41 protein-coding genes (1 of these 41 running past the window's edge) are annotated in these 57671 nt (G+C 64.3%); 23 read left to right on the top strand and 18 right to left on the bottom strand.

Going from position 1 to position 57671, the window contains the following annotated elements:
• Window positions 1–872: the 5' portion of an MOSC N-terminal beta barrel domain-containing protein gene (locus AC5XE7_RS17930; protein ID WP_495367036.1), read on the bottom strand. The gene continues 1063 nt to the left of window position 1, outside the view; 872 of the gene's 1935 nt are visible here — the first part of the coding sequence; its start codon is at window positions 870–872; its stop codon lies off the left edge, out of view.
• A gap of 291 nt (window positions 873–1163) precedes the next feature.
• Here AC5XE7_RS17930 and AC5XE7_RS17925 point away from each other — a divergent pair, with 291 nt between their 5' ends.
• From AC5XE7_RS17925 to AC5XE7_RS17915, 3 genes are read left to right on the top strand one after another with little or no spacing between them, the layout of a single operon-like run.
• On the top strand, window positions 1164–2654 hold the full coding sequence (locus AC5XE7_RS17925) for an aldehyde dehydrogenase (RefSeq protein WP_495367035.1): 1491 nt from the start codon (window positions 1164–1166) through the stop codon (window positions 2652–2654).
• Between the two features lie 15 nt (window positions 2655–2669).
• Window positions 2670–4031, top strand: a complete 1362-nt coding sequence (locus AC5XE7_RS17920; RefSeq protein ID WP_495367034.1) for a glutamine synthetase family protein — start codon at window positions 2670–2672, stop codon at window positions 4029–4031.
• Window positions 4031–4813, top strand: a complete 783-nt coding sequence (locus AC5XE7_RS17915) for a gamma-glutamyl-gamma-aminobutyrate hydrolase family protein (RefSeq protein ID WP_495367033.1) — start codon at window positions 4031–4033, stop codon at window positions 4811–4813. Before AC5XE7_RS17920 ends, AC5XE7_RS17915 begins: the two co-directional genes overlap by 1 nt.
• A 365-nt stretch (window positions 4814–5178) precedes the next feature.
• Here AC5XE7_RS17915 and AC5XE7_RS17910 read toward each other — a convergent pair whose 3' ends face one another.
• On the bottom strand, window positions 5179–6612 hold the full coding sequence (locus AC5XE7_RS17910) for an NAD(P)(+) transhydrogenase (Re/Si-specific) subunit beta (protein ID WP_239801453.1): 1434 nt from the start codon (window positions 6610–6612) through the stop codon (window positions 5179–5181).
• Window positions 6613–6623: 11 nt separating this feature from the next.
• Window positions 6624–8195, bottom strand: a complete 1572-nt coding sequence (locus AC5XE7_RS17905; RefSeq protein ID WP_495367032.1) for a Re/Si-specific NAD(P)(+) transhydrogenase subunit alpha — start codon at window positions 8193–8195, stop codon at window positions 6624–6626.
• Between the two features lie 827 nt (window positions 8196–9022).
• Here AC5XE7_RS17905 and ftsZ point away from each other — a divergent pair.
• Window positions 9023–10012 (top strand): cell division protein FtsZ, encoded by a 990-nt coding sequence (ftsZ, locus tag AC5XE7_RS17900; protein WP_239801456.1) that lies wholly within the window; start codon window positions 9023–9025, stop codon window positions 10010–10012.
• Window positions 10013–10053: 41 nt separating this feature from the next.
• On the opposite strand, the gene recQ is transcribed toward ftsZ, so the two are convergent.
• The 4 genes from recQ to AC5XE7_RS17880 all read right to left on the bottom strand — a co-directional run bounded on the left by recQ (window position 10054) and on the right by AC5XE7_RS17880 (window position 15263).
• The gene (gene recQ, locus AC5XE7_RS17895; protein WP_495367031.1) at window positions 10054–11853 is read right to left on the bottom strand and encodes a DNA helicase RecQ; all 1800 of its coding nucleotides are present in this window, start codon (window positions 11851–11853) and stop codon (window positions 10054–10056) included.
• A 370-nt stretch (window positions 11854–12223) separates the two neighbouring features.
• Window positions 12224–13375 (bottom strand): DUF2218 domain-containing protein, encoded by a 1152-nt coding sequence (locus tag AC5XE7_RS17890; RefSeq protein WP_495367030.1) that lies wholly within the window; start codon window positions 13373–13375, stop codon window positions 12224–12226.
• On the bottom strand, window positions 13372–14190 hold the full coding sequence (locus AC5XE7_RS17885; protein WP_495367029.1) for an ABC transporter ATP-binding protein: 819 nt from the start codon (window positions 14188–14190) through the stop codon (window positions 13372–13374). The genes AC5XE7_RS17890 and AC5XE7_RS17885 overlap by 4 nt, the downstream gene beginning before the upstream one ends.
• Window positions 14187–15263, bottom strand: a complete 1077-nt coding sequence (locus tag AC5XE7_RS17880; protein ID WP_183832372.1) for a FecCD family ABC transporter permease — start codon at window positions 15261–15263, stop codon at window positions 14187–14189. Before AC5XE7_RS17880 ends, AC5XE7_RS17885 begins: the two co-directional genes overlap by 4 nt.
• A 630-nt stretch (window positions 15264–15893) precedes the next feature.
• On the opposite strand from AC5XE7_RS17880, the gene AC5XE7_RS17875 reads away from it, so the two are divergent.
• From AC5XE7_RS17875 to AC5XE7_RS17850, 6 genes are all read left to right on the top strand, one after another.
• Window positions 15894–16148 carry a hypothetical protein gene (locus AC5XE7_RS17875; protein WP_495367028.1) on the top strand — a complete coding sequence of 85 codons (255 nt, stop codon included), beginning with the start codon at window positions 15894–15896 and terminating at the stop codon, window positions 16146–16148.
• 372 nt (window positions 16149–16520) lie between these two features.
• Window positions 16521–18254, top strand: coding sequence for a hypothetical protein (locus tag AC5XE7_RS17870; RefSeq protein ID WP_495367027.1), 1734 nt, complete (start codon window positions 16521–16523; stop codon window positions 18252–18254).
• A gap of 244 nt (window positions 18255–18498) precedes the next feature.
• Window positions 18499–20490, top strand: a complete 1992-nt coding sequence (locus tag AC5XE7_RS17865) for a type I secretion protein (RefSeq protein ID WP_495367026.1) — start codon at window positions 18499–18501, stop codon at window positions 20488–20490.
• Window positions 20491–20538: 48 nt separating this feature from the next.
• Window positions 20539–22752, top strand: coding sequence for a type I secretion system permease/ATPase (locus tag AC5XE7_RS17860; RefSeq protein ID WP_495367025.1), 2214 nt, complete (start codon window positions 20539–20541; stop codon window positions 22750–22752).
• Window positions 22749–24089: an HlyD family type I secretion periplasmic adaptor subunit gene (locus AC5XE7_RS17855; protein WP_495367024.1), complete on the top strand. Its 1341-nt coding sequence runs from the start codon at window positions 22749–22751 to the stop codon at window positions 24087–24089. The genes AC5XE7_RS17860 and AC5XE7_RS17855 overlap by 4 nt, the downstream gene beginning before the upstream one ends.
• A gap of 70 nt (window positions 24090–24159) precedes the next feature.
• Window positions 24160–24654 carry a hypothetical protein gene (locus AC5XE7_RS17850; protein ID WP_495367023.1) on the top strand — a complete coding sequence of 165 codons (495 nt, stop codon included), beginning with the start codon at window positions 24160–24162 and terminating at the stop codon, window positions 24652–24654.
• A gap of 341 nt (window positions 24655–24995) precedes the next feature.
• On the opposite strand, the gene AC5XE7_RS17845 is transcribed toward AC5XE7_RS17850, so the two are convergent.
• Window positions 24996–25814: a response regulator transcription factor gene (locus AC5XE7_RS17845; protein WP_287948377.1), complete on the bottom strand. Its 819-nt coding sequence runs from the start codon at window positions 25812–25814 to the stop codon at window positions 24996–24998.
• Between the two features lie 588 nt (window positions 25815–26402).
• On the opposite strand from AC5XE7_RS17845, the gene AC5XE7_RS17840 reads away from it, so the two are divergent.
• A complete protein-coding gene (locus AC5XE7_RS17840) occupies window positions 26403–27128 on the top strand; it encodes a Crp/Fnr family transcriptional regulator (RefSeq protein ID WP_239801195.1) in 726 nt (241 codons plus the stop codon).
• Between the two features lie 26 nt (window positions 27129–27154).
• On the opposite strand, the gene AC5XE7_RS17835 is transcribed toward AC5XE7_RS17840, so the two are convergent.
• Window positions 27155–27925, bottom strand: coding sequence for a helix-turn-helix transcriptional regulator (locus tag AC5XE7_RS17835; protein ID WP_495367022.1), 771 nt, complete (start codon window positions 27923–27925; stop codon window positions 27155–27157).
• Between the two features lie 246 nt (window positions 27926–28171).
• Window positions 28172–29650, bottom strand: a complete 1479-nt coding sequence (locus AC5XE7_RS17830; protein WP_495367021.1) for an oligosaccharide flippase family protein — start codon at window positions 29648–29650, stop codon at window positions 28172–28174.
• 264 nt (window positions 29651–29914) lie between these two features.
• Between AC5XE7_RS17830 and AC5XE7_RS17825 the strand changes: the two genes are divergently transcribed.
• The 6 genes from AC5XE7_RS17825 (at window position 29915) to AC5XE7_RS17800 (ending at window position 37462) form a co-directional block, all read left to right on the top strand.
• On the top strand, window positions 29915–31180 hold the full coding sequence (locus AC5XE7_RS17825) for an HAD-IIIA family hydrolase (protein ID WP_495367020.1): 1266 nt from the start codon (window positions 29915–29917) through the stop codon (window positions 31178–31180).
• A 2-nt stretch (window positions 31181–31182) separates the two neighbouring features.
• Window positions 31183–32388, top strand: coding sequence for an AGE family epimerase/isomerase (locus AC5XE7_RS17820; RefSeq protein WP_495367019.1), 1206 nt, complete (start codon window positions 31183–31185; stop codon window positions 32386–32388).
• Window positions 32389–32441: 53 nt separating this feature from the next.
• Window positions 32442–33374, top strand: coding sequence for an NAD-dependent epimerase/dehydratase family protein (locus tag AC5XE7_RS17815; protein WP_495367018.1), 933 nt, complete (start codon window positions 32442–32444; stop codon window positions 33372–33374).
• Between the two features lie 181 nt (window positions 33375–33555).
• Window positions 33556–34593 carry a GHMP family kinase ATP-binding protein gene (locus tag AC5XE7_RS17810; protein ID WP_495367017.1) on the top strand — a complete coding sequence of 346 codons (1038 nt, stop codon included), beginning with the start codon at window positions 33556–33558 and terminating at the stop codon, window positions 34591–34593.
• Complete coding sequence (locus tag AC5XE7_RS17805; RefSeq protein WP_495367016.1) at window positions 34590–36032, top strand: aminotransferase class I/II-fold pyridoxal phosphate-dependent enzyme; 1443 nt, start codon at window positions 34590–34592, stop codon at window positions 36030–36032. The genes AC5XE7_RS17810 and AC5XE7_RS17805 overlap by 4 nt, the downstream gene beginning before the upstream one ends.
• Window positions 36029–37462 (top strand): DUF4214 domain-containing protein, encoded by a 1434-nt coding sequence (locus AC5XE7_RS17800; protein WP_495367015.1) that lies wholly within the window; start codon window positions 36029–36031, stop codon window positions 37460–37462. The genes AC5XE7_RS17805 and AC5XE7_RS17800 overlap by 4 nt, the downstream gene beginning before the upstream one ends.
• Here AC5XE7_RS17800 and AC5XE7_RS17795 read toward each other — a convergent pair.
• Window positions 37459–38721, bottom strand: coding sequence for a glycosyltransferase (locus tag AC5XE7_RS17795; RefSeq protein WP_495367014.1), 1263 nt, complete (start codon window positions 38719–38721; stop codon window positions 37459–37461). The genes AC5XE7_RS17800 and AC5XE7_RS17795 overlap by 4 nt on opposite strands.
• Before the next feature lie 282 nt (window positions 38722–39003).
• Between AC5XE7_RS17795 and AC5XE7_RS17790 the strand changes: the two genes are divergently transcribed.
• Together AC5XE7_RS17790 and AC5XE7_RS17785 are read left to right on the top strand one after the other, a co-directional pair.
• Window positions 39004–39882, top strand: coding sequence for a glycosyltransferase family 2 protein (locus tag AC5XE7_RS17790; RefSeq protein WP_495367013.1), 879 nt, complete (start codon window positions 39004–39006; stop codon window positions 39880–39882).
• 12 nt (window positions 39883–39894) lie between these two features.
• Window positions 39895–41319 (top strand): polysaccharide biosynthesis/export family protein, encoded by a 1425-nt coding sequence (locus AC5XE7_RS17785; RefSeq protein ID WP_495367012.1) that lies wholly within the window; start codon window positions 39895–39897, stop codon window positions 41317–41319.
• A 21-nt stretch (window positions 41320–41340) separates the two neighbouring features.
• Here AC5XE7_RS17785 and AC5XE7_RS17780 read toward each other — a convergent pair whose 3' ends face one another.
• Entirely contained in the window at window positions 41341–42843 is a 1503-nt protein-coding gene (locus tag AC5XE7_RS17780; protein ID WP_495917914.1) for a hypothetical protein, read from the bottom strand.
• Between the two features lie 71 nt (window positions 42844–42914).
• Between AC5XE7_RS17780 and AC5XE7_RS17775 the strand changes: the two genes are divergently transcribed.
• Window positions 42915–43307 carry a hypothetical protein gene (locus tag AC5XE7_RS17775; RefSeq protein ID WP_495367010.1) on the top strand — a complete coding sequence of 131 codons (393 nt, stop codon included), beginning with the start codon at window positions 42915–42917 and terminating at the stop codon, window positions 43305–43307.
• Here the strand turns inward: AC5XE7_RS17775 and AC5XE7_RS17770 are convergent.
• Together AC5XE7_RS17770 and AC5XE7_RS17765 are read right to left on the bottom strand one after the other, a co-directional pair.
• Window positions 43261–44058: a sugar transferase gene (locus AC5XE7_RS17770; protein WP_495367009.1), complete on the bottom strand. Its 798-nt coding sequence runs from the start codon at window positions 44056–44058 to the stop codon at window positions 43261–43263. The two genes, AC5XE7_RS17775 and AC5XE7_RS17770, sit on opposite strands and share 47 nt — an antisense overlap.
• Before the next feature lie 175 nt (window positions 44059–44233).
• Window positions 44234–45346 (bottom strand): glycosyltransferase family 4 protein, encoded by a 1113-nt coding sequence (locus AC5XE7_RS17765; protein ID WP_495367008.1) that lies wholly within the window; start codon window positions 45344–45346, stop codon window positions 44234–44236.
• 148 nt (window positions 45347–45494) lie between these two features.
• Between AC5XE7_RS17765 and AC5XE7_RS17760 the strand changes: the two genes are divergently transcribed.
• Window positions 45495–46700: a glycosyltransferase gene (locus tag AC5XE7_RS17760; RefSeq protein WP_495367007.1), complete on the top strand. Its 1206-nt coding sequence runs from the start codon at window positions 45495–45497 to the stop codon at window positions 46698–46700.
• On the opposite strand, the gene AC5XE7_RS17755 is transcribed toward AC5XE7_RS17760, so the two are convergent.
• The 4 genes from AC5XE7_RS17755 to AC5XE7_RS17740 all read right to left on the bottom strand — a co-directional run bounded on the left by AC5XE7_RS17755 (window position 46598) and on the right by AC5XE7_RS17740 (window position 53982).
• Complete coding sequence (locus AC5XE7_RS17755; RefSeq protein ID WP_495367006.1) at window positions 46598–47761, bottom strand: glycosyltransferase family 4 protein; 1164 nt, start codon at window positions 47759–47761, stop codon at window positions 46598–46600. The two genes, AC5XE7_RS17760 and AC5XE7_RS17755, sit on opposite strands and share 103 nt — an antisense overlap.
• A gap of 13 nt (window positions 47762–47774) precedes the next feature.
• Complete coding sequence (locus tag AC5XE7_RS17750; RefSeq protein ID WP_495367005.1) at window positions 47775–49601, bottom strand: GumC family protein; 1827 nt, start codon at window positions 49599–49601, stop codon at window positions 47775–47777.
• Between the two features lie 112 nt (window positions 49602–49713).
• On the bottom strand, window positions 49714–52083 hold the full coding sequence (locus AC5XE7_RS17745) for an AGE family epimerase/isomerase (RefSeq protein ID WP_495367004.1): 2370 nt from the start codon (window positions 52081–52083) through the stop codon (window positions 49714–49716).
• A gap of 543 nt (window positions 52084–52626) precedes the next feature.
• Window positions 52627–53982, bottom strand: coding sequence for an MFS transporter (locus tag AC5XE7_RS17740; RefSeq protein WP_495367003.1), 1356 nt, complete (start codon window positions 53980–53982; stop codon window positions 52627–52629).
• Window positions 53983–54370: 388 nt separating this feature from the next.
• Here AC5XE7_RS17740 and AC5XE7_RS17735 point away from each other — a divergent pair, with 388 nt between their 5' ends.
• Both AC5XE7_RS17735 and AC5XE7_RS17730 read left to right on the top strand, forming a co-directional pair.
• Window positions 54371–56173, top strand: a complete 1803-nt coding sequence (locus AC5XE7_RS17735; RefSeq protein WP_495917913.1) for a sensor histidine kinase — start codon at window positions 54371–54373, stop codon at window positions 56171–56173.
• Window positions 56170–57513, top strand: coding sequence for a sigma-54-dependent transcriptional regulator (locus tag AC5XE7_RS17730; protein ID WP_495367001.1), 1344 nt, complete (start codon window positions 56170–56172; stop codon window positions 57511–57513). Before AC5XE7_RS17735 ends, AC5XE7_RS17730 begins: the two co-directional genes overlap by 4 nt.
• The last annotated feature ends 158 nt before the right edge of the window (window positions 57514–57671 follow it).

Genomic DNA, 57671 nt, shown 5'->3' with positions numbered 1-57671 from the left:
GCGGCCGCCATGGGCAGGCGCGTGATCTTCCGCGCCGAACCCGGCAGCAGCGCCACCGGCTTCCTGCGCGACAGGACCTCGACTGCATCGCCGAGATGGATACGGCCAGCCGAATGCGGAATCAGGAACTGGCCGAAATAGACCTTGCCGTCTTCACCCCGCCGCTGCTTTCCCAGCATGCTCAGCGGCTCGTGATCCTGACGCGCCTGACCGCTCGCGGGGTCAAGCGTGGTCATCATGCACCGGTCGCAGGCCCCGGCGACCTCGAAGCGCATGTCGCCGATGCGAATTTCGGCCCATGCGTCCTCGTCGAAGGGAAGCTCGCCAGCCACCACGACATTCGGCCGGAACCGGTCCATTTCCACCGGCTGCTCGAGATAGAGGTTCAGTTCTTCCAGCGACGCGGTGCTGGCCAGCAGAAGCGGCGCGGTGTCGGCAAGACTGACGACCCCGCCGCTGCCGATGTCGAGTGCGCGGGGATGACGGTCATCCTGCAAGACCAGCCGGCATGGCCGCTCCAGATGCCCGCAAAGCCAGTCCGCCACCGCATCGCCGGCATCGCGGGCTGAAACCTCGCTGCCCCATACGGAAACCGGCCCGCAGGCAGGCTTCAGCTCTTCCCGGCGAAATCCGATCGGCGGCTTGCCCGGCGCGAACAGGATCACCTCGTCGCCATCCAGAACCACCCTGATCTGCATCAGCAGCGGAGCAGCGCGCGCGGTAATGGCGCAGCCCGTCTCGTCGACGACCATCATCGAGCGATCGTCGAGAAGCCCCTTGGAGCCGACACGCGCCGACAGCACCGGCATCCCCCGCGCCGACTTCAGCGGGAAGATCGTCAGGCTGGCGATGGTCATGGGCGCAGTTGTCATTCGTCATCCAGTATAGGCGGATTTCGCCGTCGTACAGAACTCTTGCGCGGCTCAGGCATGGTCCGGCATCGACCTCCGGGGTCGGTCCGCTTCGGAAGGCATGGCTTCGCGCACGCCGTTCCTGCGCCGTCATTCAAGATTTTCTGCACATATATATTGCGATCGCAGATCGCACAATGTATCAGGATGAAAATGGAATGACGGGTCGAAGAAATTCGCTTTTTCAACGACGAGCCCTTCCCGCAATATCCTGAAATCCAGTTTCATCCCTGCCGCCTGAGAGGAGTTCACATGGCCGATCGCACCGACTGGCACCAGTTGGCAGAGACCGTGAGCTTTCCCAGGCTCGCCATCATCGATGGCCGCAAGGTGCCGGCAGTGTCGGGCGAAACCTTTGCATCGGTGAACCCCGCCACCGGCAAGGTGCTGGCCGAGGTGGCCGCCTGCGACGGCCGCGACATCGATCTAGCCGTCGCCGCCGCGCGCCGCAGCTTCGAGCAGGGCATATGGCGCGACCGCGCGCCGGCCGAACGCAAGGCCGTGCTTCTGAAACTGGCGGAACTGCTGCGGGCGGAACTGCCCCGGCTGGCGGTTCTGGAATCGCTCGACATGGGCAAGCTGGTGCGCGATGCCCACGACAACGACATCGCCAACGCCATCAGCATCCTTCAATGGCATGCTGAGGAAGCCGACAAGATCTATGATGAAGTGGCACCGCTGCCGCCCGGCAATCTCGGCATCGTGCGGCGTGTGCCGCTGGGGGTCATCGGCGCGGTGGTGCCATGGAACTTCCCCTTCAACATGGCGGTGTGGAAATGCATTCCCGCACTGGTTGCCGGCAACAGCGTGGTGCTGAAGCCGGCCGAGCAGTCACCCTTCACAGCCCTGCGCCTTGGCGAGCTGGCGCTTGAGGCCGGCATTCCGGCAGGCGTGCTCAATGTGGTGCCGGGGCTTGGCGAAACCGCCGGACAGGCGCTTGGCCGCCACATGGATGTCGATTGCCTGGCCTTCACCGGCTCCACCGCCGTCGGCAAGCTGTTCCTGCGCTATGCGGGCGAATCCAACATGAAGCAGGTCTGGCTCGAGTGCGGCGGAAAATCTCCCGCAATCGTCTTTTCCGACTGCGCCGATCTCGATCATGCCGCAGACCAGATCGCCGCCGGCATCTTCTACAATCAGGGGCAGGTGTGCTCGGCCTCTTCCCGCCTCTATGTTCATGCCCCGATTGCCCGCCGGCTTACCGATCTTCTGGTGCAGCGCGCCGGGCGTTACCGCCCCGGCGACCCGCTCGATCCGGCTTCCGGCCTCGGCGCCATGGTCGATGCCAGGCACGCCGCCACCGTCATGCGCTATGTGGAGGCTGGAAAGCGGGAGGCCGACCTCGCCACCGGAGGCTGCGCGGCCATGGTGAACGGAGCGGGCAGCTTCATAGAACCGACCATCTTCACCGGCGTGCGGTCGGAAGCGTCGATCATGCAGGAGGAGATTTTCGGGCCAGTGCTTTCTGTCTCGACGTTCGAGCATGAGGACGAGGCCGTCCGCCTCGCCAATGCCAGCATCTACGGGCTCGCCGCCTCGATCTTCACCGACGACCTGTCGCGCGCTCACCGGGTATCGGAACGCATCATGGCCGGCGTGGTGGCGGTGAACGTCGTTGACCCCGTCAATCCCGCCGTCCCTTTCGGCGGCTTTCGCCAATCCGGCAATGGGCGTGACCTCTCGCGCCACGCCGTCGACAAATACACTGCACTGCGGACCACCTGGATCCGCCATCGTCACTGACAACGGGAGAAATGATTGCAGTCTGAGGAAAGCCGGAATGCCGCGATCGCGTGGCTGGAAAACAATCCGCAGGTGGAAAGCGTGCGCGTCGCCATATGCGACCTCAACGGGGTGATGCGCGGCAAGCGCATTGCCGCCGATCAGGCGCGCAAGGCGCTCGATGGCGGCATGCGGATGGCCTATTCGCTGATCGGCATGGACATCTGGGGAGAGGACATCGAAGGCAATCCGCTGGTCTACAGCACCGGCGATTCCGATGCGGTGTGCCATTGGACCGGCCGGCCGATCGTTCCGGTGGACTGGACACCGCTGCCGACGGCCCTCATCCCGCTCACGCTCGCCTATGATGACGGGCGGCCGTTTCCGGGAGACCCCAGACAGGCGCTGGCGGAAATCCAGAGGCGGTATGCCGCGCGCGGCCTCACGCCGGTCGTTGCCACCGAGCTTGAATTCTATCTGTTCGATGCCGCCTCCAATGAACCCGTCGGGCCGGTCTCGCCGGTCAACGGCAGGAGACTCAATGCGGATGGAGCCCTGTCCATCGACGAACTGGACGCGTTCGAGACCTTCATCTCGGAAGTCTATGCCGCCTGCCGTGCGCAGAACATTCCCGTCGACACCACCATTGCCGAGAACGGGGTCGGCCAGTTCGAGATCAACCTCAACCATGTCGCCGATGCGCTGAAGGCGGCCGACGATGCCATCCTGTTCAAGCGGGTGGTGCGCGGCATCGCCCGCAAGCACGGCTTCATCGCCAGCTTCATGGCCAAGCCCTATGGCGACCGGGCGGGCAGCGGCCTGCATGTGCATTTCAGCCTGCTCGACGGCGACGGCAACAATGTCTTCGACGACGGCACCGAGAAGGGCACGGACATCATGCGCCACGCCGTCGGCGGTCTCCTGCGCGGCATGGCGCAGAGCACGCTCATCTTCGCGCCGCACTTCAACTCCTACCGCCGGCTGCGGCCCAAATCCTATGCGCCCACCGCCGTGGCATGGGGCTACGAGAACCGGATGGTGGCGATCCGCATTCCCGGCGGATCGCACAAGGCACGCCGCATCGAGCACCGCGTCGCCGGGGCCGATGCCAATCCCTATCTGGTTCTGGCCAGCGTGCTGGGTTCGGCCCTGATCGGCATGGAAGAGGCCTGCGATCCCGGCCAGCCCATCGCCATGGATGTCGATTCCCACGATCTGCCGCGCCTGCCATCGGACTGGCTGGGAGCAATCGCCGCCTTCGAGCAGGGTGACCTCATGCAAGCGCTTTTCGCTCCGGAACTGCGCGATGCCTTCATCGCCTGCAAGCAGCAGGAAGCCGATACCTTTGCCCGCAAGGTCGGCAGCTTCGAGCTCGAAACCTATATGGAGATGGTGTGATGGCAAGGCCCTGCGTCGCCGTCGCCACCGACACCATCGAGTTCGCCGGAACCGAATGGTTCGCCACGCAGCGCCAGTATGTCATGGCCGCCGCGCGCGCGGCCCGCGTCACACCGCTTCTGGTGCCGAACCTCGGGAAGGAACTGGACTGCGAGGCCGTGCTCGACGCGGTGGACGGACTGCTGCTCACCGGCTCGGTTTCCAATGTCTATCCCGCGCTCTATGGAGGCGAGGTCAGCCCCGCCAACGAGCCCTACGATCCGGCCCGCGACGCCACCAGCTTCGCCTTGCTGGAGCTTGCCCTGAAGCGCGGCTTGCCGCTGCTGGCGATCTGCCGCGGCCTGCAGGAGCTGAACGTCGCGCGCGGTGGCACGCTGCAGACGGAAATCCAGTCCATCGACGGCAATCTCGACCACCGCGCGCCGCAGTCGCCGGATCGCGCGGAGCGCTTTGCGGTGAAACACAGCATCCGGGCAGCCCCCGGCTCGCATCTGGCGGGGCTGATCGGCGATGAGCCCGTGATGGTCAACTCGCTTCACCGGCAGGCGATCGCGCGGCCCGGCAGCGGCATCGTTGTGGAAGCGGCCGCCGGGGACGGCATTGCCGAGGCCGTATCGGTACAGGATGCACGCAGCTTCGCCATGGGTGTGCAATGGCATCCCGAATTTGCAGCCGAAAACGACCCGGTGTCGCAAAAGCTGTTTCGCGCGTTCGGCGACGACGTGCGCGCCCATGCCGCGCAACGCTTTCAGGAACAGGAAGCCATTCAGGCAAAGGCGTGATCTGAAATCACGGTATCGGTGAGCGAGGTCGTTTTCCGTAGCTGCTTCATGATCGGCGCCGGGCGATCGCGCCGTCCCTCCATCGACATTGACAGCGTCTTTACCGATTGGCCCTGATGAACTGGTGGTCTTAGAGACTGGGATTCGGGAACTCGTCATTCACGACCAGTAAGCCGGTCATGATTTCGCGCGGTCGCAGCGTCCCATCGTCTGGGTCACACGCAAATGCGTTGCAGGCTCGCGTCAGAAGAAGTGACCGGGATATTTCCGAAGGCTTGCAAAAGCGCCGCCTGCCCGGTCAGGCTTTGAACTTCATGCTCCCGGCAAGCAGATCCTTGCCGGGAGCAATCTTACGGAGCCGGTTTTCAGCCGATCAGCGGCAGGAGCTGGTCGAGGCTCTTCTTGGCGTCGCCATAGAACATGCGGGTGTTCTCCTTGTAGAAGAGCGGATTTTCGATGCCGGAATAGCCGGTTCCCTGACCGCGCTTCGACACGAAAACCTGCTTGGCCTTCCACACTTCAAGCACCGGCATTCCGGCAATCGGACTGTTGGGGTCCTCCTGCGCGGCCGGGTTGACGATGTCGTTGGAGCCGATGACGATCGCAACGTCCGTTTCCGGGAAGTCCTCGTTGATCTCGTCCATTTCCAGAACGATGTCATAAGGCACCTTCGCCTCGGCCAGCAGCACGTTCATGTGGCCCGGCAACCGCCCGGCGACCGGATGAATGGCGAAGCGCACATTCTTGCCGGCAGCCCGCAGCTTGCGGGTCAGTTCGGAGACGGACTGCTGGGCCTGCGCCACCGCCATGCCATAGCCGGGCACGATGATGACACTGTCGGCCTCGTTCAGCGTTGCGGCCACACCATCGACGTCGATAGCGATCTGCTCGCCTTCGATTTCCATGGCAGGGCCAGTCGTCGTGCCGAACCCGCCAAGGATGACGGAAACGAAGGAACGGTTCATCGCCTTGCACATGATGTAGGACAGGATCGCGCCGGACGAGCCGACCAGCGCACCGGTCACGATCAGCAGATCGTTCGACAGCGAGAAGCCGATCGCTGCCGCTGCCCAGCCCGAATAGCTGTTCAGCATCGATACGACGACGGGCATATCGGCGCCGCCGATGCCCATGATCAGGTGATAGCCGATGAACAGCGCCGCCACCGTCATCACAGCCAGCGCAGCGGTGCTGGCCGTGTTCAGGTAGACGACGAGCAGCACCAGCGAGATGAGCGCGGCGCTCGCATTGAGGATGTGACCGCCGGGCAGCTTCTTTGCCTTGCCGTCCACCTTGCCCGCCAGCTTGCCGAAGGCGATCACCGACCCGGTGAAGGTCACCGCGCCGATGAAGACGCCGAGGAAGGTTTCCACCCGCAGGATGGAGATTTCGGCGGGGGTTTTATGCGCGATGCCGGCGGCGAAGCCGGTCAGGGCAAGGCGTGCGTCCGCCGCCATCGCTGCCACGCCCGTCATCTCGATATGGGTGTTGAAGCCGATGAATACGGCAGCCAGACCCACCAGCGAATGCATGGCGGCCACAAGCTGCGGCATTTCGGTCATCTGCACCCGCTGGGCGACGATCCAGCCGGCGGCGCCCCCGACGATAAGCACGGCCAGCGAAAGCTGCCAGAGGCCCGAACCGGCACCCACGAGCGTGGCTATGACCGCCAGTGCCATGCCGACGATGCCGTACCAGACGGCGCGTTTGGCGCTTTCCTGACCCGACAGGCCACCGAGAGAGAGGATGAACAGGACTGCCGCGACGATATAGGCGGCAGTTGTGAAACCGATTTCCATAACCCTCTCCCTTACGACTTCTGGAACATGGCGAGCATGCGCCGGGTGACGAGGAAGCCGCCGAAAATATTCACGCCCGCCATCAGCACGGAGAGTGCGGCCAGCACGATCACCAGCCAACTGCCGGAACCGATCTGAAGCAGCGCGCCCAGAATGATGATCGACGAAATGGCGTTGGTGATCGCCATCAGGGGCGTGTGCAGGCTGTGGCTGACATTCCAGATGACCTGGAAGCCCACGAAACAGGCCAGCACGAAGACGATGAAGTGCGACATGAAGCTGGCGGGAGCGAAATAGCCGGCCAGCAGCAGCAGAACGCCGCCTGTGGTGAGCAAGGCCACCTGATTGCGGGTCTGAGCCTTGAAGGCAGCCGCTTCCTGAGCCCGCCTCTCCTCGGCGGTCAGCTCTTTCGGCTTCTCCCTTGGTTTGGCGGCCGCGATGGCCCTGACCTTGGGCGGCGGCGGCGGCCAAGTGATCTCGCCCTTATGCGCAACCGTCGAGCCGCGGATCACGTCGTCTTCCATGTCGTGAACGACGACGCCGTCTTTCTGGGGCGTCAGGTCGCTCAGCATGTGGCGAATGTTGTTGGAGTAGAGGCTGGATGCCTGTGCGGCCATGCGGCTCGGAAAATCGGTGTAGCCGATGATGGTCACGCCATTGTCGGTGACAATGCGCTCATCCGGCACCGTCAGATCGCAATTGCCGCCGCGCTCGGCCGCCAGATCCACGACCACCGATCCGCGCTTCATTGCCCTGACCATGTCCTCGGTCCACAGCTTGGGTGCCGGGCGTCCGGGAATGAGGGCCGTGGTGATGACGATGTCGACCTGAGGCGCAAGTTCACGGAACTTTGCAAGCTGCTTGGCGTGGAACTCGGGAGAGGACGGGGCGGCATAACCGCCGGTGGCCGAGCCATCCTGCGCCGGTTCGAAATCGAGGAACACGAATTCCGCGCCCATGCTTTCGATCTGCTCGGCCACTTCGGGACGAACGTCGAAGGCATAGGTGATGGCGCCGAGGCTGATGCTGGCACCGATGGCGGCCAGACCGGCCACGCCGGCACCCACCACCAGAACCCGCGCGGGAGGAATCTTGCCAGCCGCCGTCACCTGTCCGGTGAAGAAGCGGCCGAAATTGTTGGCGGCTTCGATGACGGCGCGGTAGCCGGCCAGATTGGCCATGGAAGACAGGGCATCCATCTTCTGGGCACGGCTGATGCGTGGCACCATATCCATGGCGACGACCGTGACGCCCTTGCGCTTCGCCTGTTCCAGAAGCTCGGGATTCTGGCCGGGCCAGAAGAACGAGATGAGCGTCTGCCCTTCACGCATCCGCTCAAGCTCGTCAGCTTCCGGACCCCGGACTTTGACAAGCAGATCGGACGCTTTGGTTACGGCTTTGGCATCGGCAAGTACCGTGACGCCCGCTTCGGCGTAGGCTTCATCGGTAATGCCGGATTTCTCGCCGGCTCCGGCTTCAACCAGACACTCATGACCGAGTTTCTGCAGATGCCGCGCCGAGTCCGGCGTCAACGCCACCCGGCTTTCGCCGTCAGCAGTTTCCCTTAATGCTCCGATCTTCAAGTTTATCTCCCCTGCAACACGCTTTATCCCGTTGGCGCTCGTCTGGAGCCGTACTGCAAGGTTCCGAGAAACTGATCGGGCAGTTTCTGAACCACGCCAGCTACCAGGCGGCCACTCAGTTGCGCGATTTTTCTGACAATGACAACATCATCCTGACAATGAATCATTGCCGGAACCGAATTTCTCAACAGCGTGCAGTGCAATACGCATATCGAGTCTGATGGAATTTGTGCCGTCACGGCCATCGGGATGCGAGACAGGTCAACGTTCCGGTTTCGTCATTCCGGCAGGGCCAAGGCCGCACTCATGCACGCCTCAGCCAGCTGATTTCCATAGTTATTTCATGCAGATATCGGATGATTTCCGAATTTTCAGATTACGGACGCCGAAAGACCGCCGCCTGCAGGACAGCCGGGCAGGATATTTTCCCGGCCATCTGAGATGTTGCTGCAAGCTCATCAGTCCATTTATTTTCAGCGCCAATCCCTGTGCCAGCTTCAAACTGAGTTCTGCACCAGATCGCTTTGAGTTTTTCTTTGGAACGGTGAACGCCGGGCCGGCAGGAATACGGCCTTCACGCCTCATGTGCATTTCGGCAGCGAAGCCGGATTTTCGCAGCAGGAGGCAGAAAACGACGGGCAGCCCTGTTGAATTCAGGAAGGAAAACGACCGGTCCGGCGCGCTGTCGTCGCCATGCCGCCACGCAATTCTCTCTGCCCTTTCCCGTCAATGACTTAAATAAGTCCCTTATTGGGAACGATACGGATAGAGTCGTGATTCACATGTCGCCGCCTCGCCGGACGACCTGACCTTCCGTATTCTGGAGTATGGACATGAGTACCAGACCGAACATCGTTGAACTCAAGCCCAAAATCGCTGTGATCGGGGTCGGCGGCGGCGGCGGCAACGCCGTCAACAACATGATCACCGAACAGCTGGAGGGCGTAAACTTCATCGCCGCCAACACAGATGCGCAGGCCCTCGCCATGTCGAAGGCATCGCAGCGCATCCAGCTTGGAGCCATGACCACCGAAGGCCTTGGCGCCGGCTCCCTGCCTGAAATCGGCTACGCAGCCGCCGAGGAAACGCTGGGCGAAGTCATGGAGCTTCTTGCCGGCACGCATATGTGCTTCGTCACTGCCGGAATGGGCGGCGGCACCGGCACCGGCGCGGCTCCCCTCATCGCCGATGCCGCCCGCAAGGCAGGCATTCTCACCGTTGCCGTTGTCACCAAGCCCTTTGTCTTCGAAGGTACGCGCCGGATGCAGGCTGCGGAGCGCGGCATCGAACGCCTGCGCGAATGCGCCGACACGGTCATCGTCATTCCGAACCAGAATCTGTTTCGTATCGCTGATGCGAAAACGACCTTCGGCGATGCCTTCATCATGGCGGATCGCGTGCTCTATTCGGGCGTCAGTTGCATCACTGACCTGATCGTGAAGGAGGGGCTCATCAATCTCGACTTCGCCGATGTGCGCTCGGTGATGCGCGACATGGGTCGCGCGATGATGGGCACCGGCGAGGCGACAGGCGAAGGCCGGGCAAAGAAGGCGGCAGAGGCGGCAATCGCCAATCCGCTTCTCGACGAAGCGTCGATGGGCGGCGCGAAGGGTGTGCTGGTCTCGATCTCCGGGGGCCAGGACATGACGCTGTTCGAGGTGGATGAGGCAGCAACCCGTATCCGCGAGGAAGTCGATGCCGATGCCGACATCATCGTCGGCGCCATCTTCGACCAGGCCCTGCAGGGCAGGTTCAGGGTTTCGGTGGTTGCCACGGGGTTGCGACAGCAGTCACCGGCCATCGAAATTGCCGGATAATCGCGTCCGCCTGCCATCGGCAAGCGGCACCCCGAAAATCCTCAGGCGTGCTCCGCGATGACCGACAGGAAAGCCGGGCCGTAGCGATCGAGCTTGGCCTCGCCGACACCCGGCACTTCCGCCATTTCGCGGCGGGAGGCCGGCCTTGCTGCCGCAAGCTCAATCAGCGTCTTGTCGTGAAAAATGACATAGGGCGGCACGTTCTGCGCGCGCGCGATCTCCAGCCTTTTTTGCCGCAATGCCGCGAACAGGGCACGATCCGCCTCGGCTATGGCAGACTCGGCGCCGCCGCGGGCCACCCTGCCACGGCGCGCGCGTGGCGGCCGTGGCGCGCGCAGCATCAGTGCGGGCTTATCGCGCAGAAATTCGCGGCCGGCGGATGCGATCGACAGGCCGCCATGACCGGCGAGATCGACATTGATGAAACGCAGCGCGATCAGCTGGCGCAGGATTGCCCGCCATGTGCGGTTGTCGTGCTCCGTGCCGATGCCGAATGTCGATATGCGATCATGCCCGAACCCGGCGATGCGCTCATTTTCCACGCCGAGCAGAACATCAGCGATGTAAGCCTGCCCGAAGCGCTCGCCGGTGCGATAGATGCAGGAAAGCGCCTTCTGCGCGGCTATCGTGCCGTCGAAAAGGATGGGCGGCTCCGCGCAGGTGTCGCAATTTCCGCAAGGCTCGCACTCATCGCCGAAATAGGACAACAGCACCTGCCGCCGGCAGCCTGCCGTTTCGGCCAGCCCCAGCAACGCATCGAGCTTCTGGCGTTCCATGCGCTTGCGCTGCTCGGGCGCGTCGGATTCCTCGATGAAACGGCTGCGCAGGGCGATATCGTCATGGCCGTAGAGCATGAGCGTATCCGACGGCAGGCCGTCGCGCCCGGCGCGACCGGTTTCCTGATAATAGGCTTCGATGCTGGATGGCAGATCGATATGGGCCACGAAGCGCACGTCCGGCTTGTCGATGCCCATGCCGAAGGCGATGGTGGCCACCATCACCACCGCTTCGCCATGCTGGAAACGCGTCTGGTTGGCCTCGCGCGCGGCCTTTTCCATGCCGGCATGATAGGCCAGCGCATCATAGCCCTGGTCCCGCAGCCATGCGGCGGTTTCCTCGGTCCTGCGCTTCGACAGACAGTAGACGATGCCGCTCTCGCCCTCGTGGCGGCGGAGAAAATCCTTAAGCTGAGCGCGCGGATTGTCCTTTTCCTCGATGGCGTAGCGGATGTTGGGCCGGTCGAAACCGGCAATGAAGGCATCTGTCCCGGCAATGTTCAGGTGCGTCAGGATTTCGGCACGCGTCGGCTCATCGGCCGTCGCTGTCAGCGCCATGCGCGGCGTGTCGGCAAAGCGCTGCACAACCGCATCGAGCTGGCGATAGGAGGGGCGGAAATCATGCCCCCATTGCGAAAGGCAATGTGCCTCATCGATGGCAATCAGCGACAGCTTCACCCCGTCGAGCCGGTCAAGAACGTCCGGCCGCAGCAGCATTTCGGGCGCGACATACAGAAGGTCGAGCCCGCCGGTGCTGACGGACTGCCAAAGCTCGCGCCTCTCATCCGGTCCGAGATCCGAATTGAGCGCGGCCGCCCGGACACCGGCCTGTCGGAGTGCGGCCACCTGATCGGCCATCAGCGCCAGCAGCGGCGAAACGACGAGCCCCAGACCCGGACGGGCGATCGCCGGAATCTGATAGCACAGCGACTTGCCGCCGCCTGTCGGCATCAGCACGAAGGCGTTGTTGCCCGCAATAACATGCTCCACGATCCGCGCTTGCGGACCCCGGAAAGCGTCATAGCCGTAGACGGATTTGAGAATTTCGAGGGAGGAGGCAGCCATGTTCTTCTGTGCCGGAAATTAACGGATGGGATCGCTCATGCATATCGGTTCAGCCTGCAGTAGCACAATGCGTGGCCGGACGGACGTCTGCCAGGCACAGGTGCGGCACCCTGCCCCGCCCCGTGGTCGGGACAGCGGAGCCTATGGCTGTGGAACTCGGGAAAGGAGCCGTCCGGCAATCATGTGTTCAGCCGCGTGGCTGGGCGGCAGCATGGATAACCATGCTGCCGGAACAACCGGGGAAATCAAAACGCTGTTTTCCACGAAAGACCATGGCTGCCATCGGCTCCCGCATGATGCTCTGGAAGCCATGCCCGCTACGGCATGTAGGAGAGCCTGTGCAATCGATGCAGACTTTCAGTCAGGAACCTCAGTCTCCCACCGCCAGGCCGAGACGTTTTCCGATCTTCGTGACCACACTCGAGACGGCGTCCAGACGGCTGGCACCATCCTCGCTGACACCGCGCCGCCAATAGGAGGTGACGAGGTGCTGTTCCTTTCCAAGCTTGAGCACATTGCGCACATGGGAGCGTATGTCCCTGAACGCGGAAAATTCGCAACCGGCCCAGACGAACACCCGCTCTTCACCAGCAGGCACTTCGACTGACCGCACCGCATCCGCAAGCAGCGTGGTCGTTCCCGCGGCCGCGCCGTTCCGGTGCAGCCATTTCAGTTCGAAACCTTGCGGCAGAACGATATCCTGCTCCTCGGCGCTGTCCGCCACTTCGATCAGGGCCACGCCGCGGCTGTCGGGCGACAGGTTTTCAAGGGCGCGCGCGATGGCAGGCAATGCCGTTTCATCGCCTGCCAGCAAATGCCAGTCGGCCTGCCGGATTCCCCGGCCACCCGGACCGACCATTCCGATCAGATCGCCCGGCTTCGCGGCGATCGCCCACGCCGAGCCCGGCCCTTCGTCGCCGTGCACGACCAGATCGATGTCCAGCGTTCCCGCTTGCGCATCCACGGAACGGATCGTGTATTTTCGCACCGACGGCTTGCCCGGGCCACCGGGCCAGCGGAAGCTGCCCTGCGCATCGAGAGCCGGCCACTCAGGCTCCACACCTGCCGGAGGCACCAGCAGCTTGCAGTGGATGTTGCCAAGCCCCGAAAACCGGAGCAGATTTTCACCTGCCAGGCGAATGCGCTGCATATGCGGCGTGATGCGCCTGGTGCTGACCACCCGCATCAGCCGGAAATTGGGTGGCGCACCGCTATCGCTTTCGTCCCCGGTCCAGACGATGTCGCTCGCCGAAACGCCGGTGAATTCCACGACATGCTCGGCCAGTTCCATCTTGATTTCCTGAAGCAGGCTTCTGTCTGCCGCTTCGGCGCGCAGATGCAGCGATCCTTCCTGCGGCCACAGCACGCCACGGCAGAAATCGAAATCCAGAACCGTCGCTTCTCCCTGCGATGATGCGCGCGCACCATGGCTTTCCAGATGCCCGGCGATGTCGGGAATGTGGCGGGCGGCATCGGCGATCGCGACCGTTGCCTCGGCCACCAGTGGAAAATGCCTGTTCATGCTGCGTCTCCGGCTGCCTGTCGCGCCGTAGCGCCATTTTCCGTCAGATCCCTGATGTCGATGCGCAGCGAGCCGCTGGGGAGCGCCACGACATCGGCGACAACCCCATAGACATCCCGCAGCATAACGGGTGTAACGGCATCCGTGGGTCTGCCCTCCACGTAAAGGCCGCCGCCGCTCATCACCACCACCGTATCGGCCCACTCGGCCGCCAGCGCCAGATCGTGCAGCACGATGACGGCGGAGCGCCCCGAGCGGGTCAGTTCCCGCACCGTGCGCATGATGTGGAACTGGTGCCGCAAATCCAGCGCACTGGTCGGCTCGTCAAGCAGCAGCAGTTCAGGATCAGGTGCCAGCGCCTGTGCGAGCCCGGCCATCTGTCTTTGTCCGCCGGAAAGGCGATCAAGCGGCTCAAGCGCGAGATGAACAGCGTTCAGCCGTTCCAGAACCGCAACCGCCCTGCGACGCAGCAGCTTTTCGTTTCCCGTCGGCGAGGCCACCTTGAGGGCCGTAACGATGGTTTCCAGAACACTCAGCCCCACTCCGGCCGGCAGCGACTGCGGCATGAAGCCGACATAAGCGGCACGCTGCTGGCGCGACATGGCAAGCAGGTTATGCCCGTTCAGCCACACCTTGCCGGAGGCCGGCAAAAGGCCGGCGATAGCCCGCAGCAGCGTTGACTTGCCAGCGCCGTTGGGTCCGACCAGCGCGGTGATCCCGCCTGCCTGTATGGGCGAGACGTGCAGGTCGCGGATGATCGCACGGCGGCCGTAGCTCACCGTCAGCCCGCTGATGTGCAGGGATTTATTGCTCATGGACGCCTGCGCCTCCGATGGATCAGGACGAAGAAGATCGGCAGACCGACCAGCGATGTGACGATGCCGACCGGCAGCAGCATGCCCGGCACCAGCGTCTTTGATGCGACGGAAGCGAGCGACATCACCAGCGCCCCGCTGCACAGGCTTGCCGGCAAAAGGAAGCGGTGGTCCTCGCCCACCATCAGGCGGGCGATATGGGGACCGACAAGGCCGATGAAACCGACGGTTCCGACAAAGGCGACAGCGGTGGCTGCAAGCAGGCTGACGCGCAGCAGAGAGAAGAACCGCAGGCGGCCAACGTCGATGCCGAAGCTTGCCGCGCGCTCTTCACCAAGCCGAAGCGCCGTCATTTTCCACGACGAGGCGAGCGAAAACGGGAACAGCAGCACCGTGACGAGGCCCAGCACCGCCACCGTTTCCCAGCTGGCCGCGCCGAGATTGCCCATGCTCCAGAACACAAGCTGCTGGAGTGCATCTGCCGAAGCCATGAACTGCACCAGCGCCACCAGCGCATTGAAGGTGAAGACCAGCGCGATGCCGAATAGCACGAGCGTCTCGATGCCCCCGCCACCGCGCGCCAGATACTGGAGCAGCAGCACCGAGCCGAGCGCGAAGACGAAGGCATTGCCGGCGATGATCATGTGCGGCGGAACGAAGGGAAGCCCGAGGCCGAGAATGATGGCAAGCGACGCGCCCAGCGATGCGGCGGAGGAAACACCCAATGTGAAAGGACTGGCCAGCGGATTGTCGAGAACAGTCTGCATCTCAGCGCCGGCCAGAGACAACGCCGCCCCCACCAGCACCGCCATCATGGCGATGGGCAGCCGCACGTTCCAGAAGATCACCTCCATGGCGCGGGTGGTGTCGGGATGCCCGGTGACGACTTTCCAGAGCTCGCTCAATCCCATGCCCGAAGGACCGGTGGTCATGTCGAGCATGATCGCCAGAAGGGTCATGACCGCCATGAGTGCCACCAGAAACCCGCGTCGCCGCATGAGGCGGGCATGAACTTCCAGTACCTGCCTGCCGCCGTCGGTGCTGACGGGCTCCAGCGCGCCGGGTGCGGTCATCGGATACCCCCGGCCACCGGCGCGCTGGATGTGGCCGGCACGCAGGAAAGAGACACGGGAATGCGGATCATGGAACAACCTTCCGGGCGCTGCCTGCTGCCTGTTTTACTCCGGGCAGGAACATGAGCGAACCTTCGGACGCAACCCGGATGTAGACGGCTGCAACCCTAACCATAGAGCCATCGCCTTCTGCAATGGCCAATTTTGCCCGGGCAGCGCTCAATCCATTTCCGGCCAGCCTTGCTGAAACCGGCGAAAATGGCTTCGTGGCGGATTTGACGTCTTGAATGAATCATGAAGCCAGCCCCATCAGCTGTGGCTCAGCTTCAGCAACATCACATCCTGTTTCCCGCAAGGTCATGTGCCATGGCCATCGCTCATTCGGGCGTTCTCCGGCGGACAGCGTGATGTCGATTTTCAGCACTTTGAACCGTCATTTTGTTGCTGTTCGGCAACTGGGGGTGAAAAATGAAACAGACTGCGCGCGGCACGCAAAAACACTGAAGGGCAGCGGTGTGTGCCGTGAACCCAACAAATCAAGCATTAAACCTGAGTTTCAGGCCCTGAAACCACGCGGTCACTCGCCGTTGCGCCAGTTTGCCTGCTCCGTTAGGTCTGCCGGATCATTGTGTGTTTTCCGGCAAGGCTGGCGTGGAAAAGCTCGACCTCAAGCGATTGATGGCCGCCTTCGTGAAGATGCGGCCGCGCCTCGAAGCGGCGGCGCTCGCCCGCGTGCGCTCCACGGCCACGGCCGAGGATCTCGTTCAGGCTCGGAATGCATCGAAAAAACTGCTTTCAGTTTGTTCGGCAGAGCCATGGCCACCCATGCATCCAGAGCTGAAACGGCCCGGATACCATCCGATACGCGTAGTCAAAGGGACGTAGCTCCCGTCTCTAATCCCATCCTCCCGGATGAGGGAATGCGCGCCCATTGCCTTATTGCGCATGGGATTACGACGCAGGTGCAACTGTTCAATGGAAGTTCCCGGCGCGACAGTCCAGACGCCGGACAAGCCAGAATTTCCGGAATGGGAACGAGGGTTCTTGACCAAGGGGGGTCCCGCGTCTCCGGAAAGAAAGCTCCCGGCCAATAAGCAGTGCCCAAAACAGCAGTGCATTGTCCATCTTCGTGGGGGGGATGCACACAGCAGACGACGGCCGTTTCGGTCGTCGAACCAGTGGAACCGTGCCGGCACCATATCGCCTGACAGATGACGGGTGATCGTGTCGCACGGTTCTTTAATCGAGGACACGATCATGGGTAACAATAACGGGTTTGGCGGGTTTGGCCTTTATCTTCCTGGCTGGCCGCTCGGCAATCAGGACCAGAGCCAGGATCAGGACCAGCATCAGGATCAGGGGCAGGACCAGCATCAGGACCAGGAATCCTGGCAGAACCAGGACCAGGAACAATCCGCGCAGAATACGGCCAACAATGAGGCCAGCAACAACGCCGGTAACAATGCGGCCAACGCTGCCGGAAACGCCGCTCAAAACGGCGCATCGAACCAGGCCGGCAATGCGGCCAACAACGCAGCCAGCAATGCAGCGGCCAATGCGGCCGGCAATGTGGCGGAGAATGTCGCCACCAACGCCACCAATGTCGCCACGAACGTTGCGACCTCGGTGTCGACATCCGTGAATGTCGGCCTTGACGGCATCATTCCCAGCGACAACGATTTCGCCGACGTCGATCTCTACGGCGGCGCCAGTGTGGATCAGCTCTTCATCAATCGCGACGGCGTGATTTCCTACGATCCGGGCGACGACGTGTCCTTCGAGGACATCCTCAACGGCTCGCTGAACGGATCCGGCAACAATGCCTTCGTGTTCAATCAGGTCAACGATCTGGTCGACAACGACACGCTGAGCGACCCGCAGGTCCACAACAACGCAAACTTCCAGCAGCAGGGCAGCGCCACGGGCGGCTTCGCCAAGACCGGTGACGGCATCGATGCCGGCGGCGGCGGCGGCACCGGTGGAGGCGATGCCAATGCCGATGGCGGTTCCGGCGGACGCGGCTCGGCATATGGTTCCGACGCCTTCGGCGGCTTCGGCGGGCACACCAGCGCCAGCGCCGGCGACGGCAATGGCGCGGCCGGTGGCGACGGTGCGGCAGGCACCGGCCTCGGGCTCGGCCTCGGCGGCCTTGGCGCCGGCATTGGTGCCGGTGGCAGCGGCGGCACTGGCGGTGACGGCGGCGCAGGTGGCAGCGGCGGCTCCGGTGGCTCTGCCTATGGCGGTGCCGGTGGATCGGGCAGCGGCGGCCCCGGCGGATCGGGTGCCGGTGGAACCGGCGGCAGCGGCGGCACGGCCGGCGATGGCGGCGCAGGTGCGGCGGCAGCCGATGCAGCAGCGGCGGCGGCGTCTGGATTGGCGGGTGCGGCGGCGGCTGATGCGGCAGCGGCGGCGGCAGCGGGTGGCCCTGGCGGTACCGGTGGCACCGGCGGCGCTGGCGGCGTCGGCAATGGCGGCCTCGGCGGTGACGGCTTCGGCGGCTTCGGCGGTTCCGGCACCGGCGGCATGGGCGGCATGGGTGGCGCAGGCGGCACCGGTGGCGACGCCGATGGCGGCGGCGGCCTCGGCTTCGGCGCGGGTCAGGGCATCGGCCTCGGCCTTGGCGGTGGTCTCGGCGGCGCAGGCGGCGACGGCGGTGCGGGCCTCGGTGGATGGGCTCTGGCGGCCGGCGGTGACGGTGGCGCGGCCTGGGCAGGAGAAGTATCCGGCGGCAATGGCGGCTTCGGCGGCATGGGCGGCATAGCCACCACGGGTGCCGGCGGTGCAGGCGGCGCAGGCGGCGTGTGGGGCTCCAACAACGGCGATGACGGCTACGTCACCGGTTCCTCGCAGGCCTCTGCCAGCGCGCTCGTCGATACGAGTGCCTTCAACCAGCAGATCGTCATGGGCGCCAACGTCCTTGGCAATACGGTTGACATGACTGTGGTCGGCGGCGACCTGATCAGCACGCTGGTCGGGGAAGATGACGGATAAAAATGCCGTCCACGGGTCCGGCGCTCTCGCCCCCCAAGAGCGCCGGGTTCTGGAGCTGTGCATGGTCCCCGTGCACAGCTCCGCACTTTTCCCTTCATGCCCGCAGCGGGCAATCACGGAAAACGGGGGAAGCAGATCTGGAATGAAGCCCTGCGCCGCTCGCCAGAGCGGCAGGCCGGGGCATTGCAAGGGGTGGGCGGCCCTGACGAACGGTTTTGCTGGCAAGCCAGCGAGGTAGTGCACCATGCATATGGACTCGACCACCGAGATCATCGCCCATTTCATCGGAGTGTTTTCCCAGACAGTCGAGGACGTGCGGCTGCGGCTGGACTATGCGAAGTTCACCGCCCAGCGCGAAGCGCCGCCCGAAGCGGGAGAGCTGCCCGACATAAAGCTCGCCATGACCAGCCCCTACACGCTGGGGCAATTCGCGCCGACGGTGACCTATTCGCCGCCGTCCTTCGACATCGTGCCGGCGAGCGTGACCACTTCGGTACCCACCCATCAAATCCCCGTGCATATCCCGCCGGGCAACATGGCCGGCGTGGCCGGTCCCGCCCGCCAGCATGACGTGCCGGGAGCGGGTGAGAGGGTGATCCCCGAATATGAGCCGATCGGCTCTCTGGCGGTCTATCTGCGGCAGGAAGCACAGCTTGTCGACAATGACTATCTGTCGATCGGCGATCACGGGCTTGCGATGCAATCGGCAGGCGATCCCGTCGCAGCACTGGCGAAGCTGATGGAAGACGCTGCGCAGCTTCAGCCAGTCGCCGACATGGACAGCCTGCATTCGCCATCCGGTGCTGGCGATTTCATCCATCAGGTGGCCGCCGCCGCCGATGCGCTGCCCGACGCTGCGCCTGAGGACGGCAGCCTGTTCGTGGCGCAGGGTGCGGCCACCTCCGGCATCCATGTCAACGGCGAAAGCCTCGACGAAGCACCGGTTCTGGAAGATTTTCTGCCGGTGAAATTCCACCCCCCCGCCGGGGATTCGACCGCGCAGACGCAGGACGCTGCACCGGTGCCCACCGGCGTCGACCATTCGCTCACTCCGATGATCGGGCTGGAGGCGGGAGGCAATCTGCTGGTGAACGAGGCGGTGCTGGTCAACAACTGGCATGGCGCCCCGGTGGTTGCCGCGGTCGGCGACTATATGCATGTCAACGCCATCAGCCAGACGAATGTCTGGAGCGATTGCGATGCGGTTTCCGATGCGCTGGGCGGCTGGCAGCGGCTGACGGATACGCCGACGCAGGCCTTCAATGTCGCGACGATCGAGACCATCGCCAACCCGGCCTATGGCGGGCAGGCTGCCGAAGGATCCGGCTTTCCCGCCTACTGGCAGGTGGCGCGGATCGACGGCGATCTGGTGATCGCCAACTGGATCAGGCAGATCAGCTTCGTGCAGGACAACGACGTCACCGTCATGTCGGCCTGCGGCGGCGGCACCACCATCACGCTCGGCGACAACACGGCCGTTAACATCGCGTCCGTGGCTGAGCTCGGCAATTATTATGATGTCATCATCGTCGGCGGCAGCGTCTATCACGGCAACATCATCAGCCAGACAAACATCCTGCTCGACGACGATCTCGTCGGCACGGTCGGCGACTTCCATACGGCGGGCGAAGCGTCGCTGTCGACGGGCGGCAATCTGTTGTGGAACCAGGCGTCGATCACCCAGTTCGGGACGATGAGCTTCGAAGGGCTTCCGCCGTCCTTCCGGGAGGCCGCGGACAAGCTCGCCTCCGGCCCCGCCGACGCGCCGGCCGATCTGCTCCGGCACGAAGCCTTCAGCGGCGTGGGCGGGCTGAAGGTGCTCTATGTTTCCGGCAATGTGGTCGACCTTAACTACATCAACCAGACCAACATCCTCGGCGATGCCGATCAGGTGGCGCTGGCCATGGATCAGGCAGGCGCATATGCCGATGCCGACTGGACCATCTCGACTGGCACCAACGCACTCGTCAACCATGCCCACATCGTCGACGGCGGCGTCGATTCCACGGTCTATGCCGGCGGCAATGTGTATTCGGACGAATTGCTCATCCAGGCCGAGCTGATTTCGCACGACAGCGGACTTTACACGCAGGACGCCAATGCGCTGGTCAGCGAGGCCGTGGTGTTCCTGAGCGACGACCTGCTGGCGCCCGACACCGGCGATGGCGCAACGGCCCATGACGGCGGGGTACCGGACATCGGATCCGCCGATCTGATGCAGACCATGCTGAGTTGATACGAACCATACTGACCAATGCGGACGGGAGGGGGCGGGAGCGTCTTCATGGAGAGGTTTCAGGCAAGCGCGGCACCTTTGGCCGCATCAGGCAACATGACATTTCGCGAGCCCGACCCCGGGTCGCTGATACGGGTGCTGGCGGCGCTCGAAAGGGAGATCGAACTCTCCCTCGAGGATGCCGTGTCAGAGCACCGGCGCACGAACGAACAGGCGGATCGTGAGGCCGCGTCCGAAAGGATGCGCGACGATCCCGCCCCGGAGACCACGATGCGACAATCGCAGGATTGCGGACCCGAACCGGCCAGACCGGGCGCCACGGTCATGCTGGAAGGCGCGAGCGGCCCGATAGAGGCGCGGCCGCAGCCGAAGGATCAGGATGGCGGACAGCCGCCGCCCGCGCCCGGTCGCTATGCCGTTGCCGATGACCGGGGCACAGGTGGCAGGGAGAGCAAAAGCGGAACCTTCCACCGCCGCCTCGGGCCGGTCGATCTGTCGCGGAGCCTCGGCGCCGGTCTCGGCGCGGTGCGCAGGAACCTTCTGATGGTGTTCCTGTTCACCAATGCCAGCAACATTCTGGTGCTGGCCATTCCCGTCTATCTCTTCCAGATCTCGGACCGGGTGCTGACCAGCCGCTCGACCGACACGCTGGTCATGCTCACCATTGTCATCGTCGGGGCCGTGCTGTTGCAGGCCACCTTCGATGCGATCCGCCGCTTCATCCTCATGCGCACCGCCGTCGAGGTCGCCGCACAGCTCGGCGCGCCGATCCTGAGCGCCGCCGCCCGCGCCTCGCTGCATGGGTCGGGGCGCGAATACCAGACGCTTGGCGATCTCCAGCAATTGCGCTCCTTCCTCGTATCCGGAACCTTGCTGTCCTTCCTCGACATTCCTTTCGCGCCGCTATTCATACTGGCCGTCTATCTGGTGCACCCGCATCTGGGCAGCATCATCATCCTGTCCGGCGTGCTTTTGCTGATCGTCGCCTTCGTCAACCAGCGCATGACCGCCGCTCCCTTCGGCGAGGCCAATGTCTACCAGAGCCGCGCCAACCTGCATCTCGATTCCATGGCCCGCAATTCGCAGATCATCAACGCGCTGGCGATGATCCCCGAGGCGGTGAAGATCTGGGGGCAGGACACGGCCGGATCGCTGAAGGCACAGGTGAAGGCGCAGGACCGCAACATCGTCTCGGCCGCCACCTCCCGCGCCATCCGCCTGCTGACGCAGGTGGCGCTGCTGGGCTGGGGCGCCTTTCTGGCCATCGAGGGCGAGATCACCGGCGGCATGGTGATCGCCGCCTCCATCATCGCCGGCCGCGCGCTCGCCCCGATCGAAGGCTCGATCGAAGGCTGGAACCAGTTCATCCTGTCGCGCGGCGCCTACAGCCGCATCAGCGCGCTGCTGCGTTCCTCGCCGCTCAACCTCGAACGGCTGGTGCTGCCCAACCCGGAAGGCCGACTCGACGTGGAGCGCGTGCTCTATGTACCGATGGGCACCAAGCGCGTGGTGTTGAACGGCATCAATTTCTCGCTTCAGCCGGGCGATTCACTGGCCGTGATCGGCAATTCGGGGGCGGGCAAGACAACGCTCGGCAAGATGCTGGTCGGCTCCATCCTGCCGACATCGGGCGCCGTTCGCCTCGACCTCATGGACCTGCGCAACTGGGACCAGCGCCAGTTCGGCGACAATATCGGCTATCTGCCGCAGGACGTGCAGCTCTTCCCCGGCTCGATCAAAGCCAACATAGCGCGCATGCGCGACGATGTGGACGACGCCGAAATCTACCGGGCCGCCGTGCTCGCCGACGTGCACGAGATGATCGCCACCTTCCCGCAGGGTTATGAAACGCAGGTGGCGGCCGACGGCTCGCCCCTGTCAGGCGGGCAGAAGCAGCGCATCGCCCTTGCCCGCGCCTTCTTCGGCGATCCGCGCATGATCGTGCTCGACGAGCCGAATTCCAATCTCGATGCGGCCGGCGATGCAGCCCTTGCACGGGCACTGCGCCACGCCAAGGAAAACCGCATCACGGTGATCGTCATCACCCAACGGCCGGCGCTGCTGCGCCATGTCGACAAGATCCTGCTGATGACCAACGGCACCATCTCCATGTTCGGCCGGCGCGACGAGGTGCTGCGCGCGCTTGCGGCCCATACCGCCGGCCATTTGCCCGACAGTCCGTTCGGCGAGCATCTTCCCCGACCGGGCGCGATGCAGCCCAATGCAGCGCCGGCCAACATGACCAGAGCAGGTGCAGCATGAGTACGGATATCGCCAAACTCCAGGACCTCACCTGGTATGCCGGGGTTCCCCGTTCCATCAGGAAGCAAAGCATCGCCGGCGTCGTGCTGCTCGTGGCGTGCTTCGGCGGTTTCGGCCTGTGGGCAACCTTCGCGCCGCTTGCCGCTGCCGTCATCGCGCAGGGCAGCTTCGTGGCCACCGGCCAGAACAAGATCGTGCAGCATCTGGAAGGGGGCGTCATTAGGGAAATCCTCGTTTCCGAGGGCGACCATGTGAAGGAGGGGCAACCGCTGGTGCAACTGGACGAGACCTCGGCGCTGGCCAACGAGCGCCAGCTTTTCCTGCGCCGTGCGCGGCTCGATGCCATCGTCGCGCGGCTTACCGCCCAATCCGAGGGGCAGAAAAGCATCGCCTTTCCGGCCGAGCTGACCAGCAATGCTATCGATCCCGAGATTGCGGAAATCCTGGCCAGCCAGCGGCTCAATTTCGAGGCCTCGCAGCGCAAGTTCACCGGCGAGATCGAGCTTCTGAACAACAACATCGCCGCCCTCGAATTCCGGGTCGGCGGCTATGAGGCGCAGCATGCGGCGCTGTCGCAGCAGATCGGCTTCCTCAGGGAGGAATATGCCGGCAAGCGCAAGCTCTATGAGCAGGGACTGCTGCGCAAGCCCGAGATTTCGGCGATCCAGCGCGTCATGGCCGAGGCGGACGGCCAGAGCGGGCGGCTGGCGGCGGAAATCGACGAGACGCGGTCCCAGATGGCGCGTTACCGCCAGCAGAAGCAGCAGACGCTCGCCGCCTACCGGCAGGCGGCGCTCGACGAAATGCAGAGCGTCGAGGCCGAGCTCGACTCGGTGCGCGAGCAATCACGCGCGGCCACGAACGTGCTGCGGCGGGCGACCATCAACGCGCCCGTCAGCGGAACCGTGGTCCGGCTCTACTACCATACGGCGGGCGGCGTCATCGAAAGCGGCAAGAGCATCGCGGAAATACTGCCGTCCGACGTGCCGCTCATCATCGAGGCGCAGATACCGCGCACCAAGATCGACGCCATCCGCACCGGACAGGAGGCGACGGTGCGGCTGACCGCGCTGAACCAGCGCACCACGCCGGTGCTGACCGGCACGGTCTACTACGTCTCGGCCGATGCGCTGCGCGAGCAATCGGTGCAGGAGGTGCGCGAGATCTATCTGGCCCGCGTGCGCCTGTCGTCCAGCGAGCTGGCGCGGGTGCATGGTTTCCTGCCGACGCCCGGAATGCCGGCGGAAGTGCTGATCCAGACGGCGGAACGCACCTTCTTCGACTATCTTTCGAAACCGATCCGCGACAGCATGAACCGCGCGTTCCGGGAGGATTAGACGATAATTAGACGCCGGGCGGTCCGGATGATAGGATCGCTGCGGTCTTGGGCAAGCAGGCAGCCTCGCGATGAACCGACCGGCGCCGCCTTTCAGGGATGTGCTGACTCTTCTGGGTCAGCTCAACTACACCTGGACCAATACCGAAAGCCTTCTCATCCACCTGATCGCCGGGCTCGCCGGGGTGGACAAGGAAACGGCCACCATCATCTTCCTGACGCTCAACACCACGCGCGCCCGCGTCGATCTGGTCGAGCGGCTGGCCAAGATGGCGCGCACGCCGCCGCCCGTTCGCAAGGACGTGCTCGATGTCACCCGCAAGATGATGGCCGAAGCCAAGCTGCGCAACAAATACAACCACTGCATCTATTCGTTCGACGATACGGGCGACAACGTCTCCACCCTGCTGATGCGGGTTTCCGAAACCGCAGACCAGCTCAGATACGGCAAGATGGACGCCATCGACGCCGACGAGATCGCCATCATCACCCGCTCGATCGGCAGGCTTGCGCAAACCAACCGCGACATCTGGGCCCTGGCCCGCCGCCACGGTTTTCCGCTCTGAAAAGGCAGACGGAACCGGCCTGAGCGTTCCGGCAGGGAGCGCCGGCCCGGTTGCTGCGGATGCCGTTGGAATGTTCACTTCCAACGGCAAAGCCATCCCAGCATTGTCGGTGTTCCGGGCGGAGACGCCACGGACAAAGCGGATGGGCAGTTCCTGACTGTATTCGCGACTGCGCGTCGCAATCCGCTGCTGAAACGTCCGGCGAAACAGCTCAGGGGCACTATCATATGCCCGACAATCTGGTCGCTGCCTCAATTGCGAGCAGGCTGCTTTTTCAACCGCCCGCACAGCCACTCAAAATCGCCTGTCGTGGAATTACCCGGAAGCAACTGATGCGGTTTCTAGCGCGGATGCGTCGCGTGCGATCCGCCTGCCTGCGCATAACCGGGAAACATGTGATTGATCTTGAAGGCAACTTCGGTGCGATTGGTCGCCTTGAGCTTGCGCATGATGTTGCGGATATGGACCTTGACGGTGCTTTCCCGCAGGTTGAGTTCGTAGGCAATGATCTTGTTGGCCTTGCCCCGGCGCAGCGCTTCCACCACCTCGGCCTGGCGCAGCGTGAACATGCCCGACAGCGGCTGCGTCTCCGGGCGGGATTCCACCAGCCGCCGCATGGCAATCACACTGCTGGCGGGAACGAAGACGCCGCCCGCCATGGCCAGCCCGATTGCCTCTATGCAGACACCTATGCCAACCGAGGTTGGAATAAAGCCCCTGACACCATATTCGAGCGCCTGCAGAATTTGCGGCAACTCATCCGTATCAGCCAGAACAATCAGAGGAATCTTTCCAAATTCGGCAGAAAGGCGCCGGATTTCATCCTCCACCTGCGCATCGCCGACACGTCTTCCCCCAAGATTGAGCAGAATTGCGCAAACAGGCGGAACCTCGTCGCGCCGGGCCGTGTACTCCTCGATCCTGCCGACCGCCAGCACCTCCAGTCCCACGCCCCGCGCGATGAGGCTCTGGGCAAAGCATTCCCGCTCAAGGGCGCGATTGTCGATGATGACGAGCGTTCGATCAGGCTGGCCCGCGTCCTCCGCTCCTCCGGGGGGCTCGGTGCCCGGGTCATGTATGCGATGGAGTGAAATGGGAGAATTGACCGGCGTTTCAGAGATCGATGTTTTTGTGAAATTGAAAGCGATACCCGTACTCATAGGTTTAATCCCCTTTGAACTTTAGGTTCTGACATCGGCTCTGAGTGGTAGTCGCGACGTTGAAACCCCAGCCGTGGTGACATCATGGCCGGGCAATCCCCCCCGAAGCCGAATGCAACCTTAGCGTTTTTCGTGGACCATAAAATTAACCCAGATTAACCGATCGTTAATCACGCTAAATCCGGGAGTACATCTTATGGGGGAGCGAGATTATCCGTCTCAGGAACAGAAGGGGCCATCGAACCAGCCGGGCGCCGGGGATATGAAATCCCTGCACGATCTGCATGCACGCCACTTCCCACTCCAATGGCGTTCCCCTTGGCACGAAGAGGTTTTCTCCTGCGGAATATGTATGTTGCGCTGCAGTACTACGGGCCAGTTTTACGGCATTGGATCGAAACAAAACTGCTCCGATAAAGAAGTAGGAGGCAGCTCCCACAAACGAGGGACTTTTTTATTTATTGATTTAAGTTAACCTGAGACAACCTTTGGTAGCCTTTCAGAGTACCATCGGATGAAAACCGCCGTTCAGAAGCAACCTCTTGCCGCGCGAAATTTAGGAGGAAAGACAACAAGAAGGGGGATCGGATGGATGAAACGCGCGATGCGCTTACCCGAAAATTGCAGGCATTCAAAGGGCTGGGGCCCGAAGACCTGATCATGCTGCGGGAGTTGCAGAGGCAGCGCTCGCTGATAGAGGCTGGCAGGGAAGTCGTATACGAGGGGCAGTATCCGCATTCAGCCTATATATTGCGCGAAGGCTGGGCATGTTCCTACAAGCAGTTGCGTGACGGCAGCCGGCAAATCATCGACATACAGATAGCCGGAGATTTCCTCGGGCTTCGCAGCCTGCTGCTGCGCAGTTCGGACCATAGCTTTCTTACCATAACTGACGTCGAGGTGGCGCGGCTCGACAGGCAGCGGATGCTGGATGTATTCCGTCGCACGCCGAGGCTTGCGGTGGGGCTGATGTGGGCGGCGTCCCGCGACGAGGCCATGGTGGTGGAGCATCTGGTCAGTATCGGACGGCGCGACGCGTTCGAGCGAACGGCTCATTTTCTGCTGGAACTCGGCGAGCGCCTCAAGCTGGTCGGCATCGGCGACGGCTGCACCTATCCGTGCCCTATTTCTCAGTCCATTCTGGCCGATGCGCTTGGCATGACCGCGATCCACATCAACCGGGTGCTGCGTCAGCTGCGTGAAGCGAGGATCGTCGTGTTTCGCGATGGCGTGGTGGAATTTCAGGATATCAAGCGCGCTGCAGATATAACCGGCTTCGAGATCGCCTATCTCGATCAGGCGCCCGTGCACTGAAACTCCGTGCCCGTGAGCCGGGGTGGTTATCTCCGGATCCGGAACATCCCGTCTGCCCGCAAATTCATACCCTTGCGGAAGCAGGCCGCAGCTTCTGAACGGTTGCGGACCTCAAGCTTGCCGATGATGTTGTGGAGATGAACCTTGACCGTATGTTCGGACAGGGAAAATTCGGCCGCAATCGTCCTGTTTTGCAGGCCTCGCGCAACCATTTCGAGAATCTGAAGTTCCCGCGCCGTCAGCGTCGCCAGATCATCGTCATCCGAAATGGCATAGGGCGGACTGGTCATGCCCGGAACCGGGGATGATGCCGCTTCCCCCGCAATCTGGCTGAAAAGCATCCGGGCCGGGAAATATTCCCCTCCATGCAGAAGCAGGCGGACGACCGAGAGCCAGACATCGAGCTTCAGGCTCATGGGCAATACGCCCCGCACCAGCCGCGAACCCAGCACATCCTTCAGGCGAAACGACGGTTCACGATCACCCTGCTCGATCACGGCGGCGCTCGCGAGCGGATGAATGCGCAGTATTTCAGATGAAATAGCCTCGACCGCAGGCAGAACATGCGCTTCACACAGGATCAGTGCCAGCGGTTCATCAAAGCGCTCACAGGCTGCAGAGATGTCGGGACGCTGCTCCACGACGATCCATGGGAGCTCCAGCTCGACCGCCCTGATCAGGCTTGTCGAGACGAGACCCGGCATGGCGACCATGAGCATGACCCTGCGCGCCGGGGCAGCATCGCCTGGCTGGCCGGCAGCAGCGGGTCCCGCACCCGTATGGATCGGATCGCTCAACACAGTCCCTCCCCTGCCCCGCTCGACAAGACCCCCGCAGCCCGACGAACCGAAATCCGTCAGCCCCGACGATAACTGCAGATGCAAAGTGCTGCGACGCAGCAATAGGCGGCAGTGCCAATCATTCAGGAGAGAGGCGCGCGCCCGTCAGGTCGTCGGACCTGAGTCTTTGGGAGGCCGCGGCGTGGTGCGCCCATCCTTATGGATGAATCGCGGCGAAGCCGGGAAACAGATCCGATCGTCCTCTCAGGATGTGCCGCCGCGAAGCGAATGCAGCTTCATGGTCAGGCTTTTCGGCATGACCAGCGTCAGGGCATGCACGAACTCGCTTCTGGCGATCAGGGCCAGCGATCCTGCATAGACCGCTGCGCCGAGCGTCACCAGTATCGCCAGCGACAGCACCGGCGCGAGGCCGGCAGGCAGCATTGCGCGGGCCAGCAGCACAGCCACCAGCATGGCGAGGCCGGCTTCGCCCGGAGCGCGCATGATGGCGAGATGCTGGCTCCTGCCGACCCCCGTCATCTTTCCCGCCGCGATGAAGGCCAGAGGGCTGAGGAGCACCGCCCTCAGCAGCATCGCGCAGGCAATGGCGAAAATGCCGAAGAACGCAGCCGCCACGATCGCCGCCATGTTGGCGATGGTATGCACCACCTGTATGCGGAACCACATGTCGGGCCGCCCGCCACCCTGAACCACGGATCGCTGCACGCCGCTGATCGCCCCCAGAATTCCCATGAACACGAAGGCATACATCACCGGTGCCGCATCGAGCCATTTTTCGCCGAACAGCACGCGGATGGCGAGGTCGCCCACCGCCAGCAGGCCCAGATTCATGGGAACGGCCATGATCATGGCCAGCGACAGCGTCTGCACATAGGCGGAACGCAGCCGCTCGACATTGCCCTGGATGGAGGCGATCAGCGGCATGGTGACACTGACCGAGGGGCCGATGATGGCGTCCATCATGAGATCGTTCAGCCGCCGGCCGATCGAGTAGAGGCCGAGCGCGTGCGGCCCCAGAAGCGAACCGATGATGCCCCGGTCGATCTGCGAATTGGCGACATCGAGACCCTGCTGCCCGCACATGACCAGCAGGGTCGAGCGCGCGGCTCCGATGGCGCGCGGCGATACACGCCACAGCGGCGTCCAGCCGGCGCAGTACCAGTTCAGGACACAGGTGATGCAATGATAGATGAAGGCCGTCATCACGGCGCTCAGCGCACCGTAGCCCTGCAGCGCCATAACCACGGTGACCGGCGCGAGCGCCAGCGACAGCACACCCGTCTGCATGCCGATGCGGGCGAAGTCGCGCCTGACCACGCGGATCGCGCCCGGAATGCCGCCGATGCCATTGGCGAGTATGGAGCCGGCAACGACCCACATCAGCGTTTCGAACTCGGGCGTGCCGAGAATACGGGCGACGGGGGCGGCAGCCAGCGCACAGCCGCCGGCGACGACGACGGACAGGCCGAGGCTCAGCCAGAACAATGCCGATATCGTGTCCCGGCCAAGATCCTGCCGCACGATCAGCGTCTCGCGGAAGGCCGCCGTCGTCACCAGCGTGCCGATGAAGAAGACGACCGTTGAAAGCGTCATCAGGCCGAACTGGTAGATTTCAAGGATGCGGGCGAGGAAGACGGCGAGCAGGAAGGCCGTCACCATGTTGACCACCTGCGAGCCCACCAGCCAATAGGCGCCCAGCCTCGCCTGCTGCTTCAGCACCATTGCGGCTTTCCCCCATCGCTCTCGTCCGGTTGGAACGGACCCGATCGAACCTGTTGACCGGGCTTTCCGGAGCGAGGGCCAGCATGCTGCCACCACCGGCGCCATGGCAAGCGATCAGCCGAGGTAGCAAGTCAACAGCTTGGCGAGGGGGCTACCCCTTATTGTCGCGTTGATGGTTCACGCAGAGGCGCGGAAGCTGATTGCGCAGATCAGCATCGGCCGACCGCGCAACAAGCTGCCGGCAAACCACGGGGGGTACGTGGCATGGCTGTCAGGCAGGCAGTCTTCCTCGTCGGGGGCAAGGGAACGCGTCTCGGCAAACTGACGGCAACCACACCGAAGCCGTTGCTTGCGATCGCGCCCGACATATCGTTGCTGGACCTGCTCATCGAAGAGGCGGCGCGCCATGGCTTTACAGACATCGTGCTGCTGGCCGGCCATCTGGGCGACAGCGTCGAACGCCTCTATCATGGCCGGCAGATCAGGGCCGCCACCATCCGCGTCATCCGCGAACCGGAACCCGCCGGAACCGGCGGCGCGCTTCGCCATGCCGCCGGCATGCTCGATCCGTGGTTCCTGCTCGCGAACGGAGATTCCTGGTTCGACATCAACCTGCGCGCGCTGGCGGTCGCCCCGCCGCGCGACAGGCTGGCGCGGATTGCCCTGCGCAGCATGGAGGACACGGGCCGCTACGGTTCGGTCGAACTCCACGGCCGACGCATCACCGCGTTCACCGAGAAGAAGGCCGCAACTGGTCCGGGGCTCATCAATGGCGGGCTCTACCTGCTCAACCGCGCGGTTCTCGATCACATTGCCGGCCCCTGCTCGATCGAGCAGGACGTCTTTCCCGAACTTGTGCGGCAAGGGGCCGTCGATGGCCGGGTCTTCGACGGCTATTTCCTCGACATCGGCCTGCCGGAAACGCTGGCGCAGGCCCGGCGCGAACTGCCCCTCAGGCTGATGCGGCCAGCCGCCTTCCTCGACCGTGACGGCGTGCTCAACACCGATCGCGGCTACACCCACCGGCCCGAACAGCTCCAGTGGATCGAAGGCGCGCGCGAAGCGGTGCTCGCCCTCAACGAGGCCGGCTATCTGGTGTTCGTGGTCACCAATCAGGCCGGCGTCGCCCATGGTTTCTACCACGAGGCGGACGTGCATGCCTTCCATGCGCGCATGCAGATCGAGCTTGCCGATATCGGCGCCCATATCGACGCCTTCTACCATTGCCCGTTCCATCCGGATGCAACGATCCGCCGCTACAGGCAACCCTCGCATCCCGACCGCAAGCCCAATCCGGGCATGCTGCTCAACGCGCGGCGCGAATGGCGCATACGCGACAGGGGCAGCTTTCTCATAGGCGACCGCGACAGCGACATCGAGGCCGCGAACCGGGCGGGCATGCCGGGCATGCTGTTCGACGGCGGCAATCTGCTCGCCACCGTGCGGCAGGCGCTGGCCGCGGTACGACCGGTCGCTGACCCGCCACCGAAACCGATTTTCACTGAAACTCCAGCCATGCAGGCAGGTTGACCATGCCCTACCTCTCCGCCGCGCGCCAGAAAACCAGCATCGATCACGGATGGCTGGCCGACACCGCCATTCAACGGGCCAGCCAGTGGATGCTCGATTGCGCGATTCCGCTGTGGGCCGCAAACGGCGTCGACTGGAGACAGGGCGGCTATGTCGAGCAGATGGCCTTCGACGGGTCGGCGCGGCCGGTCGATTTCAAGCGCACCCGCGTCATCGGCCGGCAGATCTATGTCTTCAGCCATGCGGCCCTGCTCGGCCAGAAAGATGCGCTCGACTGCGCCCGCTTCGGTTACGAGTTCCTCACCCGCAACGCATGGCTCGGGCCGGAAGGCGGCTGGGCGCGCCTGCTCACCCCCGACGGGCGCGTGAAGGATGCGACGCCCGACCTCTACGACCTCGCCTTCATCCTCTACGCCTTCGGCTGGTACGGACGCGCTTCCGGTGACAAGGCCGTCGATCAATGGGCGCTGCGCACGCTAGACTACGTCGAGACGCATATGCGCCACCCCGGCGGTCAGGGCTTTCTGGTGGAAAAGCCTGCCTCCGGCGCAAGGCTCCAGAACCCGCACATGCATCTGCTGGAGGCTGCGCTGGTCAATCTCGAAGCCGGTGGCGGCGAACGCTTCCGGCGCCTTGCCGACGAGATCGTCGATCTCTTCGCAACGCGCTTCTTCGACCCCCGCACCTCGACGCTCGGCGAACAGTTCGACGAGCGCTGGAAACGGCTTCATACTGCCGGGGGACGCGCCATAGAGCCCGGCCACCAGTTTGAATGGGCCTGGATACTGGCGCGCTACCAGCACCTCGCCGGCCGCGACATGCGTCCTTTCGTGGAGGGACTGACATGGTTCGCCGAAACCCACGGTGTCGAGCATGACGACTGGCTGACGCTCAGCGCCGTGCGCGACGACGGCATGGTTCTGGATGCCGGCTCGCGCGTGTGGCCCAACACCGAGCGCATTCAGGCGGCGGTGGCCATGTTCGAACTGTTCGGCATCGACCCGCGCCCCGTATTCGCCAGCAGCACGCGCGTCCTGTTCGACCATTTCCTCGATCAGGGACTGCCCGGAACGTGGATGGACAGGATCGACGCGGAGCGGCGGCCGGTAACGGACCATGTGCCTGCCTCGACGCTCTACCACCTGATGATCGCCTTCGCGGAAATGCTCAGGATCGCGCCGCAGGTGGACGACGCCTTTGCCGGATGAGGGACGGCACCGGCCGGAAGCTTTTTCCTTCTAACGCTTTATCGGGGATGACGATGCACATACTGGTCACTGGCGGGGCGGGCTATATCGGCTCGGTCCTGGTTCCCACGCTGCTTGAACACGGCCACGGCGTCACCGTGCTGGACACTTTCGAGCGGGGCACGACGGAGCTTGCGCCATGCTGCCGCCATGCGGGCTTCGCGCCGGTTCGCGGCGACGCGCGCGACGAGCGGCTTCTGGACGAGCTGGTGCCGAGAGCCGATGCCGTGATCCCGCTGGCAGCGCTTGTCGGCGCGCCGCTGTGCAAGCAGGACCCGATTACCGCCACGACCCTGAACCGGGATGCGGTGGTGGCGCTGACGAAACGCACCTCGCCGGCGCAGATGATCGTCTACCCAACCACCAATTCCGGCTACGGCATCGGCGAACAGGGCATTTTCTGCACGGAAGAAACGCCGCTCAACCCGATCTCGCTCTACGGCACCACCAAGGTCGAGGCCGAGGCAGCCGTGCTGGAGAATGCGCGAGGCGTCACGCTGCGGCTGGCGACGGTGTTCGGCATGTCGCCGCGCATGCGCATCGACCTCCTGGTCAACGACTTCACGTGGCGGGCCGTGACCGACCGCGCCGTCGTCATCTTCGAGGGGCATTTCAAGCGCAACTACATCCATGTGCGCGACGTGGTAAAGGGGTTCGAGCACGCGCTTGCCAATTTCGACGCCATGCGCGGCCAGCCCTACAATCTGGGCCTGTCCAGCGCCAACCTCTCCAAGCTGGAACTGTGCGAGCGCATAAGAGCGCATGTGCCGCAATTCGTCTGTCTGGAAGCCCCCATCGGCGAGGACCCTGACAAGCGCGACTACATCGTTTCCAACGAGAAGCTGGAGCGCACCGGCTGGATGCCGGACTGGAGCCTCGACGACGGCATCGGGGAACTCATCCGCGGCTACAGGATGATCCGCAACTCGCGCTACGCGAATGTGTAGGCGCCATTCCGCAAGAAGGTGCGCCGCATACGCCCGAAGGCCGGATGCTCCCCCGAAAAGAGTAGCCCGACCGCCGAACACCCGGTTTGCACAGCAGAACACCTCTGGAAATACTGGTTACGGCCCGACGGCCATCGCCTGCCGGACCGATTGCTGAATCTCTGGCATTGGGGGCATATCCATGATCATCGTCAGAAGTCCCTTGCGGGTGTCCTTCTTCGGCGGCGGCACCGATCATCCGACATGGTTCAACCGGCCCGAGCCGGGAGCCGTGCTCTCCACCACCATCAACAAGTACATCTACGTGCAGCTGCGGCGCCTGCCGGCCGTGTTCGACTTCAACTACCGGGTCGCATGGGGCATGCTGGAGGAGGTGCGCTGCATGAACGAAATCCGCCATCCGGTGGTGCGCGAGGTGCTCAAGCACTATGGTGCGGCCGACGACAGCGGCTATGAGGTGATCTACAACGCCGACCTGCCCTCGCAGACCGGCCTCGGCTCCTCCTCCGCCTTCACCGTCTCCCTGCTGCACGCCTATTTCGGCAATCTCGGCCGGCTGAGCCCCAAGCATGTGCTGGCCCGCGAGGCGATCTTCGTGGAGCAGGAGCTGCTGAAGGAGACCGTCGGCTGCCAGGACCAGATCGCGGCCGCCCATGGCGGGCTCAACCGCATCGACTTCAGCCCCGGCGGCGACCATCGGGTGCGCCCGGTCAACATCACGCCGGCGCGGCGCGCGCTGCTGGAAGATTCGCTGATGATGTTCTTCACCGGCTTCACCCGCTCCGCCGACGCCATCGAGAAGAAGAAGGTCGCCCGCTTCGACGACCGTACGCGCGAATTGCGCGCCATGTACGACATGGTGGCCGAGGGCGAGCGGATCCTGACCGATCCGAACTGCCCGCTGACGGAGTTCGGCCGGCTGCTGCACCATGCATGGATGGAGAAGCGCAAGCTCGACATCTCCGTCTCCAACCCGACTATCGATGGCTGCTACGAAGCCGCGCGCGGTGCCGGGGCGCTGGGCGGCAAGCTGCTGGGCGCCGGCGGCGGCGGCTTCCTTTTGATGTTCGTGCCGCCTGAAGCGCGCGCTTCCGTGCTTTCGGCGCTGTCCAGCCTCACCTTCGTTCCGTTCCGGATGGAGCACGACGGCACATCGGTGGTTCTCTACAACCCCGACCTGACCTCGAATTATCTTACATCGGCGGCACGGGTATCATGAACCTCCATGTCGCCGGCATCGAAACCGAAGCCGGAGCGGCCGGCTTCGTCTGCCCCGCCACGGACGGGCTGTGGGCGGCCATTGAGCGCGCGCTCGATAACGGCTACGGGCTGGTCTTCGTCACCAATGGCGACGGCGAGGCCATCGGACGCCTGACGCTTCAGGACCTGCGGCAGGCCCTGCGCGATGGCGTCCATCTCGGCCACGCCAGCCTTGGCGAGATCGTCAGGCCCGGCAGCCTCGACGATACGGATTCGCCCGTTGCGCCGGTGCTGGATGAGCGTCGGCGCATCGTCGGCATCGAAAAACGCCCCGATGCAACCTTCCTGCCGGTGGCCGAGCCGGATCTTTCCCATGCCGAACTGCGCAACCTCATGGACGCGTTTCTCTCGACATGGATTTCCTCGACCGGCGACTACATCACCCGGTTTGAATCGTCCTTCGCCGCGCGCACCGGCATGAGCCACGGCATCGCCACGTCCAACGGAACGGTTTCCCTGCACCTTGCGCTGGCCGCGCTCGGCATCGGCCCCGGCGACGAGGTGATCGTGCCGGACCTGACCTTCGCCGCCTCGGCCAATGTGGTCATTCATCTGGGAGCCACGCCGGTTCTTGTCGATGTCGATCCGCTGACATGGTGCATCACGCCTGAGGCCATCGAGCGCGCGATCACGCCGCGCACGCGCGCGGTGATGCCCGTGCATGTATTCGGCCGACCGGCGCCGATGACCGAGATCCGCGACCTCGCGCTGCGGCACGGGCTGTTCGTCATCGAGGATTGCGCCGAGGCCCATGGCGCGGCCTATGAAGGCCAGCCGGTCGGCTCATTCTCGGACGTGGCGAGCTTCTCCTTCTTCGCCAACAAGATCGTCACCACCGGCGAAGGCGGCATCTGCGTCACCGGCAATGCCGACCTCGCGCGGCGCATGCGCATGCTGCGCGATCACGGCATGCGCCCTGAGCGCCGCTACTGGCACGAGGAAGCCGGCTACAATTTCCGTATGACCAATCTGCAGGCATCCATCGGCTGCGCCCAGCTGGAGCGCATGGACGCTTTTCTTGCAATGCGCCGCAACGTGCATGAGGGCTATGAGGCCGCACTCGGGCACCTGCCGGGCATCGCCTTCCCGCCACCCATGCCGGACAGATATGAGCCGGTGACGTGGTTTTCCTGCGCGCTGGTGCCGGCTCAGGCGCGGCCACAACTCATCGAGGCATGCAGGCAGGCCAATATCGACCTGCGGCCCTTCTTTCACGGCCTGTCCTCGATGCCGGCCTACCGGCGCTACGCCCGAAAATGCCCGCACAGCGAACAGCTTTCGGCGTGCGGCATCAACCTGCCGACCTCGCGCAGGGTGGACGCGCAGACAATCGCCCGCATCGCCGAAATTTTTGCAGGCGTGCTCACCGGCGATGGAGGCCGAAGCGAAGCGGAATGAACGCCCGGCTCTGCATGGCTCTGGCCGGCCTGCTCGGCGTCAGCGCCGCATGGAGCGCAGACCTTCGATGGGGCGTCAACGGCCATCCCTTCACGGCCTATCCCGACATCTCCTTCGCGCAGCAGCTCGACTATGTGCGCGATCTCGGCATGACGTCCTACCGGGTCAACGTTTCCAGTCTCGATCATGTTTCCGGGCTGGCGGCTCTGGTCAGAGAGGCCAGGGCGCGCGGCATCGACATCCTGCCGGTGATCACGCCCGATCTCGACCTCGATACCGAGACCGCCGGCGACCTCTATGCGAAGTCCTACGCCATGGCGGCAACGCTCGTATCCCGCTTCAGGGATGACATCCGCGTATGGGAACTCGGCAACGAGATGGAGATCCACGCCCTGATCAGCGCTTGCGAGATGCGCGACGACGGCACGCAATATGACTGTTCATGGGGCACCGCCGGAGGCGACGATCCCTCGCACTATTTCACTCCGCGATGGAAAAAGGTGAGCGCCGTACTGCGCGGCCTTTCCGACGGCACCGAGGCGGTCGACCCCACCATCCGGAAAGCGATGGGCACCGCGGGCTGGGGCCACACCGGAGCCTTCGCGCGCATGAAGGCGGATGGCATCGACTGGGACATTTCGGTCTGGCACCACTATGGCGACGACCTGAAGCGGCCGCTCGACTATCTCAGGACGCTCGGCAAGCCGGTCTGGATCACCGAGTTCAACCGCTCCGGCGAAAAGGGCGAACAGGATCAGGCTGACGGGCTGCTGGAGATGATGCGCCAGTTTCGCGAACTGCAGGCCGAATACCGCATCGAGGCCGCCCATATCTATGAACTGCTGGACGAGCCCTACTGGGCGCCAAGCTTCGAGGCCACCATGGGGCTGGTGCGCCTGCGCAAGACGGACCAAGGCAGATGGGCGCCCGACGGCGTCAAGCTGGCCTACAGCACGGCCAGCGGTTTCATCGCGGCGGGAGTCAATGCCGAACCTGCGGCAACAGCCCCTCTCCCTGCCCCCACCTGCGACCGGAAGACGCTCGACATCTCGGTGGCCAACCATGCAAATCAGGCAACCTATCTCTATTGCCTTGCACTGCACCGCCTGCCGGCCCCAGCCGAGCAATGGCGCGTTTCCCTCGCCCTGAAGCGCGGGCAAAGCACGGCACAGGCGCTGGCGCAGATTCTGGAAACCAGCGAGTTCCGGCGCGCGCATCCCGTCGCACGCATGACGAACGCGGATTACATCAGGGGCATCTATATGCTGCTGCTCGGCCGCGAGCCGGATGGACAGGGCCTGTCGGACTATCTCGACCGCCTCACCCGCCGCGAACTGACGCCGGCGCAGCTGGCGCTGGAAATCATCCGCTCCGAAGAATTCCGCGCGGCGCATCCGCTGCTGTCTGCACCAGCCTCCGCGCACCCTTAAGCGCACATGGCCGGCAGCGAGGCCATGGCCTGCAGGATCTCGCGATCGAACCGCGCCTCCGAAAATCGCTCGGCATTGAGGTGGCAGGCCAGCGGCGTGATCGCATCCTCATTGGCCTCGAAATATCCCACCGCATCGATCAGGCTCGGGGGCGTCTGGCGCGCGAACAGCACCCCGGTCGGATCGCTGGCCTCTCCCAGCGGGCGCACGATGTCGGCGGCCCCGCCCCGGCCGAAGGCGATCAGCGGCGTGCCGCAATACTGGGCCTCGGCCAGCGCGATGCCGAAATCCTCGCAGCCGGCGAACACCATGGCGCGGGCATGGGCGATATGGGCCGCGTAATCCCTGCGCGGCAGATAGCCGGTGAAGCTGATATTGGAAGCCGCCCGCGCGCGCAGATGCTTCGACTGCGCCTCGTCGCCCACCACCACCAGGCGGCGCGACGGCATTTCGTTGAAGGCTTCGATGACCACGTCCAGCCGCTTGTAGGGGGCATGGAAGGCGGCGGTCACGTAATAGTCCTGCTTGACCGGAACATAGTCCAGCTCGCCGGTCGGCACCGGCGGGTGGACCACCGTGGCCTCGCGTCCGTAGATGCGCCGGATGCGCGAGCGCACATAGCTCGAATTGGCCAGCATCAGGTCCGGCCCGTGGGCGGTGCGCATGTCCCACATGCGCAGATTGTGCAGCAGGTAGCGAAAGGCGAGACCCTTCGGCCCGAAACCGAGCCGGCCCTGCTGAAGATAGGAGAACTGCTCGTCCCATGCATAGCGGATGGGGCTGTGCACATAGCACAGATGCGGCTGGTCCGGCCGGGTCAGCACGCCTCTGGAGAAGGCGGCCGAGGACGAGATGACGGCATCATAGCCGGTGACGTCGAACTGCTCGATGAGGAACGGGCAGAGAAAGAACAGCGCCCGGTGATATTTGCGCACCAGCGGCAGCCGGTTGGCGACCGAGGTATGGAAGACCACGTCGGGGAAATACTCCTCCTTCACCTCGCGCGGCAGGAAGTCGAACAGGGTGAACACCTCCGCGTTGGGGAACACGCTGCATATGCGCGCCAGCACCCGCTCGCCACCGCGAAAATTCGGGCACCAGTCGTGAACTACGGCAATGCGCGCGTTGCGGTCCACTGCCGGCATGGGCAGTTCGCTATCGGCCAGCCTGCCCCATTCTGCCGCGTCCAACCCTGCCCCGCGCAACCCCGGGTCGAGGCGCTCACCGTGCGCCCAGCCGTTCTGGCGTGCCTGATGCATGTTGCGAACCCACCCCATTTGACCGCCCTTTCTGCCGAAGGGCATGAGGTTCGAGTTTCTTATGGGGCAAGGTGAAGGAACAAGCTGGTCGAATGGCGTGAAGGGGGGATCGCTGCGGTCCGGACACAGCCCAAAGGCGTAATGCCGCTACCTCCATGGAGCTACAATCGCCGCAACTGACGCCTTATTTGCAGGCTGCATCCTGCATTGCCGCCCACTAGGATCATCGATGGCAACCGCGTCACGGCAGACGCCGCTCCGCAACGGCAGGGGGAATGCACGATGGCTCTCACACATGCTGTGATCATTCCAACCTATGGGCGCAGGGAGGTTCTCGGCCGGCTTCTCGTGTGGCTGGGAGAACAGACGAAGCTTCCCGATGAAGTCATCATCTCGACCACCGACGACACGCAGGTTCCCGTCGTAAAAACACGCTTTCCGGTCAGCAAGGTGTTCGGCATCAAATGCATATCGGCGCAGCGCAACCGCGGCCTTGAAATGGCGCTTGGCCGCTTCGACGTCATCACCTATCTCGACGACGACCTGATCCCTGCGACATGCTATCTGGAGCGCGCCTGCCGGGCGCTTGAGCAAAACCCCGACTGGGCGGTGGTCATGGGCCACATCATCAGGGATGGCGCGACGACCGGAGAAATTTCATGGGCTGACGGTCTGGCAGCGCTGCGCGCGGCGGACGTCATTGACGAGACCGGCGACAACGCGACCGACCAGATCGGCGCGCAAGGCGGCAACATGACGATCCGCACCGCAATGACCGGCGACCTGCGCTTCGACGAGCGGCTGGCGCTCTATAGCTGGCAGGAGGACATCGACTTCACCACCCAGCTCGGGCGGCGCGGCAGGATTGTCTGCCTTCCAGCCATCCGCAGCGTGCACATGGCGGTCAGGGGCGGACGGATGAGCGGATTGCGCTTCGGTTATTCGCAGGTCGTAAATCCGGTCTACCTGCTGCGCAAGGGCACGATGCCCGCCAGCTTCGCGCTGAAGCTGATGGCGCGCAACATCGCCGCGAATATGGTGCGCAGCGTCCGGCCGGAAATCCATATCGACCGGCGCGGACGCCTGCGCGGCAATCTCATGGCTCTCGGCCACCTGCTGAAAGGGCGCGTCGAACCTGAATACATCCTCCAGATTCAGTGATGAGAACGGCATATGCGCTTCACCTCATTTCCCTCACGCCCCCATCCGAAACGTCCGCATCGTGCGTCAGGCAAAGCGGTGGCGCGGCCCGGCATGATCCTGTCGATCTGCGTGGCATGCGCCGCCCTCGTGCTGGGCGTGGCCCCCGCACAGGGCGAGGAATACCGGCTCGGCGCGCAGGACAGGGTGCGCATCAAGGTGTTCGAATGGCGGGCGTCGCGTGACACCGTCTTTGAGTGGACGGCGCTCAACGATGTGTTCATCGTCAGTTCCTCGGGGGCGCTCTCGCTGCCGCTGGCAGGCGAGGTCAGCGCCGCCGGACGCACCACCGCCGAACTGGCCAGCGCCATAGGCGACAGCCTGGTGCGCAATATGGGGCTCGGCCGCAAGCCCGACACCGCCGTCGAGGTGGTGCAATATCGCCCCTTCTACATTCTGGGACAGGTCACGCAGTCCGGCGAGTTCGCCTATCGCCCCGGCCTCACCGTGATGCAGGCGCTTGGCATCGCCGGCGGAATACGGCTGCGCGAGGAGCGCATGGACCGCTATGAGCGCGAGATCATACAGGGTCAGGGCGAAGCGAAGCTGATCGGGCTCAACAAGATCAATCTGCTGGCGCGCAAGGCGCGGCTCGGGGCGGAGCTGGCGCAGGCAGCTTCCATCGACTTTCCGCCGCAACTTGTCGCGATCCGTGACGACGACGAGGTCGCCCTGCTGATGAAGCAGGAGGAATCGATTTTCAAGGCGCGCCGGGAAGGCATCGAGACGCAGGTGCGTGCCCTGAGGAATCTCCGCGATTTTCTGGAGAAGGAAGTGACGTCGCTCGGCGCGCAGCTCGTGTTTCTCGACAAGCAGGTGGAGCTTGTGCAGAAGGAGCTGGGCAGCGTAGCCTCTCTGGTGGAGCGCGGGCTCGCTGCCGCTCCCCGCGAACTCTCGCTCGAGCGCGCGCTGGCGCAAATACAAAGCGAACGGCTCGCCGCCGAAACCAGCCTGCTGCGCAGCCGGCAGGAAATCAGCCGCACCGAAATCCAGATCATCGAAATGCAGGACACGCGCCGCAACGAGATCACCAACGCGCTGCGCGACACGCAGATCGAGCTGGATTCGCTCGACCGCAAGGCCGAAACCACCGCGCGCCTGATCTTCGAATCGGAACTGGCAGCACCCAGACTGATGGCACGCCGCGCCAGCATGGAACAGGCCGAACCGATCTATACGATCTACCGGCCGGCTGCGGACGGAAGCATCATCGAAATCGCCGCGACCATGGCGAGCCCGGTGCTGCCGGGCGATACGGTGAAGGTGGAGATCCCGATGCCGCCGGAATATCTGAAGGCGATCGGCAGTCAGGCGGATGCACCTGAAACGACCCTCAACCCCGCGTCAGTGGAAATGGGTTCCGCCACCATCGCCGGCACCGGCTCCGCAGCGCGATAGAAAATGTCCTGACGCTTCCATTCATCGGTGCGCCGAAAGCTGTGGACCGGACCCGTCGAATGCGTGTCCGCGCGGCAGCGGCAGCGCCCATATTCTGGCAGAGCAGGCCATCACCACGGCCAGCGGCACGAAAAATCCCATTCCCGGATCGGCGAGGCCGCCGGCAAGCGAAGCAGCCAGCAGCGCAGCCAGGGCGCTGGCCCGCGCGCTGGCCATGATCGCATCGGCCTCGGCATCGACGGGCTGCCGCAGGCGGCCAGGCGGCCACAGGAGAGCTACCAAGAGCATGGCGATCAGGGTGCCGCCGACCACGCCAAGCTGTGACAGCACCGCGATCGGCCAGCTCGACGCGCGCGAGCTTCCAAGGCCGATGCCAAGCCCGTTCGTATCGAAGAAGGCCTGCATGCTCTTGTAGTTCCAGTAGGCGCGCTCCTGCCCGGAAGCCGAAGACATCTTGTGGGTCACCATCTGGTCGATCAGCCGCACTAGGGGCTCGAAGAACTGCGCATTGTAGAGGCTGACGGCCATGATCACGAGGCACAGCAGCGCCATCAGCACCACCAGCATCACATCCTGCAGGCCGGGCTTCGCCGATGCCAGCGAACGAAGCAGGGACAGCGCTACGGGAATTCCAAGCAGTGCCAGCCCGACATAGGCCGTGGTCGAAGTGGAGAGGAGAAGCAGCAGGAACAGTGCCACCGCGATTGCCGCCGCGAAACGGGAATTTGTCCTGCGCCAGTAGGTGTAGCTGAAGGCCAGCCCGGCCAGCGACACAGCCCCGAAGGCCGAAGCCTCGGCATAGGAGCCCGCGATCCGCCAGAAGCCTCCCTCAATGGTGAGGGTGAGCATCGCATAGCTGGCAGTGCGGATCGGGGCCAGCACATCCCCCGCCCCCGCCATCTTGCCGGCAAGATCCACCATGCCCATGAGCGTGTGCAGCCCGAACCAGAGAAAGAACCCCCGCCTGACGTCGACAAGAGTTTCCCGGCGCCTCAACAGCAGGCAAAGCGCCACGAACACAAGAATGCCAAGCGTGAAATAGGCGGTCTGGGTGACATTTGCGGAGGACGGACCGAGTGCGGTCTCGTAAACGCCCCGGCTGCTGCGCGATGCGATGAACACGCTGGTCTGGCCCGCAAACAGCCTTGGAAACAGGATTGCACCGATCAGCGCATGAAACATCAGCACCACGATCACGGAGGCTGCGCCGATACGGCTGAACACCGCCGCCAGTTCGCGCCAGATGCCCTTGCGCGCGACGGCTGTCGTCAGGAGCAGCGCCGCGAAGACCGTGTAGATCTGCGGCGAGGATCCGCCAAGCGCGGAGAGCGTTCCGATGGCCGTGGCCCCGAACGCAAGCGAGGCCATGAAGGCGACGATCATCGACCATCCCATGAGGCGTACGAAAACGATGATTGCCGCGCAGACGATCACCCCTGCGACCGAGGGCTGCATCGGCTCAGCCCGCACATGCCGCAATGCGGCGCCGGCCCGCGATGCGCGCGGCACCGAAAGCGACTTCACAGAAGGGAACGAGTCTGTTCTTCTTCGCAGCAGGCGGGTCGCGGTGCACAGGCAACGGGAAGGAGACCGGTGTGACCCTCGCACTCATCACGGCAGGCGCAGCAGGGCTTTTCATCGGCACGCGTTTTCTGGCGCCTGTCATCCTTGTCGCCACCCTCATCGTGGTCATGGTTTCGATCCTGACCGGCGTCCTTCTGGATTGGTCTCTCAAGCTCATCCTTTCCAGAACCCTTTACCTGATCCTGACATTGCAGGGATGCTACCTGATCGGCCTCGCCCTTACCGTGACGGGCCGTCGCCGGACAGATGCCGGAACCGTCCCTGAACATGCTTCCCGCCAGCCCGACCGGCTCCAGCCCGCACCGCCCCAGTCCGCCCCTCCCCAGCCTGACCCAGCGTCGCCCCGGGCATCCGGCCTCAGGAGGCCCGATCGAACCTCATCACTGCGCCGGCCGTCCGGATGAGGATCAGCAAATCCGTGTGCACCGACCAGTTGCGCACATAGTGCGCGTCGAGCAGCACCCGCCCGGTATAGTCCACCAGATTACGCCCGGTGACCTGCCACAGGCCGGTGAGGCCGGGTCTGGCATGCAGATAATCCTTCACATACGGGCCGTAGCGGTGCAGTTCCTCGGCAACGATCGGACGCGGTCCGACACAGCTCATGTCGCCGCGCAGGATATTGAACAGCTGCGGCAGTTCATCGAGGCTCGACTTGCGCAACAGGTTGCCGAGCACAGTCAGGCGCGGATCGCGCTTCAGCTTGCGCGCCTTGCGCCATTCCTCCGCCGCCTGCGGATCGGACGCCAGATGCGCCTGCAGGCGCTGCTCGGCATCGATCACCATGGTGCGGAATTTGTAGCATCGAAACGTGCTTCCGTTGAAGCCGACCCGCGGATGGGAAAACACGACAGGCCCCTTGCAGGTCAGCTTAATGAGCAGGGCAATCGCCAGCATCAGCGGCAGCGCCAGCATCAGCGCCGTGGCGGCAACCGCCACGTCGATAGCCCGCTTCGACCTGCCACCGAGCGGGCGCTGCCACAGATGGAGGGAGCCACCCGGCACGACCGCCGGTATGGAAACCGCCGTGCCCTGCGTCTCCAGCGGCCGATGCTGCTGAAAAGCTGAAGCCGAAACGCGCCTGCGGTCCAGGAACGACCGCCCTCGCCCCGGAAGCGCGCTGCTTCCGGCGTAGGATCTCTCTCTGATCGACATGCCAAAGACGCCCCTTGCCGCCTGCCTGTGCCTGCTTGTTGTTATGCAGGCAGCATGTCGAAAACAGCTGCTCACCCGCAAGCGGCTCAATAGTGGTAGCTGGCGAAGCGGGCAGCGGGCGGGTTACGACAAAATGCTGGCTTGGCTGTCCGGCCGGGTGTGCGGCACCCCGCCGTCAGAGCCCTTTGGCGACCCGGACGACCTCGCGCCACAAGGCATCGGCCGTTCTTTGCCAGGTGTATCGGGCCGCCATCGCCTGCCCGCGCGCCATCATCCCGGCGCGAAAGCGCGTATCGCTTTCGAAGCGCTGGATCGCCCGCGCCCATTCCTCGGGCGCATCCGGATCGGCGTAGGCCACGTCATCCCCAAGCACTTCCGGCATGCTGCCCAGCGGGCAGGTGATGACGGGCGCCCCCGAATTGAGCGCCTCGAGCTGGGTCATCGCGAAGCCCTCGGTCCGGGCCGGCTGGACGAACACCAGCGCATGGCGGTAGAGCGCACGCAGATCGGCGTCGCTGACGTCCGAAACGACGACGAGCCTGTCGCCGACGTCCTGCACCGCGCCGACCGCCTTGCGCAGGTCCGCCCTTGCGATCACCGCCAGCCTGAGAGGACTTGCCCTCATCCGGGCGAAGGCGCGGTAGATCACCTCGACATTCTTGTAGGCAAATGCGCTGCCCAGCATCAGCACATAGTTTTGCGGTTGCAGGCCGAACCTTGCGAGCACCGAACTATCCGTCCCGACCCGCAGGATGTGGTCGGCCCCGTTGTGGATGACGGCGATTTTCGAAGCCGGCGCGATGCCGAAGCGTTGCAGCATGCGGCTGGAAAATTCCGAAACCGTGATCACCCGGCGCGACAGGCGCCCGGCAAGCCGCATCAGCGGCCGGTGGGTGCGCAACTCCCCTCGCGGATAGGATTGCGGATAGAGGAACATCTGCGCATCGTGCAGGTAGGTCAGCATGCGCGGGTGATACAGCGGCGCCACATTGGCGAAGTTCACCAGCGTTCCCTTCCTCGCCATCAGGCCGAGATCGACCGGCTCCCAGAACTTGCCGCCAAGCACGTCCCGGCGCTGGATCGGGATCGCCCGCAGCGGCAGGGAGCGCACCGCATTTGCCGGACACAGCACCTCGACCGACATGCCCGCAAAGCGCTCGTCGCCGGCCAGCATCGCCGCATCCCAGCAGGCCAGAACCTCCTCGGCCACCCGCGAGGTCCCGGTGATGGGGCCGCGCAGGAAACGGCCGTTGACATACACCGTTGCGGACTTGCCACCCTCACCCATTGCATCGCCCCCCGGCAGTTACCGGCATCCATATCGGGATCATCCGGAAACGGTAGGCTATTGCCTCACGATCCGTTTGACACGTCAATGATTTCGGATTGAGATTTCGCTCACAATGCTCGGGAACGAGACGCCTCGGGAGGCACAGGTGGAGAAGCGGAATCTTGCTATCTTCTTCTTCGCAGGCTGTTTCAGCACCATGACCGACGGCTGCCATGTGCGCGCCTGTCAGGACATCGAGATGCTGCTTGCCCTTGGCTGGCGCGTGGCCGTCTATTCCTATCGCAACCATCACCAATGGCCATGGAACGCGAAAGGGATCGAGACCTTCCGCGCCCGTTTCCCCGGCGTCGACCTCGTGCTCGATGACTGGAACTGGAAACTGGCCTTCATCCAGAAGCTCAAGGGCCTCATCGCCTATCTGGGTAGCTGGCCCGCGACGCGCGCCCTGCGCACATGGCTGCCGATGCTGACGCCGGAATTCGACCGGCTCCAGCGCGATCCGGACCTGAAGCTGGCGCTTGTGAGCTATCCCTGGGGCATATCCCATCTCAACGGGAGCCCCGGCCCGCGCATGATCGTCGACACGCATGACCTTGCCGCACTGGAGCTGATCGGCGACAACCCGTCCGGGCAGCCGGACACGCGCTCCATGCTCGTCCTCAAGCGCGAGCTGTTCTATCTCGGGCAGGCCGACGAGATCTGGTCGATCTCCTACAGCGAAGGGCAGTTCCTGAAATCGCTTCTGGAAGGCGAGCGCGTGCGCATCGTGCCGCCGTCGTTGCGCAGCTGGAACGCGGCTGCGGCAACTGACGTGCCGCCCGTCTACGATCTCGTGTTCGTGGGCTCCAACAACCGCTGGAACGGGGATGCCATCAGCGGTTTCCTGAGCGCCTATGGCGGCTGGAACCTTCCGCTGAAGATCGCCATTGCCGGCAGCGTGTGCCGCGACAGGCGGTTGTCCGCGCAAAACGGGGTCGAGCTGCTCGGCTTCGTCGATGATCTTGCCGCCCTTTATGCGCAGGCCCGCGCCGCGATCTGCCCCGTCGAAGGAACCGGCACCAAGATCAAGCTCATCGAGGCGCTTTCGGCGGGACGCCCGGTCTTTGCCGCCCCCGGCGCCCTGAAAGGCCTGCTGCCCGGCTATGAAAACTGCGTCCTGCCGCTGGAGCGCCGGACCGTCGCGACCCTCCTTGGCGATCCGGCAGCGCTTGCTGCGGCACAGGCTGCGGCCCGGCATTATGCCCGCGCCTACAGCTTCGATCGCGTCGTCGCCGAGACCAGCCAAGGTCTGGCCGGCGACCCGGCACTGGCTGGCGCCAGCCCATCCATCCCCGCCATCAGTTCCAGATAGCGTTTTGCCGTTTCGTCCCAACGAAATTTCTCCGCCTGCCTGCGGCCGCGCTCGGTCAGCGTGCGCCGCAGCCCCGCATCGCCGGCCAGTTGCATGAAACGATCGAACCAGATGTCGGCACGGTCCGGCGGCGCATAAAGCACCGCATCGCCGCCGATCTCGGGAAGGCTGGCGCGGTCCGATGCCACCACGGGACAGCCCCGGGCCATCGCCTCAAGCATCGGCAGCCCGAACCCCTCGACGAGCGAAGGGAAGGCGAGGCACAGGCAATCACCGAGCAGCGCGGCAAGCTCATCGTCGCCGATCCTGCCAAGCCAGCCGATATTCGCCCCGGTCTGCTCCTGTGTCCGGCCGAAGACGCGGCCGTCCGAAAGCCCGACCACCGCGACCCGCAGGCCCGCCTTCGCAAGGCGATCGCTCATTCCAAGGACAAGATCGATGTTCTTGTGCGGAGCGCGGCTGCCCAGAAGCACGATGGTGCCGGCCCCGGCGGTGGAATGCGTGCGGATCGAATGACGCGGCACCCAGCGCAGCGCATGCTCGTAGCCGTCCGGTGCGATGGTAATCCTGTCCGCCCCGCACAGGCCGTAGCGCACCAGCTGCCCGGCCGAATAGCCGGAGACCGTGGTGACGTGCCGGACCCTTGCCGCAAGCGCCGGGATCAGCGTGCGGTAGAGCAGGCGAAACGGCAGCGAATAGCTTTGCGGACAGGCGCGCGTGTTGAGGTCGTGGATGCACAGGATCTGCCTGCGTGTCGCAAGAGGGCCGCTGTTGCACAGGCTGACGAGACCGTTCCTGACCTTCATCGGAAGCTCGACCTGCTCCCAGCCATGCCCGCCGAGGCGGCCGATGGCGCGGGTGCGGATCGCCGTGAGCGCCAGCTCATCCCGGATGACCGGTGGCACCAGCAACTCCACGTCAAGGCCACGGACCAGCGGATCGCCAGCCGCGATGCGGGCATCGAGCTCTTTTACGACCTCGCGCGCATAGCGCTGCACGCCTGTGACGGGCTGCGCCAGGAAGCGGCCGTTGATCACCCAATGCCGCACGCCCTTCATCATTCCGGTCCCTTCATCATGCCGGTCGCGGGACCGGCCGGCCGCTGGACCGGCGGCGCATGCGCAATCGGCCAAGGCGGCGCCTGTGCGCCAGCAGAACACCCAATATGGGAACGTTGGCGATGCGCAGGGTGCGGGCCAGATCGGCAAGCGAGTCCAGCGGCGTGCTGCCGCTTTCGGCCACCACCATGACGCCATCGAGAAGCGGGCAGACCAGCAGACCGTCGGCGCCGTGCTCATAAGCCGGCAGGTCGACGACGATCACCTTGTAGCGATCGAGCGTTCCGAGCAGATCCTGCATGTTGGCAGGCAGCGCGAGGCTTCCCGCGCCGCGCTCCTCATTCGCCATGAAGTCGAAACCCGCGGAGGGAATGGTCCGAACCGCGGCGTCGCCCGGAGGATGCGCACCGGCGGTCTGGCATTTCGGGTCGAAGCCGGAGAGCGGGCCCTGCAACGCCTTCGTCAGCGTCGATTGCGCATCCAGATCGATCAGCAGCGTCGGCACTCCCGATGCCGCGTAAAGTGCGGCAAGATTGCCGGCCACAGCGCTTTTCACCTGGCCGGGCAGTGCGGCGGTCACGCCGATGCAGAGCCTCGGCTTGCCGGAATCGGCCAGACTGATAACGGCCCTCGCCCCTCTCAGGCCCATGCTGAAGGGGGAATGCGGATGGCGTATCACCTCCTCGCAGAGTCCAGCGGCCTTGCGCAAACCGGAATGCGGCAGCTCGCCGGTGCAGACGAGCCCGAGCTCCTCGCCGATCTGGCGCGGCGTGCGCAGGGTGCGGTCCAGACTGTGGCGGACGAAGGCAACGCCGACCCCCAGCATGAGGCCGGCAAAGGCACCGAAGATCAGGGTGAGCCGCTTGCGTGGATGGCTCTGCACCATCGGCTGCACCGCCGGGGTGATGACGCGCGAATTGGCGATGAGGAAGGGTTGCTGGTTCACCGCGCTGGTGTAGGCGGCAAGAAGGCTCTCATACATCTTGCGGTAGGTTTCGGCTGCGACCTCGAGTTGCTCCAGCGTCGGTGCATCGGCGCGCGCGTCGCCGATCGGCGCTTCGTCCGGCCGGTCCACGCGATAGTCGTAGGTGGCGCGGAACTCCTGCGCGACCTGTGTCGCCTTGTTCATCTGGGCACCCGCCTCGTCGATGCGTTTTTCCAGCCATGCGACACCTTCGCGGGCGGAAGCCGCCCGGTTTTCCATCTGCTCGCGGACAAAGGCATCTGCCGTGGCATTGGCGATACGCGCGGCCAGCGCCGGATCCTGCGATTTGAAATGAATATCGATCGCATAGGACACGCCCACCCGCTGGACGTCGAGATTGGCGGCGAAGACTTCGGCCGCCTTCTGCTGCGGCGTCAGAGCCTCATCCTGTGCTTCGTCGACCCTTGCCGGACCGGGCCTGTACGGCGTTCCGGTTATCAGCGAACGCAGTTTTTCCAGCCTTTCCCCCAGACGCAAGCCGCCCATGTCCACGAAAGCCGGATTGTGCGCGAGGTCGAGTTCATCGATCACCATCATGGCGATCTTCTGCGAGCGCAGCAGCGCGAGCTGGCTTTCGATCTGGGCCGTATCGAGGGACAAATGCACCTCGACCATCTGCTGCTGCATGAACTGCGGTAGTTTCGGTTCGATCAGGATCTGGGTGCGGGCGGTGAAAATCCGGTCGGACGTCGCCAGATAGAGACTGGCTCCGACGACACCGACCAGCGCGCACAGCAGGATCGAGACGATGTACCTGCTGAAAAAAGACAGGATGTCCGACAGGTTGACGAACTCGGCGGAACCGCCGCTGCCTCGCCAGTCCCTGGCTGTCGCCGCTGCCCATTGCCGCTCCAGCATGGCTCCGCGCCCCCTGATTTCACCTGCCCTTCGCCTGCAAGCCTAGCGCCGCGTCCCGGCTGCGAAAACACGGCCAATCGAGGTAGGCAGGAACCCTTTTCCGAACATCAAATCAGGCGATCTCGCGCAGTGCAGGCTCCCGGGAAACGACGCGGACGCTCTCGTCGGCCGCTCTCGTCGTCCCGCTTTGACCGGAAACCGGCAACGGATGCACGAGCACGCCTTCGGTCTTGTCGAGATATTGCATCAGCGCCGTCACGAGATGGTAGAAGATGCTGGCCGGCACTTCATTGGCCACGGCCCTGCCCCGCTCGTCTATGCGGTCGATCCAGAAGCCGGTAGGGGCCGGGTCGATGTGCCAGCGGAACAGCCGCCCGACGCGGGCTTCGATCTCCGGCTTCAGGTCAGGCCCATCGGCGCGGTCGAGCGCGATGGCCGCCTTGATCGCCTCGGTCTGCGGCCAGCTTCGCGAGATCAGGTCGAGCGGCAGCCCGTCGCGCGAAACAGCTCCATAGGCCAGCCCGGTGGCGCGGTTCAGCCCGTTGGCCACCGCCGAAGCATAGAGCTTGCGTGCATAGGGAATGAGGTCGCTCTGCTTGCTGCGCGCCGCGAAATCGACCAGAAGCGAGGCCCACTCGAAATGGTGGCCCGGCTCGGTCCACAGTCCCTGCCCGCCTTGTGCCGGCTTCCATTCATTGTCGAAATATTCGCCGAGGGTCCAGCTTTCGGCATCGAAGAAATGCGTGCGGAACAGGTCGACGATGCGCGCTGCCCGGCGCAGATAGCTGCGCTCGCCGGTGACCTCGTGCCAGGCGAGAAACGCTTCCAGCATATGCATGTGCGGGTTGGAGCGCCGCAGGTCGGTGCCGTCGCAGGTTTCGAGGAACCCGGTCAGCCGCTCGTCCTCCAGATAGGACTCAACGAAGGCCATGGCTTCCTCGCCGCGCGCCAGCGCATCCCTGTTTCCGGCGCGATGGGCCCAGGCGAAGGCGAGAAGCACGCAGGCGTGGTCGTAGGCGTCCTCGCAAGGATCCGCGATGGAACCGTCGACATTGAGGGTGCGCGCCCAGCCGCCGCGTTCGGTGCGCCCCCGCTCCATGAAGGCCATACCATGCGAGATCAGTTCGTCAGCCGGTCCGTCCCATCCCCGTAACCTGGCGACGGAATAGGCATAGACCTGCCGCGCCATGGTGCGCATGCGTTTCGGCTTGCCGAGCGGCGTGCCATCGAAGGCGAAGGCCTCGTGAAAACCGCCATGGCGTTCATCCACGCCAGCCTTCGACCAGCGCGGCAGCGTTTCCTCGAGCAGCCAGTGCGCGACGCGCTCACGCCATGCACCGGGCAGCACCACGCGGTCATGGGCGGGCGTGAACTTCACCTCCAGCCGGCCCCATTTTTCAAGCTGCTCGACGACATGCCTGACGTTCTGGCTCTCAGCGACAGGAGCCACGAAGGTGGCATCGTCGGTTGACACCACCGCGACGTCCCTCAGCCCCACGACCGACAGCAGCCTGCCACTGCTGCGCAGATAGGAACGCTCGCAATCTATGGCGACGACGTCGCCGATCACGACATTGCCATGCTCGTCGGTGCGGCTGGCCTCCAGCAACGACTGCCACGAGCCCAGATCGCTCCAGCGGAAGCGCGCCGGCACCATGGCGATGTTGCACAGATGCTCCATGATCGCATAGTCGACCGAAATGGAGGGTATCGGCGCATAGGCGTCGAGCGGCAGCCAGGTTCCCGACAGATCACGCGCGGCAACGTCGAGCGCGTGTTCTGCCTGCAGCCAGATTTCACGATGATGCGTGAGGAACGCGGCGCGGATGATGCTTGCCCTGAACAGGAAAATGCCGGTGTTCCAGAAAAAATCCGATGTCGCCACATAGCGGCCTGCCGTTTCCGCATCCGGCTTTTCGACGAAACGCACCACACGGCGAACGCCCGGGCAGTCGAAGGCGTTTCCGGCCCGGTCCTGCCCGGCAAACACCTCGCCTGCCTCGATATAGCCGTAGCCGGTTTCCGGACGTGTCGGCTTCATGCCGAACACCACTACCTGCCCCGCCTGAGCCGCCGGAACGCCGGCTTCGACGCTCTCCCAGAAATCGAGATCGGTCGAGATGACGTGATCCGATGGCACGATGAGCACGATGCCGTCGCCATGGCTGTTGATGGTGTGCAGCGCCGCGATCGCCACAGCCGCGGCGGTGTTGCGACCGACAGGCTCGAAGATGGCGCCGCCACTGCCATAGTCGAGGCCGGCAAGATCGGTGCGGATGCGCGCCGCGTTGCGTTCGGCGGCAATGACGTGGATGGGCGTATGCCCTGCCTCGCGCGCCTGCAGCCGGCGCACCGTCTTCATCAGCATCGAGCCGTCGCCGGACAGATCGTGAAATTGCTTGGGATTGTCTTCCCGGGAGAGCGGCCACAGCCGCGACCCAACCCCGCCACTCATCACAAAGCACGAAATGCACTCGGCCATGGCCAGCTCCCCTTTGATCCATCTGCCTTGTGTCCCGCTTGCGTGAACGCGCGCCCGTCCTGCGCGTTTCACCCGCGAGCATCCGCCCCGACCCTGCCTGCAGACTTGCGCAACAGGGTTCCAGGAGCCGGACCATAGGCGATGTCGGAGGATGAGCCGATTAATCTGGATTAGCGACTGGCAATAAGTGTTAGCCTTCCCACGGAAGGCTTATCGGACAGCAAGGCAGGGGGCCGTGGCTGGTGGGATCAGGTCGGCGACACCATCAGATAGCCTGAGGGTGTAGGCACGGAAGTGCGTGTTCCAACGGTTATGCTGGAACCCTGCTCTTCATTTGAGCAAACTCATTGCCGCGGCTGTCATGCAGCATCCGTCATGAGCAGTCGGGCACGTGATGATGCCGCAGCGCAGACTATCAGTTTGAAACCGGGCATAGATGGCCGGCATTCACTGGACGATCGAGAACCTGCGCTGCGTATATCCTGTCTGATCAGCGTCTCCGCCCGGATGGGATCTGGCGGAAAAGCTTCAGTTCTGTGCCTGTCAGTCCTCCTTGATGGCGCTGTTCTTGGCTGTGTCGCTCATGAACACATAGACGACCAATGAGACGCCGATCATGGCCGTCACATACCAGTAAAAGCCCTGCTCCCAGCCGGAGCTCTTGAACTGCAGGGCGACGAACTCGGCCGTGCCGCCGAAGATCGTGTTGGCCAGCGCATAAGGAAGAGCGACGCCCAGCGCGCGGATATGGGCCGGGAACAGCTCGGCCTTCACCACCGCGTTGATCGAGGTGTAGCCGGTCACGATCACCAGAGCGGCCATGGCGAGCAGGCCGGCGGTGAAGGCGTCGGTCGTCACCTCCAGCGTGGAGAAGATCGGATAGGTGAAGAGCACGCCGCACACGCCGAAGAAGATCATCAGCGGCTTGCGTCCGATCCGGTCCGAGAGGGCGCCCGCCACCGGCTGCAGGCACATGAACACGAACAGCGTGATGGCGCTGATTTCGGACGCCTTGGCCTTGGTAAAGCCGGAGGTGTTGACGAGGAACTTCTGCATGTAGATCGAATAGGCATAGAAGGCGAGCGTGCCGCCGGCGGTCAGCAGCATGACCAGCGCGGTTTCCTTCGGGTGCTTGCTGATCAGTTCCCAGAAGCCGGATTTGGGTGCGTCCTTTGTCTGGGCAATATGGGCCTGCGCGTTCTTGAAGCTCTCGGTTTCGTCGAGGCCACGGCGCAGCCAGAACACCACCACGGCAAGACAGGCGCCGATGAAGAATGGAATGCGCCAGCCCCAGGAATTAAGCGCTTCATCGGTCATGCTGTTCTGAAGCACGATGAGCACCAGCAGCGCCAGAAGCTGGCCGGAAATCAGCGTGACATAGGCGAAGGAGGAGTAGAAGCCGCGACGGCTCTTGCCCGCCATTTCCGACAGGTAGGTCGCCGAGGCGCCATATTCGCCGCCGACCGACAGGCCCTGCATGAGCCGCGCGATCACCAGAAGGATCGGCGCCAGAATTCCGATGGCGTTGTAGTCCGGCGTCAGCGCGATGATGAGCGAGCCCGCGCACATCAGCGTCACCGAAAGCGCCAGCCCCGCCTTGCGGCCCTTGCGGTCGGAGTAGATGCCCATGATCCACGCACCGATCGGGCGCATGAGGAAACCGACGGCGAACACTGCCGCCGACGACAGCAGCTGGGCAGTCTGGTCTCCGGCCGGGAAGAAATGCGGGGCGAAATACAGAGCGAACGCGGCATAGACATACCAGTCGAACCACTCGACCAGATTGCCGGTGGAACCGCCGATGATGGCTTTCAGCCGGCTGCGGCGGTCGAGCCCTGAGGGCTTTGCCCGTTCGGGCGCCACACCTGCAACGGTGCTGTCATGGGGTAATGAAACCATTCTCTCTCCTCCTTGTGCCGTGCGTGGCGGCCATGGCCGCCTGCGCGGGTTGGATCTTGCCGGAAACCGGCCGCACAGCGCCCGTACTGGCGCTGGGCCGGAGCGCGCCTGCTGACAGGCCGGAAGCCGGTCATGCGCTGTTGCGACGGTGCCTGCCTGATGGCCGGCATGCCGATGACCACTTTTCATGCACTTTGCCGCACAAGGAGGCCAGCGGCAGCCTGTGAAAAGGGCAACCGCATGATAATGCTATACTTTCGGGGATGAGCGATTCAGATTCGCATGATTTTTTGCAGAAATCTGCATAGCCATTCCGGCATTTGTGCAATATTATGCACTGATGCGGAAAAGTGGTGAAATGCGCGGGCTCATATGGCGCCGGCTTGTTATGGCGGGCATTGTCGCCGCGCTGGCCGCCACCGTGTGGGCTGTAGCGGCGGATCTTGCCCGAAATCAGGCCATTGCGGCATTGAACGAGGAAGCGGCCCGGATCGCCCGGCAGCATCTGCGCCTGTTCGAGAGCGAGTTCGCCCGCTTCCGCGTGCTGCCGGTGGCGCTGGGCGAATATGGGGACGTTGCCGAGGCGCTCACGGCCGGAGTGGCGACAGACGGCTTCAATGAAGCGCAGGGCGCGGCACGGCGGCTCGACAGGAAACTCGCCCTGTTGTCGCGGGAGACCGGCACGCCGGTGATCTATGTCACCGATGCAGATGCGCTTGTCGTTTCCGCCTCCAATTACGACCAGCCGGACAGTTTCGTCGGCGAGAATTTCAGCTTCAGGCCCTATTTCACCGACGCGCTGACCAAGGGAAATGCGGAGTATCACGGCGCCGGCGCGATCAGCGGGCGACCGGGCCTGTTCTTCGCCCGGCGGATCGGAAGCGCTGCCGACCCTCTCGGCATCGTGGTGGTCAAGTTCGAGTTCGCGGCGCTGGCCGCATTGTGGGCGAACGATCCGGGGCGGGCGCTGCTGGTCGATCCCGAAGGCATCATCCTGACGTCGTCCGATGCTGCCGATGTCATGCGGGTTCTCTCGCCGCTGTCGGATGAGGCAAGGGCGAGGGTCGCGGAAAGCCGGCTCTATCCCGATGCGACGCTGGAGGTGGCCGAACTCGACTGGCCGGGAACCGGCGAGGCGCGCGGGCCGGATGGCGAAAGGCTGATCGTTGCCGAACTGCCGATACCCGGCACCCGGTTGCGGCTGTTGCAGATGCTGGATTCCGCGCCGGGGCTTGCCGCCGCGCGCGGGCGGGCGTGGGTGCTGGCCCTGCCGGCCTTCGCCGGGCTGATGGCGCTGGGCACGGCCATGTGGTGGTGGTTCACCCGCGCGGCGCGCGCTGCCGCCTACAGGCGCACGCTTGAAGAGGCCGTCACCGAGCGCACGCTGGCGCTGGAAGAGCAGATGGCCGAGCGCGAGCGGGCCGACCGGCGCTACCGCGATGCACGCGAGGAGCTGGCGCAGGCCAATCGCCTCGCTTCGCTGGGAACCATCACGGCGGGTCTGGTGCACGAGATCAACCAGCCGGTCGCCACCATCCGCACGCTGGCGGAAAACGCCCGCCACCATCTTCAGGCCGGGCGGCTCGACCGGGTCGGCGCCGGCCTCGATTCCGCGGTGGAGCTGACGGCGCGCATCGGGGCGATCACGCAGGAAATGCGCCAGTTCGCGCGCGGAGGCGGTGGCGAGGTGACGTCCGTTTCGCTGGACGAGGTGACGGCCGGCGCCCTGCTCCTGGTCGGCGACCGGATCCGCAAGCTCGGCGTCGAGCTGTCGCTGCCCCCATCGCTCGCCGCGTCGATTGCCTCGCCTCTGGGCCCGTCACTTGCGCCGTCGCTGGCCGAACATGGTCAGCCGGCCGTGCTGGCCAACCGTATCCGGCTGGAGCAGGTTCTGGTCAATGTCCTGCAGAATGCACTGGATGCGCTGGCCGAGCGTCCCGATCCGCGCATCGAGGTCACGGTCTCGCGCGCCGGCGACAGGCTCAATCTGACGGTTGCCGATAATGGCCCCGGCATCGCGCCGGAGCTGGCCGACCGGATCTTTGATCCCTTCGTCACCGGACGCTCCGGCGGGCTGGGGCTCGGGCTCGGCATCGCGCGCGACATCATGCGCGAGCTGGGCGGCGGGCTGGAACCCGCACCGTCGCCGCTGGGCGGCGCCGCCTTCGTGATCAGCATGAGGTGCGCATGACCACCGGCGCCGCAATGCGGATCCTTCTCGTCGACGACGACCTGCCATTCCGCACCGCGCTGGCCGACAGCTTCTCCATAGCCGGGCTGGAGATCGAGAGTTTCGGCGACGGCCAGTCGGCGCTGGAAAGCCTGTTTTCCGGCCAGTCCCCGCACGAGCTGCCGGCCGTCGTGGTGACGGACCTGCGCATGCCGCGCTTCGATGGCCATGCGCTTCTGGGCGCGGTGCTTTCGCGCGATCCGGAACTGCCGGTGGTGCTGATGACCGGGCATGGCGACATCGCCATGGCAGTGTCGGCGCTGAAGCAGGGTGCGTTCGACTTCATCGCCAAGCCCTTCCCCACCGATCACCTCATCGCCTCGGTGCGCCGGGCGATGGAGACGCGGCGGCTGGTGCTGGAGAACCGGCGCCTGCGGCAGGCGGTGGCCGAGGTCAGCGAAGGCTTTCCGCTGATCGGCGAGTCGTCCGCCATGCTGCGCCTGCGCGACACCATGCGACAGCTCGCCCGGGTGGAGGTGGATGTGCTGATCGAGGGCGAGACCGGCACCGGCAAGGCGCTTGTGGCGCGCCAGCTCCACCGCTGGAGCATGCGCAGCAACCGTCCGCTGGTCACCGTCGATTGCGCCGCCCTGCCGGAACAGATCGCCGACGAAGTGCTGTTCGGCACGCGCATCCATCGCGGCCAGATCGCCGAAGCCGACCGTGGCACGCTTTTCCTCGACGAGATCGACAGCCTCGCGCCCGCCTTGCAGGCACGGCTTCTCAGCGTGGTGCAGGACCGCGTCCTGCACGGCAATGGCGGGGTGTCGCCGCGCGAGGTGGACCTGCGCATCATCGCCGCCACCAAGGCCGACCTGCGTGCCGAGGTGGCGGCAGGCCACTTCCGCGCCGATCTGCTCTACCGGCTGGAGACGGTGCGGCTGCGCATTCCGCCGCTCACGGAAAGGCGCGAGGATCTGGGCGTGCTCCTGTCGATCTTCCTCGACGAAGCCGCCTCCTTCCATGATCGCCCCCGGCCGGTGCTCGATGCGCCAGTTCTGGACTGGCTGTTGCGGCACGACTGGCCGGGAAACGTGCGGGAGTTGCAGAATTACGCGGTGCAGCTCACGCTCGGCCTGCGGCAGGACGGGCGCGTGCCCACGGAGGCTGGCATAGCCGACATGGCTCTTTCGGCGCAGATGGACAGGTTCGAGGAAGGCCTGCTGCGCGATACGCTGGCCCGGCTGGGCGGCGATGTGTCGGCCGCCGCCGTGGCGCTGAAGCTTCCGCGGCGCAGCCTCTATGCACGACTGAACCGGCACGGCATCAACCCCGCCGCCTATCGCAAACAGAATGTATAGCCACGGCAGTTTTTGATCAGCTAGGCTCAGGACCTATTAATTTGGTTTGATCTGTGATTCACGGTCTTTGCTGAAGGAGGCCGTGATGGGTGATTTGTTTCTGCTGAGCGAGTGCCAGATGGCGCGCATATCGCCGTACTTCCCGTTGTGGCACGGGG

It is taken from the genome of Aquamicrobium sp. YD-1-mutant5, assembly GCF_059509755.1.
The sequence above is the reverse complement of the archived record's forward strand: the minus strand, read 5'-3'. Positions and strand labels throughout refer to the sequence as shown.

Excerpts from the sequence above, each read along its gene's own strand:
- AC5XE7_RS17885 (WP_495367029.1), bottom strand. The coding sequence starts at position 14,190 with ATGAGCAATAAATCCCTGCACATCAGCGGGCTGACGGTGAGCTACGGC.
- AC5XE7_RS17785 (WP_495367012.1), top strand. The coding sequence starts at position 39,895 with ATGCGCTTCACCTCATTTCCCTCACGCCCCCATCCGAAACGTCCGCAT.
- AC5XE7_RS17880 (WP_183832372.1), bottom strand. The coding sequence starts at position 15,263 with ATGACCGCACCCGGCGCGCTGGAGCCCGTCAGCACCGACGGCGGCAGG.
- AC5XE7_RS17890 (WP_495367030.1), bottom strand. The coding sequence starts at position 13,375 with ATGAACAGGCATTTTCCACTGGTGGCCGAGGCAACGGTCGCGATCGCC.
- AC5XE7_RS17755 (WP_495367006.1), bottom strand. The coding sequence starts at position 47,761 with ATGATGAAGGGCGTGCGGCATTGGGTGATCAACGGCCGCTTCCTGGCG.
- AC5XE7_RS17735 (WP_495917913.1), top strand. The coding sequence starts at position 54,371 with ATGGCGGGCATTGTCGCCGCGCTGGCCGCCACCGTGTGGGCTGTAGCG.
- AC5XE7_RS17815 (WP_495367018.1), top strand. The coding sequence starts at position 32,442 with ATGCACATACTGGTCACTGGCGGGGCGGGCTATATCGGCTCGGTCCTG.
- AC5XE7_RS17850 (WP_495367023.1), top strand. The coding sequence starts at position 24,160 with ATGAACCGACCGGCGCCGCCTTTCAGGGATGTGCTGACTCTTCTGGGT.
- AC5XE7_RS17825 (WP_495367020.1), top strand. The coding sequence starts at position 29,915 with ATGGCTGTCAGGCAGGCAGTCTTCCTCGTCGGGGGCAAGGGAACGCGT.
- AC5XE7_RS17795 (WP_495367014.1), bottom strand. The coding sequence starts at position 38,721 with ATGCATCAGGCACGCCAGAACGGCTGGGCGCACGGTGAGCGCCTCGAC.
- AC5XE7_RS17740 (WP_495367003.1), bottom strand. The coding sequence starts at position 53,982 with ATGGTTTCATTACCCCATGACAGCACCGTTGCAGGTGTGGCGCCCGAA.
- AC5XE7_RS17745 (WP_495367004.1), bottom strand. The coding sequence starts at position 52,083 with ATGGCCGAGTGCATTTCGTGCTTTGTGATGAGTGGCGGGGTTGGGTCG.
- AC5XE7_RS17855 (WP_495367024.1), top strand. The coding sequence starts at position 22,749 with ATGAGTACGGATATCGCCAAACTCCAGGACCTCACCTGGTATGCCGGG.
- AC5XE7_RS17800 (WP_495367015.1), top strand. The coding sequence starts at position 36,029 with ATGAACGCCCGGCTCTGCATGGCTCTGGCCGGCCTGCTCGGCGTCAGC.
- AC5XE7_RS17730 (WP_495367001.1), top strand. The coding sequence starts at position 56,170 with ATGACCACCGGCGCCGCAATGCGGATCCTTCTCGTCGACGACGACCTG.
- AC5XE7_RS17810 (WP_495367017.1), top strand. The coding sequence starts at position 33,556 with ATGATCATCGTCAGAAGTCCCTTGCGGGTGTCCTTCTTCGGCGGCGGC.
- AC5XE7_RS17915 (WP_495367033.1), top strand. The coding sequence starts at position 4,031 with ATGGCAAGGCCCTGCGTCGCCGTCGCCACCGACACCATCGAGTTCGCC.
- AC5XE7_RS17805 (WP_495367016.1), top strand. The coding sequence starts at position 34,590 with ATGAACCTCCATGTCGCCGGCATCGAAACCGAAGCCGGAGCGGCCGGC.
- recQ (WP_495367031.1), bottom strand. The coding sequence starts at position 11,853 with ATGGCTGCCTCCTCCCTCGAAATTCTCAAATCCGTCTACGGCTATGAC.
- AC5XE7_RS17750 (WP_495367005.1), bottom strand. The coding sequence starts at position 49,601 with ATGCTGGAGCGGCAATGGGCAGCGGCGACAGCCAGGGACTGGCGAGGC.
- AC5XE7_RS17830 (WP_495367021.1), bottom strand. The coding sequence starts at position 29,650 with ATGGTGCTGAAGCAGCAGGCGAGGCTGGGCGCCTATTGGCTGGTGGGC.
- ftsZ (WP_239801456.1), top strand. The coding sequence starts at position 9,023 with ATGGACATGAGTACCAGACCGAACATCGTTGAACTCAAGCCCAAAATC.
- AC5XE7_RS17925 (WP_495367035.1), top strand. The coding sequence starts at position 1,164 with ATGGCCGATCGCACCGACTGGCACCAGTTGGCAGAGACCGTGAGCTTT.
- AC5XE7_RS17840 (WP_239801195.1), top strand. The coding sequence starts at position 26,403 with ATGGATGAAACGCGCGATGCGCTTACCCGAAAATTGCAGGCATTCAAA.
- AC5XE7_RS17765 (WP_495367008.1), bottom strand. The coding sequence starts at position 45,346 with ATGGGTGAGGGTGGCAAGTCCGCAACGGTGTATGTCAACGGCCGTTTC.
- AC5XE7_RS17870 (WP_495367027.1), top strand. The coding sequence starts at position 16,521 with ATGGGTAACAATAACGGGTTTGGCGGGTTTGGCCTTTATCTTCCTGGC.
- AC5XE7_RS17910 (WP_239801453.1), bottom strand. The coding sequence starts at position 6,612 with ATGGAAATCGGTTTCACAACTGCCGCCTATATCGTCGCGGCAGTCCTG.
- AC5XE7_RS17790 (WP_495367013.1), top strand. The coding sequence starts at position 39,004 with ATGGCTCTCACACATGCTGTGATCATTCCAACCTATGGGCGCAGGGAG.
- AC5XE7_RS17770 (WP_495367009.1), bottom strand. The coding sequence starts at position 44,058 with ATGTCGATCAGAGAGAGATCCTACGCCGGAAGCAGCGCGCTTCCGGGG.
- AC5XE7_RS17820 (WP_495367019.1), top strand. The coding sequence starts at position 31,183 with ATGCCCTACCTCTCCGCCGCGCGCCAGAAAACCAGCATCGATCACGGA.
- AC5XE7_RS17860 (WP_495367025.1), top strand. The coding sequence starts at position 20,539 with ATGGAGAGGTTTCAGGCAAGCGCGGCACCTTTGGCCGCATCAGGCAAC.
- AC5XE7_RS17845 (WP_287948377.1), bottom strand. The coding sequence starts at position 25,814 with ATGAGTACGGGTATCGCTTTCAATTTCACAAAAACATCGATCTCTGAA.
- AC5XE7_RS17865 (WP_495367026.1), top strand. The coding sequence starts at position 18,499 with ATGCATATGGACTCGACCACCGAGATCATCGCCCATTTCATCGGAGTG.